This is a genomic window from Dyadobacter sp. CY345 (assembly GCF_021502725.1).
Lineage (GTDB): Bacteria > Bacteroidota > Bacteroidia > Cytophagales > Spirosomataceae > Dyadobacter.
On the sequence record NZ_JAKFFS010000001.1, the window covers coordinates 2,076,174 to 2,133,844 of the forward strand.

General features: G+C 40.8%; 56 protein-coding genes (2 of these 56 cut by a window edge). 28 read left to right on the top strand and 28 right to left on the bottom strand.

Translation table 11 applies throughout. The annotated features are described in order from the left end of the window. Both L0657_RS08745 and L0657_RS08750 read left to right on the top strand, forming a co-directional pair. Positions 1–124 carry the 3' end of a ThuA domain-containing protein gene (locus L0657_RS08745; RefSeq protein ID WP_409015028.1) on the top strand. 3,302 nt of this gene lie to the left of the window's left edge, so only the last 124 of its 3,426 coding nucleotides appear in the window; its start codon lies beyond the left edge, outside the window; the stop codon is at positions 122–124. A 128-nt stretch (positions 125–252) separates the two neighbouring features. After that, a complete protein-coding gene (locus L0657_RS08750; protein WP_235150203.1) occupies positions 253–627 on the top strand; it encodes a hypothetical protein in 375 nt (124 codons plus the stop codon). A 139-nt stretch (positions 628–766) separates the two neighbouring features. Here the strand turns inward: L0657_RS08750 and L0657_RS08755 are convergent, their stop codons facing one another. Next, positions 767–1,189 (bottom strand): response regulator, encoded by a 423-nt coding sequence (locus tag L0657_RS08755; protein WP_235150204.1) that lies wholly within the window; start codon positions 1,187–1,189, stop codon positions 767–769. Positions 1,190–1,461: 272 nt separating this feature from the next. On the opposite strand from L0657_RS08755, the gene L0657_RS08760 reads away from it, so the two are divergent. After that, the gene (locus L0657_RS08760) at positions 1,462–1,641 is read left to right on the top strand and encodes a histone H1 (protein ID WP_235150205.1); all 180 of its coding nucleotides are present in this window, start codon (positions 1,462–1,464) and stop codon (positions 1,639–1,641) included. A gap of 620 nt (positions 1,642–2,261) precedes the next feature. Then, entirely contained in the window at positions 2,262–4,823 is a 2,562-nt protein-coding gene (locus L0657_RS08765) for a TonB-dependent receptor (protein WP_235150206.1), read from the top strand. A gap of 135 nt (positions 4,824–4,958) precedes the next feature. Here L0657_RS08765 and L0657_RS08770 read toward each other — a convergent pair whose 3' ends face one another. The 4 genes from L0657_RS08770 to L0657_RS08785 all read right to left on the bottom strand — a co-directional run bounded on the left by L0657_RS08770 (position 4,959) and on the right by L0657_RS08785 (position 8,771). After that, positions 4,959–5,150, bottom strand: a complete 192-nt coding sequence (locus L0657_RS08770; RefSeq protein WP_235150207.1) for a hypothetical protein — start codon at positions 5,148–5,150, stop codon at positions 4,959–4,961. A gap of 34 nt (positions 5,151–5,184) precedes the next feature. Continuing rightward, entirely contained in the window at positions 5,185–5,574 is a 390-nt protein-coding gene (locus tag L0657_RS08775) for a response regulator transcription factor (protein ID WP_235150208.1), read from the bottom strand. Beyond that, positions 5,571–6,575: a helix-turn-helix transcriptional regulator gene (locus L0657_RS08780; RefSeq protein ID WP_235150209.1), complete on the bottom strand. Its 1,005-nt coding sequence runs from the start codon at positions 6,573–6,575 to the stop codon at positions 5,571–5,573. Before L0657_RS08780 ends, L0657_RS08775 begins: the two co-directional genes overlap by 4 nt. 429 nt (positions 6,576–7,004) lie before the next feature. Beyond that, positions 7,005–8,771 carry an ABC transporter ATP-binding protein gene (locus tag L0657_RS08785; protein ID WP_235150210.1) on the bottom strand — a complete coding sequence of 589 codons (1,767 nt, stop codon included), beginning with the start codon at positions 8,769–8,771 and terminating at the stop codon, positions 7,005–7,007. Positions 8,772–9,100: 329 nt separating this feature from the next. Here L0657_RS08785 and L0657_RS08790 point away from each other — a divergent pair, with 329 nt between their 5' ends. Next, positions 9,101–10,345 carry a hypothetical protein gene (locus L0657_RS08790; RefSeq protein ID WP_235150211.1) on the top strand — a complete coding sequence of 415 codons (1,245 nt, stop codon included), beginning with the start codon at positions 9,101–9,103 and terminating at the stop codon, positions 10,343–10,345. A 76-nt stretch (positions 10,346–10,421) separates the two neighbouring features. Here the strand turns inward: L0657_RS08790 and L0657_RS27885 are convergent, their stop codons facing one another. The 4 genes from L0657_RS27885 to L0657_RS08805 all read right to left on the bottom strand — a co-directional run bounded on the left by L0657_RS27885 (position 10,422) and on the right by L0657_RS08805 (position 12,530). Beyond that, a complete protein-coding gene (locus tag L0657_RS27885; protein WP_255717765.1) occupies positions 10,422–10,547 on the bottom strand; it encodes a hypothetical protein in 126 nt (41 codons plus the stop codon). A 59-nt stretch (positions 10,548–10,606) separates the two neighbouring features. After that, positions 10,607–10,999 carry a GreA/GreB family elongation factor gene (locus L0657_RS08795; protein WP_235150212.1) on the bottom strand — a complete coding sequence of 131 codons (393 nt, stop codon included), beginning with the start codon at positions 10,997–10,999 and terminating at the stop codon, positions 10,607–10,609. Between the two features lie 166 nt (positions 11,000–11,165). Beyond that, a complete protein-coding gene (locus tag L0657_RS08800) occupies positions 11,166–11,501 on the bottom strand; it encodes a hypothetical protein (RefSeq protein WP_235150213.1) in 336 nt (111 codons plus the stop codon). A 54-nt stretch (positions 11,502–11,555) separates the two neighbouring features. Next, positions 11,556–12,530 (bottom strand): hypothetical protein, encoded by a 975-nt coding sequence (locus L0657_RS08805; protein WP_235150214.1) that lies wholly within the window; start codon positions 12,528–12,530, stop codon positions 11,556–11,558. Between the two features lie 302 nt (positions 12,531–12,832). Between L0657_RS08805 and L0657_RS08810 the strand changes: the two genes are divergently transcribed. The 5 genes from L0657_RS08810 (at position 12,833) to L0657_RS08830 (ending at position 18,479) form a co-directional block, all read left to right on the top strand. Further along, positions 12,833–13,471 (top strand): (2Fe-2S)-binding protein, encoded by a 639-nt coding sequence (locus tag L0657_RS08810; RefSeq protein WP_235150215.1) that lies wholly within the window; start codon positions 12,833–12,835, stop codon positions 13,469–13,471. Then, positions 13,468–14,451 (top strand): xanthine dehydrogenase family protein subunit M, encoded by a 984-nt coding sequence (locus L0657_RS08815; protein WP_235150216.1) that lies wholly within the window; start codon positions 13,468–13,470, stop codon positions 14,449–14,451. The genes L0657_RS08810 and L0657_RS08815 overlap by 4 nt, the downstream gene beginning before the upstream one ends. A 27-nt stretch (positions 14,452–14,478) precedes the next feature. Further along, positions 14,479–16,728: a xanthine dehydrogenase family protein molybdopterin-binding subunit gene (locus tag L0657_RS08820; RefSeq protein ID WP_235150217.1), complete on the top strand. Its 2,250-nt coding sequence runs from the start codon at positions 14,479–14,481 to the stop codon at positions 16,726–16,728. A 382-nt stretch (positions 16,729–17,110) separates the two neighbouring features. Then, positions 17,111–17,437 carry a hypothetical protein gene (locus L0657_RS08825; protein WP_235150218.1) on the top strand — a complete coding sequence of 109 codons (327 nt, stop codon included), beginning with the start codon at positions 17,111–17,113 and terminating at the stop codon, positions 17,435–17,437. Between the two features lie 139 nt (positions 17,438–17,576). Beyond that, positions 17,577–18,479: a metallophosphoesterase gene (locus L0657_RS08830; protein ID WP_235150219.1), complete on the top strand. Its 903-nt coding sequence runs from the start codon at positions 17,577–17,579 to the stop codon at positions 18,477–18,479. Positions 18,480–18,582: 103 nt separating this feature from the next. Here L0657_RS08830 and L0657_RS08835 read toward each other — a convergent pair whose 3' ends face one another. The 4 genes from L0657_RS08835 to fucP all read right to left on the bottom strand — a co-directional run bounded on the left by L0657_RS08835 (position 18,583) and on the right by fucP (position 24,622). Further along, a complete protein-coding gene (locus tag L0657_RS08835) occupies positions 18,583–21,027 on the bottom strand; it encodes an outer membrane beta-barrel family protein (protein ID WP_235150220.1) in 2,445 nt (814 codons plus the stop codon). A 422-nt stretch (positions 21,028–21,449) separates the two neighbouring features. Continuing rightward, the gene (locus tag L0657_RS08840) at positions 21,450–22,466 is read right to left on the bottom strand and encodes a zinc-binding alcohol dehydrogenase family protein (RefSeq protein WP_235150221.1); all 1,017 of its coding nucleotides are present in this window, start codon (positions 22,464–22,466) and stop codon (positions 21,450–21,452) included. Between the two features lie 72 nt (positions 22,467–22,538). After that, positions 22,539–23,327 carry an SDR family oxidoreductase gene (locus tag L0657_RS08845; protein ID WP_235150222.1) on the bottom strand — a complete coding sequence of 263 codons (789 nt, stop codon included), beginning with the start codon at positions 23,325–23,327 and terminating at the stop codon, positions 22,539–22,541. A 41-nt stretch (positions 23,328–23,368) separates the two neighbouring features. Continuing rightward, positions 23,369–24,622: an L-fucose:H+ symporter permease gene (gene fucP / locus L0657_RS08850; RefSeq protein ID WP_235150223.1), complete on the bottom strand. Its 1,254-nt coding sequence runs from the start codon at positions 24,620–24,622 to the stop codon at positions 23,369–23,371. A 155-nt stretch (positions 24,623–24,777) separates the two neighbouring features. Between fucP and L0657_RS08855 the strand changes: the two genes are divergently transcribed. Together L0657_RS08855 and L0657_RS08860 are read left to right on the top strand one after the other, a co-directional pair. Continuing rightward, positions 24,778–25,662 (top strand): AraC family transcriptional regulator, encoded by an 885-nt coding sequence (locus tag L0657_RS08855; RefSeq protein ID WP_235150224.1) that lies wholly within the window; start codon positions 24,778–24,780, stop codon positions 25,660–25,662. A 69-nt stretch (positions 25,663–25,731) separates the two neighbouring features. After that, positions 25,732–26,646 (top strand): hypothetical protein, encoded by a 915-nt coding sequence (locus L0657_RS08860; protein ID WP_235150225.1) that lies wholly within the window; start codon positions 25,732–25,734, stop codon positions 26,644–26,646. Positions 26,647–26,705: 59 nt separating this feature from the next. Here L0657_RS08860 and L0657_RS08865 read toward each other — a convergent pair whose 3' ends face one another. The 3 genes from L0657_RS08865 to L0657_RS08875 all read right to left on the bottom strand — a co-directional run bounded on the left by L0657_RS08865 (position 26,706) and on the right by L0657_RS08875 (position 29,197). Then, complete coding sequence (locus L0657_RS08865) at positions 26,706–27,356, bottom strand: HD domain-containing protein (protein ID WP_235150226.1); 651 nt, start codon at positions 27,354–27,356, stop codon at positions 26,706–26,708. An 88-nt stretch (positions 27,357–27,444) separates the two neighbouring features. Further along, positions 27,445–28,314 (bottom strand): AraC family transcriptional regulator, encoded by an 870-nt coding sequence (locus L0657_RS08870; protein ID WP_235150227.1) that lies wholly within the window; start codon positions 28,312–28,314, stop codon positions 27,445–27,447. Between the two features lie 13 nt (positions 28,315–28,327). After that, positions 28,328–29,197, bottom strand: coding sequence for a M48 family metallopeptidase (locus L0657_RS08875; RefSeq protein ID WP_235150228.1), 870 nt, complete (start codon positions 29,195–29,197; stop codon positions 28,328–28,330). 317 nt (positions 29,198–29,514) lie between these two features. Between L0657_RS08875 and L0657_RS08880 the strand changes: the two genes are divergently transcribed. Beyond that, positions 29,515–32,493 carry a DUF2723 domain-containing protein gene (locus L0657_RS08880; RefSeq protein ID WP_235150229.1) on the top strand — a complete coding sequence of 993 codons (2,979 nt, stop codon included), beginning with the start codon at positions 29,515–29,517 and terminating at the stop codon, positions 32,491–32,493. A 62-nt stretch (positions 32,494–32,555) separates the two neighbouring features. On the opposite strand, the gene L0657_RS08885 is transcribed toward L0657_RS08880, so the two are convergent. The 4 genes from L0657_RS08885 to L0657_RS08900 all read right to left on the bottom strand — a co-directional run bounded on the left by L0657_RS08885 (position 32,556) and on the right by L0657_RS08900 (position 35,506). Then, entirely contained in the window at positions 32,556–32,993 is a 438-nt protein-coding gene (locus tag L0657_RS08885; RefSeq protein WP_235150230.1) for an SRPBCC domain-containing protein, read from the bottom strand. Positions 32,994–33,035: 42 nt separating this feature from the next. Beyond that, the gene (locus L0657_RS08890) at positions 33,036–33,353 is read right to left on the bottom strand and encodes a helix-turn-helix transcriptional regulator (RefSeq protein WP_235150231.1); all 318 of its coding nucleotides are present in this window, start codon (positions 33,351–33,353) and stop codon (positions 33,036–33,038) included. Between the two features lie 170 nt (positions 33,354–33,523). After that, on the bottom strand, positions 33,524–34,156 hold the full coding sequence (locus L0657_RS08895; protein WP_235150232.1) for a YiiX/YebB-like N1pC/P60 family cysteine hydrolase: 633 nt from the start codon (positions 34,154–34,156) through the stop codon (positions 33,524–33,526). 24 nt (positions 34,157–34,180) lie between these two features. Next, the gene (locus L0657_RS08900; RefSeq protein WP_235150233.1) at positions 34,181–35,506 is read right to left on the bottom strand and encodes a cytochrome P450; all 1,326 of its coding nucleotides are present in this window, start codon (positions 35,504–35,506) and stop codon (positions 34,181–34,183) included. Positions 35,507–35,566: 60 nt separating this feature from the next. On the opposite strand from L0657_RS08900, the gene L0657_RS08905 reads away from it, so the two are divergent. From L0657_RS08905 to L0657_RS08920, 4 genes are all read left to right on the top strand, one after another. After that, positions 35,567–36,232 (top strand): class I SAM-dependent methyltransferase, encoded by a 666-nt coding sequence (locus L0657_RS08905; RefSeq protein ID WP_235150234.1) that lies wholly within the window; start codon positions 35,567–35,569, stop codon positions 36,230–36,232. A 27-nt stretch (positions 36,233–36,259) separates the two neighbouring features. Next, on the top strand, positions 36,260–37,174 hold the full coding sequence (locus tag L0657_RS08910; RefSeq protein ID WP_235150235.1) for an AraC family transcriptional regulator: 915 nt from the start codon (positions 36,260–36,262) through the stop codon (positions 37,172–37,174). Positions 37,175–37,247: 73 nt separating this feature from the next. Further along, the gene (locus L0657_RS08915; RefSeq protein ID WP_235150236.1) at positions 37,248–37,712 is read left to right on the top strand and encodes a hypothetical protein; all 465 of its coding nucleotides are present in this window, start codon (positions 37,248–37,250) and stop codon (positions 37,710–37,712) included. Positions 37,713–37,718: 6 nt separating this feature from the next. Next, complete coding sequence (locus L0657_RS08920) at positions 37,719–38,036, top strand: DUF3817 domain-containing protein (RefSeq protein WP_235150237.1); 318 nt, start codon at positions 37,719–37,721, stop codon at positions 38,034–38,036. Positions 38,037–38,066: 30 nt separating this feature from the next. Here the strand turns inward: L0657_RS08920 and L0657_RS08925 are convergent, their stop codons facing one another. Further along, on the bottom strand, positions 38,067–39,257 hold the full coding sequence (locus L0657_RS08925) for an esterase (protein WP_235150238.1): 1,191 nt from the start codon (positions 39,255–39,257) through the stop codon (positions 38,067–38,069). Positions 39,258–39,451: 194 nt separating this feature from the next. Between L0657_RS08925 and L0657_RS08930 the strand changes: the two genes are divergently transcribed. Both L0657_RS08930 and L0657_RS08935 read left to right on the top strand, forming a co-directional pair. Continuing rightward, the gene (locus tag L0657_RS08930) at positions 39,452–39,925 is read left to right on the top strand and encodes a response regulator transcription factor (protein ID WP_235150239.1); all 474 of its coding nucleotides are present in this window, start codon (positions 39,452–39,454) and stop codon (positions 39,923–39,925) included. A gap of 120 nt (positions 39,926–40,045) precedes the next feature. Continuing rightward, positions 40,046–40,570, top strand: a complete 525-nt coding sequence (locus tag L0657_RS08935; RefSeq protein WP_235150240.1) for a DUF4199 domain-containing protein — start codon at positions 40,046–40,048, stop codon at positions 40,568–40,570. A 61-nt stretch (positions 40,571–40,631) separates the two neighbouring features. Here the strand turns inward: L0657_RS08935 and L0657_RS08940 are convergent, their stop codons facing one another. From L0657_RS08940 to L0657_RS08955, 4 genes are all read right to left on the bottom strand, one after another. After that, positions 40,632–41,960 carry an acetyl-CoA hydrolase/transferase C-terminal domain-containing protein gene (locus L0657_RS08940; RefSeq protein ID WP_255717768.1) on the bottom strand — a complete coding sequence of 443 codons (1,329 nt, stop codon included), beginning with the start codon at positions 41,958–41,960 and terminating at the stop codon, positions 40,632–40,634. 237 nt (positions 41,961–42,197) lie between these two features. After that, entirely contained in the window at positions 42,198–42,446 is a 249-nt protein-coding gene (locus L0657_RS08945) for an Atu4866 domain-containing protein (RefSeq protein WP_235150241.1), read from the bottom strand. Positions 42,447–42,493: 47 nt separating this feature from the next. Beyond that, complete coding sequence (locus L0657_RS08950; protein ID WP_235150242.1) at positions 42,494–43,342, bottom strand: SDR family NAD(P)-dependent oxidoreductase; 849 nt, start codon at positions 43,340–43,342, stop codon at positions 42,494–42,496. A gap of 234 nt (positions 43,343–43,576) precedes the next feature. Continuing rightward, on the bottom strand, positions 43,577–44,488 hold the full coding sequence (locus tag L0657_RS08955; protein WP_235150243.1) for an AraC family transcriptional regulator: 912 nt from the start codon (positions 44,486–44,488) through the stop codon (positions 43,577–43,579). A gap of 233 nt (positions 44,489–44,721) precedes the next feature. On the opposite strand from L0657_RS08955, the gene L0657_RS08960 reads away from it, so the two are divergent. Further along, positions 44,722–46,647, top strand: coding sequence for an AAA domain-containing protein (locus tag L0657_RS08960; RefSeq protein ID WP_235150439.1), 1,926 nt, complete (start codon positions 44,722–44,724; stop codon positions 46,645–46,647). Positions 46,648–46,710: 63 nt separating this feature from the next. Here the strand turns inward: L0657_RS08960 and L0657_RS08965 are convergent, their stop codons facing one another. The 3 genes from L0657_RS08965 to adhP form a co-directional block, all read right to left on the bottom strand. Beyond that, positions 46,711–46,956, bottom strand: coding sequence for a hypothetical protein (locus L0657_RS08965; RefSeq protein WP_235150244.1), 246 nt, complete (start codon positions 46,954–46,956; stop codon positions 46,711–46,713). Positions 46,957–47,072: 116 nt separating this feature from the next. Beyond that, the gene (locus L0657_RS08970) at positions 47,073–47,912 is read right to left on the bottom strand and encodes a universal stress protein (protein ID WP_235150245.1); all 840 of its coding nucleotides are present in this window, start codon (positions 47,910–47,912) and stop codon (positions 47,073–47,075) included. Positions 47,913–48,071: 159 nt separating this feature from the next. After that, a complete protein-coding gene (gene adhP / locus L0657_RS08975; protein WP_235150246.1) occupies positions 48,072–49,106 on the bottom strand; it encodes an alcohol dehydrogenase AdhP in 1,035 nt (344 codons plus the stop codon). A 418-nt stretch (positions 49,107–49,524) separates the two neighbouring features. Here adhP and L0657_RS08980 point away from each other — a divergent pair, with 418 nt between their 5' ends. The 8 genes from L0657_RS08980 to L0657_RS09015 all read left to right on the top strand — a co-directional run. After that, complete coding sequence (locus L0657_RS08980; RefSeq protein ID WP_235150247.1) at positions 49,525–50,292, top strand: Ig-like domain-containing protein; 768 nt, start codon at positions 49,525–49,527, stop codon at positions 50,290–50,292. 93 nt (positions 50,293–50,385) lie between these two features. After that, complete coding sequence (locus L0657_RS08985) at positions 50,386–51,291, top strand: CorA family divalent cation transporter (RefSeq protein WP_235150248.1); 906 nt, start codon at positions 50,386–50,388, stop codon at positions 51,289–51,291. Between the two features lie 120 nt (positions 51,292–51,411). After that, positions 51,412–52,260 carry a ThuA domain-containing protein gene (locus L0657_RS08990; RefSeq protein ID WP_235150249.1) on the top strand — a complete coding sequence of 283 codons (849 nt, stop codon included), beginning with the start codon at positions 51,412–51,414 and terminating at the stop codon, positions 52,258–52,260. A 63-nt stretch (positions 52,261–52,323) separates the two neighbouring features. Further along, entirely contained in the window at positions 52,324–53,001 is a 678-nt protein-coding gene (locus L0657_RS08995) for a response regulator transcription factor (RefSeq protein WP_235150250.1), read from the top strand. After that, on the top strand, positions 52,998–54,251 hold the full coding sequence (locus L0657_RS09000; RefSeq protein ID WP_235150251.1) for a HAMP domain-containing sensor histidine kinase: 1,254 nt from the start codon (positions 52,998–53,000) through the stop codon (positions 54,249–54,251). Before L0657_RS08995 ends, L0657_RS09000 begins: the two co-directional genes overlap by 4 nt. 359 nt (positions 54,252–54,610) lie before the next feature. Continuing rightward, positions 54,611–56,125: a Do family serine endopeptidase gene (locus L0657_RS09005; protein ID WP_235150252.1), complete on the top strand. Its 1,515-nt coding sequence runs from the start codon at positions 54,611–54,613 to the stop codon at positions 56,123–56,125. Between the two features lie 84 nt (positions 56,126–56,209). After that, entirely contained in the window at positions 56,210–56,782 is a 573-nt protein-coding gene (locus tag L0657_RS09010; protein ID WP_235150253.1) for a DUF4136 domain-containing protein, read from the top strand. Between the two features lie 191 nt (positions 56,783–56,973). After that, positions 56,974–57,671: the 5' portion of a hypothetical protein gene (locus tag L0657_RS09015; RefSeq protein WP_235150254.1), read on the top strand. It continues 751 nt past the right edge of the window; the window shows 698 of its 1,449 coding nt (coding positions 1–698); it begins with the start codon at positions 56,974–56,976; the stop codon falls past the right edge of the window.

The window sequence follows — 57,671 nt, forward strand, 5'->3', positions numbered from 1 at the left end:
TTCAAATTCTGTTGGTAAGCTGCATGACTTGTATGTTGTTTTTGTCAATCCGAAGGCCGAAGAACGTTCGCTGATGATCGTGGTGGGTTCAGAGTTTAAGCTACTGGAAAATTCAGAACAGTAATTTCGACTTGGGAACAAAAAATCTGCGTTTCAAAAGTTTAAAGTCAAGTAATATTTCACTAGCCTTCGGATACCTAGCCAAGGCGATTGCTACAATAATTATCTAAATCAATTTTAATAAACCAAACAATGAAAAGATTTAATTTAATCTGGCTTTTTTTAATACTTGGAATCGTTTTTACAAGCAATTCTCAAACGGTTGCACCGGCTGATTTCTTTGTCGGAAAATGGGAAGTTACGATTATCGGTACCCCAAACGGGGATTCGAAAATGATTGTGGATCTTGTGAGAACAGATGGTAAGCTGACGGGACAAATGTCGAACCCAGCAGAACCAACAGCTGAAAAAGCACCTATCACGGTTGACGAAAACGGAGATTTAATAGACCTTGCATTTAATGCGCAGGGTTATGACGTCACAATAAATCTGAAAAAAGTAGACGAAGATAATTTGAAAGGAAGTTTGCTGGGTATGTTTGATGCAACTGCAAAACGGGTAAAATAGTATCGGTACCCGCGACCTGTTTTTTTTACTTATTCCGTGTTAACTGGTTTGCCATTGCAGCCTTTTAATACGGAATTTGTTTTTAAAGACAATGCCGCAGAAAGACCGCTATCATAGCTTTTGTCAGGCCTCGCTAGTATTATTGTTCTGCGGATTTCTGTTGCCCGTTCATGAAAAAAGATGTCAGCTCACACGCAATGCTTTTGAGATCCTGATAATTCACAGGTTTGGTGTAAAAAGTATTAACGCCAGCCTTATAAGCTGATTCGATTAAGTTTAGATTATCTGTTGTAGACAACATTACCACAGGGATATGATCAAACGCGGGATTTGATCTGATATATTCCAGTGTCTCTATGCCGTTCATCTTCGGCATGTTCATGTCCAGTAATATTAATGATGGCTGTTCAGATGAGGCAAGTTCAATCTTTTCAATTAATTCCACTCCGTTTTCGCAAGAGACGATTTTGATATGCTTGTCGGTCGAATTAACGGCCTCTGAGATAAGAAGCATGTCATCAATATCATCATCAACAATGTAAATTGTTTTTCCGTTTTGCATATTATAGTGGGTATCAAGAGCAAAAATAGAAAAATTTGGCGCGTGGTCAAATGGCTTAGGTAAACAAATTAGTATTAACCGGTGACAGGATCGCAATCATAACTAGCATATTACAGAGCCGGAATCGAACAAATTGTCCCCAAATCGGCAGGAGAACTGGTAATTTAGCCAATATGACTGCAAAATATAGTTAAGAGTTAAGCAGAAAATACTATTTTGCAGCCTGAATTATTTAAATCAATTATTTTCACAACAAATACGAAAACCAGTCTATGGAAAAGTACGAACAAATTAAGCAGCTAGTTACAGACGCAGAAGGTGATTTTAAAGCATTTTATGAAAAAGGAAATAAGGCTGCGGGAACAAGAGTTCGCGGCGTTATGCAACAATTGAAAGGCCTTGCTCAGGAAATCAGAGCTGAGGTTACAGAGAAAAAAGGCGAATCTAAATAAGCCGAGAAAAAATAATAGTTAAGGAGAGGCCACTGGAAACAGATGGCCTCTTTTGCGTTAAAAATCAACTTTCCAAAACTTATACTTCGATAAAGCAATTTTCAAAAGTGGTTTGCATTACGATTTTTTTTAGCGCGAAATTGTAATATATCGCTATTTTAAGAAAATTGCTGATTATTAAATTTCCGGTATGGCAAGATATAAAAAGTTAAAAACAAGCTTTTTTTGTCAATATTTAATGTTCTTCTATTTAATGATAGTTTCTCACAATCTCCTTCACATTTGTTTTTATTAGGTATGTATTAAATAAATCCCTGAAAAACAATAAGTTATACTGGTTAAAGTTTTGTTGCAATTTTGTGATGCTAATTTATTTTCACCAAAGGAAAAATTTATTTACCCTACTAGTTCTATATACTATATAAAATTTAATACATTTGCTGCATACAAACAAAACATGGATTTTATGAAGTCAATTTTCCGAAATATGATGCTTAGTTGTTGTCGCAACCTCTCTGAAAATAAATGGATGAAATAATTACAGAGCCCAGACTGAGGCAGATGCATTTTTATCCCGCCCAAATAATCCTGAAAATACAGATACCACCAAATAAAAAAGCATGAAACAAGTTTTAAAGTCAGCCACCATTTTAGTTGCGATCTTTTTCCCCTTATTTTTATCAGCACAGGATCCTACGATCAATGCAACAGTTTCCGGGAAAATTCTGGATGCAAAAACGGACGAAGCCCTCATTGGAGCGACAGTTACTATTAAAGGAACAACCAACGGAGACGTGACCGACGCAAACGGCGAATTCAGTCTGGTGACTGGACAAAAATTACCTTTTACGCTGATTGTGTCTTATATCGGTTATTTAAAAAAAGAAATTCTGATTGCGGATAGCAAAGTTGAAATCAAACTTGATCCAAATAATACACAGCTGGAAGACGTTGTTATTTCTTCCCGGCGTCGGCAGGAATCGGCGCAGGATGTTCCTATTCCAATTTCCGTTATCGGCGGAACAAGGGCAGAAGATGCTGGCGCATTTAATGTAAACCGCTTGAAAGAATTAGTGCCTACGGTTCAATTATATGCTTCCAATGCACGAAACACAACGCTGAATATTCGTGGTCTTGGTTCAACTTTTGGTCTGACCAACGACGGGGTAGATCCGGGTGTAGGGTTTTATGTAGACGGAGTTTACTATGCTCGCCCTGCTGCCACTGCGCTTGACTTTATTGATATTGAGCGCGTTGAAGTACTTCGTGGCCCGCAGGGAACCCTTTTTGGAAAAAATACAACAGCAGGAGCTTTCAATATTACAACGAGAGCCGCGAGTTTCACGCCCGGAGCAAATTTTGAAATGAGTTATGGTAATTTGGGTTTCATCCAGGCGAAAGCCTCGGTGACCGGACCAATAAGTAAAAAGCTGGCGGCTCGTATGTCTTTTACAGGAACGCAGCGAAACGGTACTTTTTTTAACCTTCATACGCAGCTACCGATTAACGATATCAACAATATCGGGGTAAGAGGGCAGATACTTTACACGCCTAGCGAAAATGTAAATATCACGGTGATCGGCGATATTTCAGATCAAAAACCTACCGGTTACGGATGGCCGGTAGCCGGAGTTGTGCCTACCAAAAGGGCGGCGTATCGTCAATTTGATGCCATCATTGCGGATTTAGGATACACACTTCCATATAAAAGTGCTTTCGAACGTAAGGTTGACCTGGATACACCTTCGAAAGCAGATAATCAATTGGGCGGTGTTTCTGTTAATGCCGATATCAAAATTGGCAAAGGAACGTTGACATCAACTTCGGCATGGCGTTACTGGAAGTGGACTCCATTAAATGACAGAGATTATATTGGATTGCCGGTATTTACGATTTCCTCCGGTAACTCGAAGCATGATCAATGGTCTCAGGAAATACGTTATTCAGGAAGAATTTCACCGAAATTAAGCGGAGTCGTTGGTGTTTTTGGACTTTGGCAAGACTTAACTTCGGATCCTGTTCAGACAGAAGAAGCAGGTTCCGCGCAATGGAGATTTGCCCAAAGTTCAACAAGTGCGCTTTGGAAAACACCTGGATTATTTGACAATTTTGGTATCCGTACAACAAACCGTATTAAAAGTACCAGTTTAGCAGTATTCGCACAGGCTGACTGGGTTATCACGGACAAGCTGCATCTTTTGCCAGGTATTCGTTATAACTACGACAAAAAGGTTGTTGATTATGACCGGGTTGCGTATGGTGGATTACAAACAACTGATCCAGCGTTACTTGCTTTAAAAAATGGTGTATACAGTAACCAGGCTTTCAACACGGATTATTCGGAAGGAAATTTTTCAGGGCAGCTTTCGTTACAATATAAGGCGGCAAGCAACTTAAACGCATACGCAACTTATTCTATTGGTTATAAGCCAATCGGGGTTAACGTGGGAGGTTTGCCAACTGCAAATGGTCAGGTACTTATTGACCTGGCTAACGTAAAACCTGAATATGTAGACCACAAGGAAATTGGTTTTAAAACCAGGCCGTCCGGGAATTCGGTTTTGAATCTTACATTTTACCGCTCAGATATTGATGATTATCAGACGCAGGTACAAACTCCGGAACCAGGCGTAAACCGTGGTTATCTGGCTAATGCAGAAAAGGTACGTGTTCAGGGAGCAGAATTAGATGGAAATATTCGTTTCGCAAATCTTACCCTAAATGCGGCAGTAGCTTACACAGATGGGAAATACGTGCGTTTTGAAAATGCTCCGGTTCCTCTGGAAGAAGTGGGTGGAGCACAAGCATTCAAGGATGTATCAGGCGGAAGATTGCCGGGTATCTCAAAATGGTCTGGTTCTATTGGCGGCGAAGTAGTGGTTAAGGGAAGTTTTGTTGGACTGAAAGGTAATTATTTTGCTGCTGTTGATGAGTTCCTGCGCTCAGAATTCTCTTCAAGTGCTTCCCCTTCGCAATACTTGAACATCAGTGGTTATGGTCTTACCAATGCCCGTATCGGTTTCAGGGCTTCCAACGGCCTATCTTTCTTTTTATGGGGCAGAAACCTTTTCAACAAAAATTATTACGAACAACTGTTGGCTGCTCCGGGAAGTTACGGACAATATGCAGGAATTGTTGGTGATCAGCGTACTTATGGTGTGACTGTACGATTTACGTACTGATTTTTCAATACTGTCTAAAAAAAGCATCAGCGAAAATTGATTCGCTGATGCTTTTTTAATATGCATCTAATTCAGTATTTAAAAAAATATTCTCCGTTACGCGGGAATTGGTTAGATTAAGGCTGTATTTGAAATTTATCTGCCTTTCCTGTTTGCCTGAACCCCCTTACCCGGATGGAAATCACCCGCGATCCATCGCACGAAATTTTGCGTATTTTTTATGTAAATTTTTTTTGTCAAAGGTTTCGCTGACGACGCTTCAATTTCCTGTGCGTAACGTTGTAATAAATTTTCAATAACATGGAGTGTCTCTGAGTTCGTTTTCATAAGATAAGATGGAGGGTAAGTTAACGCTATACAATTATTCTCGACCGGCACCGGAAGCAGTTCGGATCAGGCCGATAAAAGTAGCGGGTTCAGATTGTTTTGATAAAAAATAATCCGCTCCGGCTGCCATAATATTATTAATAGTTACGGAATCGTCTCGTCCCGAAAATGCGATGATTTTTGTCGACGGCCAGTTTTGTTTAAGAATCACAGCTGCCTGAAAGCCTGACATGACAGGCATTTCCATGTCCAAAACGATAACGTCAGGTATCTGTTCGGATTGATACATTTTGTCGATGCAATCCTGTCCGTTTTCTGCTTCAAATGCGATGTTAATTTTGTTGTTAGCTAACATGTACCGTGTTGCATACCTAATCATCACATTATCATCTACGATGGCAACATTAAAATTGGGATTTTTCATGGGGTTGTTGAGTTTATAATTTCATGGGGAAGTTTGCCTGTATACCGCCTGAACCATATTGAAAACGTACTGGATTTTTTAAAACCCAGGATTATAGCTAATTCTTTGATCGTCATTTCTTTACGTTTTAGGACGTCGTGGGCATATATCATTTGTACCTTTCTGAAATAGACCAGCGGCGAGACTGCATATATTAATTTAAATGTATTTTTAAGTTTACTGGGAGAAATGTAAAAGGCTGCGGCAAGGGCATTTATCCCAGGGAATTTGTTTTGTATATTGCTTTCGAGCTCATGAACAATCCGGGCCATTAGTTCTTCATCTGCTTTTGGTATTGTTGAAATATTATTGTCTGGCGTTGATAACTTAAAGAAAAGATTGGCGAGTTCAAAGGCACTCGCTGTGATCGAAAGATGACTAATAAAATCAGTGCGTGTATATTTCAGCAGATATTGGAGCTTTTGAAGAGCCATAGACTCAATCTCCGACGTATGTCTTATTTGGCCTTTGCTAATGTTACCGTCATGTTCAGTCGACAAAAATGAAGGCACATTACTTGCTGTTAACGTTAACAGCTTTTTTAAATAGTTATGAGAAAAAACTAATTTGTAACAAACGACAGGCTCTTTTTTTCGGACATATATTCGATAGGTTGTCGATGGGCTGCTGAATACGGCAATGTTTTTAACCCATTTAATTTCGTTTCCCTGCTGATATCCTACCGAACTTCGAGTCTCATAAAAGTTAATAGAAAAATAGGGGTTCTTGGCATTTTTCGGCTCAAAAACGTAACATGAGTCTATTTTTTCTTCGGTTTTTATGGAGAACACCCAAAAGCCGCTATGAATCTGTTCGTAATATATTTCCGACTGATCATATTGCATATCAGACAAATAATCTTTCGGAAGAGTTAACGTATTTACAAATTCGGTCTGTAAACATTTGACATACTGCAAAGGCTCCATCCTCCGAAGGACCACCTCTTGAAATCGTTCTTTCATTAAAATTTTTGGCGGCCGGGGAATTTTTGTAAAATATCCGGCGTCATTTTACTTTTTACAACGCTGAGTTTTAAGATTGGCAATGTTAGTGAATTAATTAACTCCGAAAAGACTTAAATTATACCTGATAAGCCAAGATCTGACACAGAAATGAAAACGTCCTGCGGTTCACAGCATAGATCTAAGATTAAATATATATTTTTTAGGAAATTTGGATATTAGCCAAGTCACTGACTTTAAGTGCGTAACAAATGTGCACTAAAATTCCGGATTGCACAGGTTTCCCTTGTTCTTTTTTAATCTCTGACAAAATTCAGTTTATAGTCGCTGGCAGTTTTTCTGCACATTTCATTTTGCTGATGGTTGTCATTGCCATTTACTGATTTTTTACAAGGGAATTTGCCAATTGAAGAAATTTTGGCGGGTAAATTATTCCTGTCCGTATTCTGACTGAACACGTCTTTCGCCTATTTGTTGACGCCACATCGCATAATACAATCCGTTCTGCGCGAGCAAATCCGCGTGCGATCCTTGCTCTACAATTTTGCCTTTTTCAAGCACATATATAACGTCAGCGTGAAGAATTGTTGAGAGACGGTGGGCAATTAATATAGTCATTTGCTCCCGATTTGTTGATATATCCCGGATGGTGGACGTGATTTCCTGCTCAGTCAGCGAGTCAAGCGCAGAGGTGGCTTCGTCGAAGATTAATAACCTTGGTTTTCTTAGAAGTGCCCGGGCAATCGAGATCCGCTGCTTTTCACCGCCTGAAAGTTTCATGCCATTTTCTCCAAGCACTGTTTCAATTCCGAGCGATGCCTTGGCGATCAGTGCCGTCGCAGAAGCTTTTTCAAGTGCTTCTGAAATATCAAGGTCAGTCGCGGAAGGATTGGCATACAATAAATTCTCCCGGATTGTTCCGGCAAATAATTGCGTGTCCTGAGTAACAAATCCTATTTGTCTTCGTAGAGGATTATAACGGACCGTTGAAGAATTGTCTTCATTGAAATAAATCGCGCCTTCGACAGGCAGGTACAGACCGATAAGCAGTTTGACAAGCGTCGATTTTCCAGATCCGGATGGCCCGACAAAAGCGATGGTCTGACCCGATTTGACGCTGAATGAAATTTCGTCTATGGCATTATAGTCCGCTGACTGGTGTCTGAAAATCACCTGTCTGAATTCCAGACTGGTCAGTGGACCCACTTCAACGGCATTTTCTGGTCGCTGTTCGATTGGCTTTTGCATGAGCTGATCAAAAATTTTGACAGACGCATCAACTTCTCTGAATTGCAGGATCAGATTACCAAGATCCTGCAACGGTCCAAAGATGGCCGTGGATATAAATTGCATGGCTATAAGTTCACCCGTAGTAAGTACTTTCCGGAAAATGAGCCAGAGCAAGATGAATAAAATGGATTGTTTAAGAAGATTAAGCGTTACCCCTTGCAGAAAAGTGAGTAACCCCACCTTACGCGCCTTGAACATTTCGAGCTCAAAAATTTCTAATGTTTGTTTATTAAGCCTTCTGATTTCGGAGAATGTCAGGCCAAGACTTTTTACCAGTTCAATATTCCTCAAACTTTCGGTAATTATACCTGCCTGTGCGTTGGTTTGCTTATTGATGCTCCTTTGAATACTCTTGATTTTTTTTGACAATAACCCCGTCAGCGATCCAAGGACAACGACACCAACGATAAAGACAGGTATGAGCATTCCGTTTTTGTTGATACTATACCAAAGAAGAAAACCAATCCCGACAACCGATGAGAAAAGTATGTTGATAAAAGAATTGACAAAACGTTCGGTGTCAGTTTTAACTTTTTGAAGGACTGATAATGTGGTACCACTCCGGTTTTCCTCAAATTCCTGAAACGAAAGTCGAAGCGTTTGTTTAAGCCCGTCGTTGAAAATGCTCATACCAAAACGTGCTACCGCCTTTCTTGTTAGATATTCCTGGTAAGATTTGGCTAGCTTGGCAACAATAGCAATACCGACAGCAATCAAAAGCCAATAAATCACACTATTAACCAGTTCTTTTTCTGTTAGATTTTTGGGGTTCCCTGCATAATCATCGACGATCCGTCCAAAAATCAGAGGATCGAGCAATGTCAATAACTGCGCCGACCCTGCCAGAAAAAGGGATATGCCGATAAGTTTTTGCTGCGGTTTAAGATATTTCCAAAGTGTTTTCATAAAAGCTTAAAAGGAGCTGTTTTGCTGGATCCTGCTAAAATTCTTATTCCAGTATTGTATTTCTGTTTACATAAAAAGGTTTCGGTCCCCCAATTAATAGACATTTACGATAAATTTTCTGTAAACCCATGCCTTCTCGAAGTGATCGGTTTTCCATATTTTCATAAAGCCATATTGTGGTATCAAGCAAATGAACGAATCAAAAGTTAGCTAGGTAGCAACGTAGAAAATAATTAATGAAGTTGTGTAGGAGATTAAATATTAATTTCAGTTACTTTGTAATACAAAGTACTTTTAATTTATCGAAACTATTATTCTTATTATTTGCTATGAAAGAGGAAATTTTAGAAAATCTCGAAAATCCTGCTCAGCTTGAACGGCTGTATCGGGCAGACAAATCAGACTTCAAGCGCACGTTCAAATCGCTTTATCCACAGCTTTCAGACAATAAACTTGTTGGTTATTGGAATGAACGCCTGATGTATACTCGCGAGGATGTATCTTGGGGAAGTACTGCTGAATTGATATTTGTGATTATTGTTTCGTTAATGGCGGGACTCGTTGCAAAACTTCCTGTATTATTCTCGATTAATGAAGAGTTTTTCTATCCAAGAAATATCGGCTTTGTTGTATTTCCTGCGCTATGTGCATACTTTATTTGGAAAAATAAGGTACAAAAAATAAACATGGCATTGATTATCGGGATGCTAATACTTGGTGCGATCTATATTAATTTATTACCGGACGTAAAGAATAGCGATACTTTAATGTTGTCCTGTATCCATTTGCCGTTGAGCTTGTGGGCCACGCTGGGTTTTGCATTTGTCGGGCAAACAGGAAATAAATCAGATAAAAGACTGGGATTTTTGAGGTACAGCGGAGATCTGGTGGTTATGACCACATTGATATTACTTGCCGGAGGGTTAATGAGTGTTATCACGGTCGGTCTTTTTGAGCTTATTGGTTTTGATATCAACAAGTACTATTTCGACTATGTGGCCATTTTTGGTCTTTCTGCCGCGCCGATAGTGGGTACGCATCTCACGCAAACCAATCCTCAGCTTGTTGGGAAAGTGTCGCCGGTTATTGCGAAAATATTCAGTCCGCTGGTTTTGATTATGCTGGTTATTTATCTGGCAGCAATCGCATACTCAGGAAAGAATCCATACAGCGACCGGGAATTTTTGCTGGTTTTTAACGCCTTGCTTGTTGGAGTAATGGCCATCATTTTCTTCTCGGTTGCTGAGACGTCAAAAGACACGATAAATCGTATATCTGTATGGGTTCTCTTTATATTATCGGTCTTTACGGTTTTAGTAAACGGTATTGCGATTTCAGCCATACTTTTCCGTATTTCAGAATGGGGGATAACGCCGAATAGGGCAGCGGTGCTTGGAGGAAATGCCCTTATTTTAGTGAATCTGATTCTGGTGACGGCCAAGCTTTTTCAGGTCTTGTCAAATAAAAGCACAATAACAGGAGTTGGGAAAGTTATTTCACACTACTTGCCAGTGTATTTCATTTGGGCATTGATCGTAACATTTATTTTTCCGCTTTTATTTTGGTTTAAATAAGGGTTTTCACTTAGCCTTTACTAGGAAGGCTAAGTGAAAATTATCCCGATGACCATTTGAATTTCAGAGGTGGTTTTTAAATTGTATGGGTAAATATGCAGAAAGCGATGTAAACTGCAATGATAAAAATGGCACAGATCAGAGCGGAGCCTACTGCTTCGGCCGATCTTTTTCCTTGTTTTCTGAATGTTTCTTCATACATGATATTTATTGTTTAGGGAAATGATTCAGGTTAAACAGTCATTGTCGCTTTACCCGATTTCATTCATGCGTTTGGATCACGTCAAGCACTTCAAATTTTTTCATACCCGCTGGCATTTTCCACTCCACTGTTTCTCCTTTGCAAAGGCCAATCAAAGCTGCTCCCATCGGTGTGAGCACAGAAATTTTCTTTTGTTTAATATCCGCCAAAGCGGGCATTACAATGTAAAATTCCATTTCTTTATTGGTCGTTAATTCTCTGACTCTAACATAAGAGTTCAGGCGAATACTATGTGCGGGCAATTCGTCGTTTTCGACCACAATCGCCCGGTTTAATTCGTAGGACAGCGACATTTCACTTTCCTTTACACTGCTCGGAAAGCTCTCCGCATACTGTTTTAGCATGCGAAAATCATCTTCTCCTAGTATGACATTGTTTTTCAGGTTGCTCATAATCAATTGATTTAATCTGAAATTCTTTGGAAATCATTGAATATCAGTTATTTCATATATTGTTTTCACAGTCCGTTGATGCAGCACGGAACTTTGCTTTACTTCCCGTGAGAGATGTAATTATCCATTCTGCAAAGCATCGGTAAGTTTTGTACGGTATTGTTGTTTAAAATTTTTGAAAGGCGTACCAGAACTGACACAAAAAGATGCGGTCTTGCCGGGATACGCCCTCATTTCCTTTTGCTACACGAAACAGAATTTTTAAAAAGCGTTTCGTATTAGTTTCGTTGACAGGAAATGATTTCTGGAACGTCTCAGGCATTTTTGATATCCGGCTGAGCTTTTCAAGTAGTACTGTATTTTCAAGTATAAAGCTGGCGTAGACTGAGAAGTCAGATTCTTCGTTCGACTGGCGAATGTTCTTCGTACCAGACTTTTGAAATACATTTTCAACTTTTAATAATGCCTGGTGAATTTCCGCTGATCCTGTTTGCATATTCATTATAGTATGGTTTTTAATTGTTGATGAAGTCTGATGGATCAAGATTAAAGTATTTTATGCAAAGGAACTGACAGCGATTTGATGAAAAACGCGCTCGTCAAGTTTATAACGATCGTTTAGTGTCAGGCTACTGCGCGCGTTAAAAAGCGCATGATTGACTGCATTGTACATAAGCCAGTAGGAGGTATCTGCTCCTAAAAGCCGCTGTTCTAACCGCATACGCTCGTGAGCTTGCTTGGCCAGTTGCACAGGTATTGGCAAGGATTTGAAAATGTTCTCATCCGCCTTGCTTACTGTTTTTTGCTGCAAATGTTCATAAACTGTCTCGGTCAAGGTCGACTGTTTTGGAGCCTGATTTGAGAGCATTTCTCGAAGCTGCTGCTGAAAAAGCTCCGGACTTAAACGGCTGTGGTGGATCTTTCGCTGGTTTCCGTCATCTTTTTTTCCCTTGACAGCAGGCAGACTTTTACCGGTTTTCTTTTTCTCTTTTCCAGGAGAGCTCTGCGTAAGCCAGCTTCGGTAGGCAGATAAATTTCCAAATGAATCAGCCCAGCCCATGAGCCCGTTTTTGCACAAATCTCTGTACAAACTGCTCCCGGCTGCGGCGGAATTGTCCATCATAGCGGTAAGCGTTTGCCCTTGAATTGTAAACGGCGTTTTGCCATTGTAGCTGTTTGTTAAAATAATGCTCCTTTGCACGCGTTCGCCGCCGATGGAAACCTGTTGCGGAAAAATAATACTAATGCTAAATTCACCCGTTGCAGTATGCTTAATTTGCAGCGTATAATCTGGGAACAATTCGTCAACTATCTCTTTAATCAGTATGTTGGAAATAATGGCGTAGTCAGCACTTTGGATACCAAAAACAGTTTTCCGACCTCCTAACGGTTCTCCAACGATTAGTTGCTGGCGATCGGTTGCGATTATATCATAGTCAGGCAAAATATCTGAGAGCCAAACTGGACTGACTGGATAACAGATGTCTTCCCAGTTAGTGGACATGTATGGTTGAGCACTTATGTAAGTCATAATAGGTATTAATTTTTACAGTTGTAAAATTACAATTGTATTTCGAGCAAAACAATGCTTTCAGGAAATTTTTATAGTTTGCGTCAGACAAGTGATCAATATCTTGGAACGCAGCGTTTTCTCCCACAACTTTTATTCAAAAGTTTTTTTATACATCAGGGTTGCAAAAAACTTGCGAACCAGGCCGGATAAATTATTGACTGGTTCAATTCTTTTAAGATAATCAATGGATACAAGCGGGAAATTTCCTGGTATTCTTATAAGTAGTAAAGATCAGTTTATTGCTAAAAAACATACTCACCATGAACAAAAATAAGACCACAGGTAAGTCTGAAGAGGAAGAAAATCATGAATCACGCCGTGATTTCCTCAAAACGACTTCCATCCTAACAGCAATTGCCGTTTCGCCGGTTGCGGTTTCCAAAGCGGCGGAATACAATCTGGGAGAAAAAATTAACCATGCACTTGAAACCACCCCGGTAAACCTAACCATCAATGGAATAAAAAAGCAGCTAGCGGTTGAACCTCGTTCCACACTGCTGGATGTTTTGCGAGAGCAGCTTAACCTGACCGGAACCAAAAAAGGATGTGATTATGGGCAGTGCGGAGCGTGTACCGTGCACGTGAACGGACAGCGGGTACTGTCATGCCTAAGCCTTGCGATTATGCAGGACGGAAAGCAGGTTACTACAATTGAAGGACTCTCCAAAGGTGATGAGTTGCATCCTATGCAGCAGGCATTTATTAAACATGACGGTTTTCAATGTGGCTACTGCACACCTGGGCAGATTATGTCGGCAGTGGCCTGTATCAACGAAGGACATGCCGAAAATAAAGAGGACATTAAAGAATTTATGAGTGGAAATATTTGTCGGTGCGGTGCATATCCAAACATTGTAAAAGCAATTCAGGAAGTTAAAAACGGAGGGCAGAAAATATGATACAGTTTCAATTTGAACGCGCATCGACAGTTAAAGCCTCTGTTAATGCCATGGTAAATAATGGTAATGCCAGGTTCATTGCAGGAGGTACAAACCTGGTTGATCTCATGAAGCGAAACGTAATGACACCAACCAAATTGGTAGATATTAATGCAGTTCCGCTTAAAGATATTCAGCAGAAAAATGGAGTTATCAGCATAGGAGCACTGGCCTTAAACAGTCAGGTAGCCGATAACAAAATAATTCAGGAAAAATATCCTCTTTTGTCCAAGGCGCTTAATGCAGGCGCGTCGGCACAAATCAGAAATATGGCAACCGTAGGGGGTAATATTATGCAACGAACTCGGTGTTCCTATTTTTACGACACCACACTTCCCTGCAACAAACGTCAGCCTGGAAGTGGTTGCGGCGCTTTGGATGGACTCAACCGGATGCATGCGATTTTCGGTACAAGTAAAGATTGCATAGCCGTGCACCCAAGTGATATGTGTGTCGCATTGGTAGCGCTGGATGCAACAGTCGTTGTAGCTGGTCCGAAGGGGGAAAGACGTATTCCATTTGAGGAATTTCATCGCCTTCCTGGCAGCCAACCGGCGAAAGATAATACGCTGCAAAATAATGAGATGATTATTTCGGTAGAAATTCCGGATAACGAATTCAATAAAAACGCCCATTATTTTAAAGTGCGTGACCGCGCTTCTTATGCTTTTGCTTTAATTTCTGTTGCAGCGGCATTAAATATGGATGGAAAAGTGATCAAGGAGGCCAGGCTCGCGATGGGCGGGGTTGCGCATAAACCCTGGCGTTTAAAAGAGGCTGAAAAATCACTTGTTGGTAAACAAGCCACGGAAGAAGTTTTCAAACAGGCAGCTGAAATCGCTATGCAAGGTGCGAAAGCATACAAATACAATGCTTTCAAATTGAAGCTCGGTCCAAACGTGATTGTTGAGGCGTTGAAAAACGCAGCTGGCCTGGTGTAAGTTTCCTAAATCTCTGAATGAACAAACATGGACGATACATTTTTTGATAAAAAAGATTACAAGCCACTCGATAGGGTGGATGGACGTATGAAAGTTACAGGTGCCGCCAGATATTCAGCGGAATACACCTTACCAAACCTGGCATACGGGGTATTGGTAGGTAGCACCATCGCGAAAGGAACGATTAGAAGTATTGACTCCAAAGCCGCAGAGCGCGCTCCGGGAGTCATTGCTGTTATTTCACATCAAAATGTGATTGAGGTGCCAGGTTATCAGCCAGATGCTACGCAATCTACCGAACCGAAGGTTGGCGGAGGACCGCTTAGAGTATTTTACGACAACAAAGTTTATTCCAATGATCAGCCTATTGCGATTGTAGTCGCGAGTAGTCTGGAAAAAGCACAATACGGTGCTTCGCTGGTGAAAGTTCAGTACAATAAGGAGGAGCATATAACTGATTTTGAGGCGAATGCCGGCAAGGCAGTTGTGGCAGCGGCTGCGAAAAAAAATCCCAAATCACCGACGGCAGATTACGATCGTGGACAAAAAGATGCATTTCAAACTGCGCCATTTAAGGTTGAAGCCGAATACGTTTTACCAACAGAAATGCATAATCCAATGGAATTGCAAGCTATCACAGCACATTGGGAGGCGGATGACAAGTTAACAATATATGATAAAGTTCAAGGTACTAAAACTACCCAAAAAACTTTTGCGAAAGAATGGGCGATTCCTGATCAAAATGTAAAAGTCATCGCGACTTTTGTCGGTGGCGCTTTTGGAAACGGTCTGCATAGCTGGCCTCATGAGTCAGCGGCAATCATCGCTGCAAAACAAGTAAAAAGACCAGTAAAACTTGTACTGACAAGGGAGCAAATGTTTACGATGGTAGGCTACCGCCCGCGTACCTGGCAGAAAATTCAGATGGGAGCGACGAAAGACGGGAAGCTGGTTGCGATCAATCATAACTCCATTGGACAAACTTCTGTTTATGAAGAATTTACAGAATCGACACTCGCGCAAACTCGTATGATGTATGCGTCGCCAAGCGTCAGTACACGCTATCGGTTACTACCGCTTAACGTTGCCACACCCATATGGATGCGTGGTCCGGGAGAAGCTACTGGTGCATTTGCCCTGGAATCTGCGATGGACGAAATGGCGCATGCCATTGGAATGGATCCAATCGAGTTTAGGATTTTGAACTATACCGAATCAGATCCGGACAAAAATATGCCCTGGTCTACCAAATTTCTCAGGGAATGTTATGAAGAAGGAAAAAAGCGAATCGGGTGGGAAAACAGGAAATTGAAACCAGGTTTGTTGCGTGATGGAGAGTGGCTTGTAGGTTACGGTATGGGTACCGGAACTTTCGGTGCTAACCGCGGGCCGGCAACTATACATGCCGAACTTAATAAGGATGGCAATCTGGTTATGCACTGTGCCATTACTGATATTGGTCCGGGAACTGCAACGGCTATGGTTCAGATTGCATCGAATACGACTGGAATTGCCACAGAAAAGATCGTTTTTCATCTGGGAAGTTCGGAGTTTCCTAACGCAGGATTACAAGGGGGATCGTCGACCGTTAATAGTGTTGGGCCGGCTGTACAGGCGGCATGTAATGCGCTCAAACAGCAATTGATTACCATGGCTGCTGGAAAAAACGCGTCAGCGTTTGGCTCTGCAAAACCGGAAGATATTATGCTGGATCAGGGTAATATGCAGATCACTGGAAACATGTCTGCAAAGCTGGCACTTGGTGATTTGCTTAAACAAAATAATGTAGAAAAAATCGAGACGACTCAGGAATCCAAGGCCAGTGAAAACGGCAAGCAATATTCGATGAATGCGTTTTCAATGCATTTCGCCATGGTGCATGTGCATCCGTTAACCGGACAGGTGCGGGTTAAAAAAATTGTTTGCTGTGCAGACGCAGGTACAATCGTGAGCCCCAAAACAGCTGAGAGCCAGATGATAGGTGGAGCGACGGGCGGCATCGGTATGGCCTTAATGGAAGATGCGGTCATGGATCACCGTTTTGGGAGATACGTAACCAAGGATTTTGGTGACTATCACGTACCTGTGCACGCAGACGTACCAGATATCGACGTTTATTTTGTGAACAAACCAGATCTGCTGGCCGATCCGGTTGGTAGTAAGGGCTTAGGCGAAATTGCTATTATCGGCGTTGCACCTGCAATTGCCAACGCTGTATTTAATGCAACTGGCAAACGGGTTAGAGAACTGCCAATTACACCGGATAAGCTTATTTAAGTCAGGTAGATATTTCCAGTACTTGATAATAACCTTTCAGAAAGCCGGTCATGTTGGTCACTATTTAGTGAAGAGTTCATGGCTGGCTTTTTTATGAAATTAGGATATGCAATTTTAGTTATAACACATCAAAAAATTGAATTTTTCCAATACAACTAGATTTGAAATTCTGTAAAAATTCAGTAGCGTAACACTGTGTCAAAAATAAATGAAGCATCAATCTGGCCAAATGTGGTTGACAAACAGGTCATTAAATGTTACCTCTAAATTATTAATATTAGAATCAGTTCATGATTTATTAATTTTGTTTACGTTCTGGTATTTAACAATTAGTGCCCATACGTAGCCCTGGAATGTTTCAAGGTTTTTGAACGAAAGAATAATGACTGATTTTACCATTTCAACTGCTGAGGAAATAATAGAAAAAAGACCGGTTAGGTCTTACAAATATTATGCGGTTTACGACTGTTGTGTCACGAACCATGTACCAAGCTGGGATCTTGCATTTATTGAAGAACGTCTGTGTGATAGCACGGTTAGAGAAAACGTGACTGGTGATGAAAAACATTTTCCATCGTTAAGGGAAGCCAAAATCTATGCAAAAATAAATTTTAATTCCGGGGCGGAATATTTTTCTTTAAATCAGATCAATAGCCCGGATAACATTTTTTACATCATTTTGGACAAAATAAGATATTTACTGGCGTAGCTTCAATTTTATAAACCTAATTCTTAACGTCGTGGTTATTATTATCGATAGCAACGATAACAAAACCATAACAGATAAGTAAGAGCAGAGTTTTCTTAATCATCTACATTTGCAGCCATTATTTTCACTAAAATGCTGTATGGAAAGAAGGTCTGCACTTAAAAATATCGGAGGGTTATTATTGGCTCCATCTCTGGTTACGGAGGTTTCTGCAAGTATTGGTAAACCCGTTTTGAGGATTGCGCATATTACTGATGTGCATTTGAAGAACGAATTTGGCGCGCCGGCAAAATTCTCTAAATGTCTTCACCATCTTCAACAACAAACTCCCAAGGTAGATTTTATTCTGAATGGTGGCGATATTGTTTTTGATATGAACAAAGAAAATATCAAAACAATCGACGATCAGTGGAAGCTATATAACAGCATTTTAAAATCCGAAAATAATATTCCGGTTCATTATTGTCTGGGTAATCATGACATCTGGTGGAGTGAAAATAATAAAGGACAGGCCGTTTATGGGAAACAGTACTCGCTGGATCAGCTGCAGATGGCGAAACCCTATTACAGCTTTGAACAAGCAGGCTGGAAATTTATAGTTTTGGATAGTGTCCATCTTGACATTGACAATACCTGGTATATTGGCAAGCTGGGAGACGAGCAATTTTTATGGCTCGAAAATGAGCTCAAAAATACAAATGTCAATACACCAGTATTGGTACTTTCTCATATTCCAATACTCACCGCCACGCTTATGATCGAAGATAATATTGTCAACAAGTGGCAGATGCTTGGTGGTGATATGCATACCGATACTTCCAAAATAATAAATCTTTTCTATAAGCATCCGAATGTAAAACTTTGTTTGAGTGGGCATATCCACTTACGTGATAAGGTTGAGTATAACAACGTGACATACATTTGTAATGGCGCGGTAAGCGGAGCCTGGTGGGAAGGCAATCGCAGACAAACAGCACCAGGTTATGGCGTTTTAGATCTGTTTGCTGATGGACGTTTCCTGGAAAGGTATGTGAATTATTAAGATTTTTCTGATGAGATTAACTGACGAGCAGAAATAGTACTACCAAATAATTTATTTTAGTTGAAGATGTTTCAGAAATAGATAAGGTTGTTTAGAGGTTTTATCATCCTCCCGTTTTCGTGTTTTTTTGATCGTCGTTGCTGATTTTTCGCGTATTTGTGGGTTTAAATAAATCCCCAAATTCCCAGTTAAGTGAAAGTCTGAATGAACGCATCAGGTAGCGATTGTGAGACGTAGATTCGAAATCGTATGCTCTTACAATTTCACTTCTGGACAAATAGCTTCCGAAAGGGCTTACCGTTGTAAGGCTGATCGTCAGTTTTTTAGCAGGGATCTCCTTTTTTGCTGAAAAACTGTAATAAAACCAGGACGATTCAAAACCTTGTAAAGTGACGCTTTTAGCATCATAATCCCCATAAAACTGAACGCTGTAATGGTCAGGAAGTTTAACGCTGCTGTTCAAGTTGATTCCCCACGCCATACCGTCATTGCTGATATCAAGAGCACCGCTCCGGTATTTTGCATAACGAACATTGGCATTACTGTTTATTTTCCAACCCGGAAGCAAAGCCAGTGAAGTCGAGAAGTTAATTCCGTACTGCGCGTTTGAAGCAAGGTTTTGCATGGTTGAAGTCGCGACACCGTTTTCACTGATTTTTACAATGGTTTCAATGGAATTATTCGTTTTTCTACCAAATAGTGAAAAATTCAGAAACAGGTCTTTATCCGATTGTAGGGCATACGTAAGCTCTGCCTGATTCACTTCTTCCGGTCTTAAATTGGGATTGCCAGTTGTGATATTGTTTGGGTCCTGGCTATTGATATTTGGATTTAGATCCCATAGCGAAGGACGGGAAATGCGTTTTGTAAAACTTAATGTCAGATTATTGTTTGTATTGATTTTCTTAAATATTGTGGCACTCGGCACGAAGTTCCAGAAATTATTTTCGAAGGAATTTCCCAGATCACGTTGTATCCCTTCAATAAAAGTTCCCTCCATTCTTGCGCCCGCATGCAGTGCCCAGCCGCTGCTCCATTTTAATTTAATCTGGCTATATGCAGCCAGCACGTTTTGATTAAAATTGAAAACATCTGACCTAGATAAAACAGGAACCATAACCTCGGTCTGACCATTGACACTTTCCTTAACATCGTAAACCGTCCTACCGTTTCTGAGTATTGCCTTTAAACCACTTTCCAGGGCGTGTTTTCCAGACTCGGCCAGCGGAAGGATATAGTCGCTCTGGAAAGTCCATTCGTTACTATTTGTTCGGTTGTAGTTCAATTCACGATAAAGCGGGATTTGCTCAATATTCGTTTGCAGTGAGTTGTAATTGAAAACATCCACCGAACGGTTATGCTGCATCATCAGATAAAGCTCTTCACCAGGTTTCTTAAATTTACGCGTATAGCCAAGATTCACGTCTATGCCTTTGCTCGGAGCATCTGTCTGCGCACGCTGTTGGAAGACGTCAATCAAGTAACCGTTAGGTGAATATTTTTGGTTGGTTTGTTCTTTATCCTGCGGCCATTTCCCCAACCATCCATTTAAGGAAAAATTAAATAGATTCAGCGAGTCCGGAGTAAATTCGATCTGCACATCGCCAGAGCTGTGCGGGTTGGTGTTATCGCTAGTCGTTTCCTGAAATAATTTTCCTGCGGCTTGTCCGTTTTCCAGCGTCGTCCGTTCCAAAATTGTTAATTCCTTGCTTCTGAATCTATGTAAATGGAGTGTTGAATTAATATTCCATTTATCCCGGTTAACCGAAAGTCTGGGGTTAATAGCCTGTTCCAGATTTCCGGCCACGAGTTCCATGGTCCCACTTAAGTTTTTCTGACCTTTTTTTGTAATAATATTGATCACCCCGGCCGCACCCTCTGCGTCATACCTTGCAGAAGGGCTTGTGATTATTTCAACTGACTTGATTGAACCGGCAGGCATCATATTTAAAGCATCTCCCGGACTACGCGCCATCTGGCCGGAATATTTTCCGTTGATTAAAATTCTCAGGTTGGCATTGCCACGCATGGTAACATTTCCCGCCGCATCAACATTTAGTATTGGGGCCTTTCGCAGGACATCGGCCGCAGTTCCGCCGCTGTTGCTAATATCTTTTTCCGCATTGTAGATCAACATACCTGGTTGCTGTTCCACAAGCTGTTTGGTGCCGGTAATAGTCACAGTATTCAACTCATTCGCGCCGGGTTTGAGTAATAATCTGCCAAAATCAAAAACGGGTTTTTCAGGATTAATCGAAAACGGCAAACTTTTCTGACCATAACCGACTAAGGATATATTCAGCAGGTATACTCCTGGACTGACAACAATTGATTTGAAGAATCCATTTTCGTCGGAATAGGTAAGAGCTAACACTTTATGATCCAGGTCAAGAATACTGATCGTTGCGAATTCGATACTCCTTTTTGTTGATGAATCTGTGACAATTCCTTTTACTAAAAATGGATTTACCGGCTGAGCGGATACAGGCTTAATGAATAAGGCAACAGATAAAAACACCAGGCAGAGGCATTGGTAAGAAATTTTCATGGCTAATAGCTAATTTTTAACATCAGTCTACCGAAAAGGATTGATATCCAAACGTAGTCTTTATGTTTTCAGAGTAGCATCAGTTTTTCTTTACCGAAGTAGGGGATAAGAGAATTATGCCTTTTCGAACAAATTCTCAGATATTGGACTTGAACTGTTTTACCAAAAAATCAAATAAAATCTGTCTGATGAATTTGATAATCAACAGACTGCGTTTATATTATTAGACGAATCTGTTCTAAAAGAAATCTATCTTCTTGTTGAAAAAATATGAACAGATTTAAGACACTGCCTTTATTCGTCAGGATATTCAATTTACGTTACGCTGCCCAATAGGGTAGTCACCTTCATCGATTTTCCTTTTGACTAAACATATTCTAAAAAGTCCGGCAAATTTTACCGGACTTTCACTAATATCAAATTTAGTCAATAGAAACCATTGCCTTAATTACTCCATTTTCAGGATCCAGCCAGCTTTCGAAGTTATCCATCACTTCTCCAAAATGAACTCTGTGTGTGATATAATTTGTCGGTTCCACAAGTCCGGATTTCATACTGCTGATCACATGTTCAAAATCCTGGCGAGTTGCATTTCTGCTACTCATCAAAGTAGCTTCACGTTTATGAAACTCGGGATGACTAAAACTGATTTCGCTTTTTTGCAGTCCAATTAATGCATAAGTTCCGCCGTGCGCGAGATATGCAAACGCGCTGTTGATTGCTTTTAAGTTTCCCGTTGCATCGATGATCACTGTCGGCATATCACCATTCGTCAGCGCGCTCAATTTGTCTGTAACGTTTTCCGTCATAGCATTTACCGTATGACTGACTCCAATTTTTTCTCTGCAAAATCGTAATCGGGAATCGTTTATGTCCAGTGCAATGACGGTTGCGCCAGCTATTCTGGCAAATTCCATCGTACCAAGTCCAATAGGTCCTGCACCTACGACCAAAACCACATCGCCTGGCTTAACACCAGCTCTTCTCACACCGTGTGCACCGATTGCAAGCGGTTCAACCAAGGCAAGCTCGTCAAAACTCAGTCCTTCTCCATGAACCAGGGAATACGAAGGGACAGAAAGATATTCAGTCATGCCACCGTCTATATGTACGCCCGAAACTTTAATACTGGTACAGCAATTAGGTTTCCCGGAGCGACAGGCAATACAATTTCCGCAGTTGAAATAAGGAACAAATGTAACAGACTCTCCAATTTCAAAACCTGGCGCGTCATCCGTCTCAACAATCTCACCGGCTAGTTCATGGCCTAAAATCCGTGGGTAGCTAAAAAAAGGCTGAGTTCCTTCAAAAGCGTGCAGATCAGTACCGCAAATACCAATTCTCTTGATTTTAAGTACGGTATGTCCCGGTGCCAAAACTGGTTTCTCAGCTTTCTGATATTCAAAATGTCCAGGCGTAGTGCAGACAAGCGTTTCCATTTGGGGAATGATAAAATAGATTTAAAAATTAAAATGGCAGCAATTACTGCGTTGCAATGGACTTCCAATATGTCAGGAATTTGCCAAAGCTCTGTCCAGATGAACATAACCGCCGTCTACGTATAGCAATTGTCCGGTGGTATGGCTCGACTTTTCAGATAATAAAAATGCAGTAGTGTTGGCCAACTCTTCCGAGGTTGTCATTCGGTTTTCCAGAGGAATATTGGCGACAATTGATTTTAACTTTTCTTCCGGATCCGGAAGCGTTTGGATCCAACGTTCGTAGAGAGGTGTCCAGCATTCTGCCACGACAATGGCGTTTACGCGGATTCCATATTTTAATAATTCAACTGCCCACTCGCGAGTCAGCGCATTTCTGCCACCATTTGCCGCAGCATAGGCAGAAGTTCCACCTTGACCTGTGTCCGCTGTTTTGGAGGTGATATTAACAATGGAACCCTTTGATTCTTTTAATGCAGGCAACGCATAATGCGCCATCAGATAATAATGAACCAGATTTTTGTGAAGTGAAGCTATAAAATCTTCATAGTTACCGTTTTCTAAACCAACACCATCGTTTACGCCTGCGTTGTTAACCAAACCGTCGATCCGGCCAAATTTTGCCAGAACTTCCTGAACTGCTTTTTCAGATTCTTCTGGCTTTGTAAGCTCCGCCGAAACCTGAAAAGCACGAAATCCTTTGGCTGTGATATTATCTACCACTGTTTGGTTATCTGCTTCATTTCTTCCAACAATCACTGGCACAGCTCCTTCGGAAGCAAGGACCTGAACAATGCCTTCACCTATTCCTTTGGCTCCTCCAGTGACGATAATAATTTTATCTTTTAGTTTTAAGTCCATATTCTACAACTTAATAATTTTGAAAGTATGATGTAAGGATATCAATGCGATACGCCAAGCGTAACATTTTTAACCGAATTATTTTTTATTGCAAAGTATAATACAACCAGGAAGCATACCGCCGGAACGATATATGCCGTTTGGATTGAAGACAGATCAGAAACCCAACCCATTATTACAGGGAAAATTGCGCCTCCAACGATGGACATAATTACTAGCGACGAGCCGATTTTTGTTTTCGCTCCCAAACCTCGGATACTCAATGCAAAAATTGTCGGGAACATGATCGACATGAAGAATTCCACACCGACAAGTGCATAAACAGAAACCATACCAGTAGTAACGACGGCAACAATCAAAAGTGAAATATTGAGCACACTGTAAATCGCCAGCAAACGTGGAGGAGAGATAAAACGCATCAGATAGGTGCCAATAAACCGGCCGATCATAAAACTCAGTAATGCGCCCGACAATAAGTATGCTGCTGTTTTTTCATCTATTCCGGCGACTTTATCTGAAAAACGGATAAAAAAGCTGCTTACACAAACCTGGCCCCCGACATAAAAAAACTGAGCAATTGTCCCCAGAATAAGGTTTTTCTCAGCGAATATTGATCCTTTTGCCTGCTCATCTGTTTCGGTCTCCTCGATTATTTCCGGAAGTTGGGTTTTCCAGATCAAGACCGCTACGATCAGAACTACAATTCCGATGACGATAAATGGAATTTGCACAGAAGCGGCTTCTTCCGATAGATAATCATTAAGTTGCTGCGCAGACATCGATTGAAGTTCCTGCTCGGAAAGCGTTTTCCCTGACAATATAAACGCACCGCCCATTAGAGGAGCCAGAAAAGCTGCAAGTCCGTTAAAGGATTGTGCGAAATTCAATCGCTGTGTGGAAGTTTCAGCATCCCCTAACACCGTGATGTACGGATTTGCAGCTGTCTCCAATAAAGTCAGCCCACTTGCAATGATAAACAGTGCGATCAGGAAGAAACCAAAATGACGCAACTCGGCAGCAGGATAAAAAAGGAAAGTGCCAAATGCAAAAAGGATAAGACCAAGCGTTATTCCGGCTTTATACCCGAACCTTTTCATAAAAAGCCCTGCTGGTAATGCAATCAGAAAATAGGCAATGTAAGAAGCCGAGTCAATAAGGGCAGACTGAACGTCCGTCAACTGGCAGGCCTTTTTCAAGTGCGGAATTAAAATTGGATTGAGATTCAGCGCAAAACCCCACAAAAAGAAAAGTGAAGTGATAAGAATTATTGCCAGACGGGTTTTGCGATCTGTCATATTGTAGAACTGGTTTAGTGGTTTAAGGAGTTTAAAATTAAACAATGCAAAGGAATTATATTTTATTATAAAGAATTGAATCTTATTTATCCAAGTAATAAGATATATTAACATGTTTTTCTTTTTGGGTCATTATTGCGTGTATAAATATCTCTATGAAACCACAGCTGCTGAAAGTTCCGACGGCGCCGGCTCACTCATTTAGTGTGCGACAGGATCTTGTTCCGAATCTCAATAATCGGTGGCATTATCATCCGGAAATAGAACTGATCCATTTTCATCGGGGGGCCGGAACGCAATTTGTAGGGGATAGCATCAAACGTTTCGCTGCTGATGATATCGTTTTGGTCGGCGCGAATGTTCCGCATTATTGGCGTGACGACGAAGGAGACATTTTACATCACGAAATGCCAAAACTTTACTCGACGGTGGTCCATTTCACTGAAAATTTTTGGGGAGACCGTTTCCTTGAATTGGCAGAGAATAAGCCTTTAAAAGTAATTCTGGATAAGTCGAAAAGAGGTTTGATGCTTACCGGAGAAGCAAAAGATCAGGTGGCGGGATTGTTAGCTAAAATGCTCCTTGCGGAGGGAGCAGAGCGCATTATTTTGTTGATGCAAAGTTTGCTTGTCATTGCGAAGTCTGAAGAATTTGTCTCTCTCTCATCCGTTGGCTTTCAATTTGATCTTTCTGAATTGGAAAATGACAGGATCAACGCCATCTATGATTATACGCTGTCTCATTTTAAACAGAAAATCAGTCTTGAAGAAATCGCTTCTGTGGCTGGTATGGTACCCAATTCGTTTTGTCGGTATTTTAAGGCGCGAACCGGGAAAACATACTCCCAGTTTCTAAATGAGATCAGAGTCGGGCATTGCTGTAAATTATTGATTGATGATAATCTAAGTATTAAGCAGCTAGGTTTCGAAAGTGGATTTATGAATTTCAGTTGTTTTCATAGAAGATTTAAGGAAACTACGGGACTAAGCCCTCAGAATTACCGTCAGCTTTATACCCACAAGCATCCGAAGTTAGTTTAAAGAAATGATGGCAGTGTAATTTTGTTTTTGTAGGTTTAGGTTACACGCACTGAATCTACAAACTGGTAAATGAAAAGAAATGACACACTTTGGAAAGGTATACTTGAAAATATCTTTGACGACTTTCTATATTATTTTTTTGAAAATGCAGACAAACTTTTCGATCTGCATAAAGGATTCGAGTTTTTAGACAAAGAACTTGAACAATTGTTCCCGGCAGATGAGCTCGAAGCGCCAAAGTTTGTCGACAAACTGGTCAAGGTTTTTTCATTGTCCGGGCGCGAAGAGTGGGTGCTGATCCATATTGAGATTCAGGGATATAATGATCACGATTTTGCCCGGCGCATGTTTACTTATTTTTACAGGATTCTTGACAAATATGGGAAACCGGTAACCGCCATAGCAATTTTTACTGATAGCAATAAAAAGTTTCATCCAAAATTTTACGAATATGAATTTTTAGGAACTAAGAATATTTTTCAGTTCAACACGTATAAAGTAATTGAGCAGGATGAACAAGATCTTATGCAAAACGAAAATCCTTTTGCAATAGTAATATTGACTGTCCTGATCGCGCTGAGACAAAAGAAATTGAACGATGAAGATTTGTTCAAGCTGAAATACTCACTCGCTAAAAATCTGCTGGAACGGAAAATTGGCAGAAAGAAGATTGACGATCTGCTGATATTTCTGCAGCGTTATGTAAGCTTTGCTGATCCGGAATATAATGTTAATTTTGATAAAGAAATTCAGGGAATAACGAAAAGCCAAAACAATATGGGTATCAGGGAATTAGTGCTTGATCTAGCAAAAAAGGAGGGGTATGAAAAGGGTATCGCTATCGGGAAAGAAGAGGGTAAGGAAGAAGGGAAAGAGGAAGTTGTGAAAAATCTTCTCGTTTCCAATAGATTTACAATTGCTGAGATTGCCAACTTTGCCAATGTTTCTGAATCATTTGTAATTGAGTTAAAGAAAGGCATATAGAAATATTCAATCTCTATTCAGCCCGCTTCATATCGTATGAAAGCGGGCTGAATCAAGGATTATTCAGACCAAGGAGAATGCAGAATACATTCGCAAAAGTTTTTGCGATGAAAATTTGGGATCATATAAGCACAGACGTCTGCTTTGATATTTCCAAAAGTCGTTTCTGTTTTATGTTCAAATCCTGAAAAAAACGTTGGTATAATGTTCTTTTTGAAATTGTTTCGTGGAAACGCAGCAATAATTTCCTCCCGGTTCGCTTCACTTAGGGTTTCATAACCTTCTCCCATTACATCAAGTCCGACCCCAGAATACATCAGAGCAACCTCTGCTTCCTTGTGTTCTGCGACTCCAATTGTGGTATGCAAGGCGATTGTATCCCAAACCAGTTGAAGGGATTCTTTCGGTAAGCCGTGGCTTTTAAGAAATTCCCGGGCTGCATTAGCACCGTCGACTTCGAAACGCAGATCAGGACTGCTGTAGTACGGTACCAGGCCAAGATCATGAAATACCGAACTCACATAAAGAAGCTCCGGATCATACTGCAATGCATTTCGTTGTCCATTCAGCGATGCAAAGAGAAAAACCCGCAGCGAATGGTTGTAAATAAATTCTGTGCCGTGTTCCAGCAAAAGCTCTGTTGCCTGTGTGGCAATTTTGCTGTCTGGAATTGTAATTCCAGCGATAGACTTTAATTGGTTAACTAACATAATGAAAGCGTTTTAAAAAATTTTGGATAATATTATTTATACAAAACTAGATAAGTCGCTAACCCCGGAGAATGTCAAATCCGGTCAATTACATGCCAATTTTTACAAAGCCAGCCCTGTATAGCTGAGGTGAAAGTTTTGTGTATTTTTTGAAAAAATGACTGAATTGCTCGGCGGTAGAAAAGTCCAGCTCGAAGGCAATTTCTTTAACTGGTTTTGAGCTGAATTGTAAAGCCCTTTTTGCCTCTGCGATCAGTTTATTATTAATGATGTCTTTGGGTCCCTTCCCCCCACGTTGCTTGCAGACTTCGGAAAGTTTTCTGGGGGATATACTCAATTGTTTTGCATAGTCAAAAACGTCATGAACTTGCCTGAACTGCTGGTTCACAAGATCGAGAAAGCTGTTATAAAGCTGATTGTCAAAGCTATTAAATGCCTCAGACAGCGATCTGTTCAGGTTGCCTGTTTTTATCATGATGATTTTCAAATATGCTGCCAACGCGTCGGGCTTGTTCAAATAGTCTCTTCCGGAGTACTCTAAAAATAAGGTCTGGAAAAGAAAGGAAAACTCCTGAAAAAGCTCAGTTCTTACGGGAAGATGCTGATTGCCCGTGATATTATTAAACAAAACAGCTTTGCAATTGTTTGAACTTGCGGGAGTCTTTTCCCAAAAACAATCTCCGAAACTGAGTTCATAACCGTTCAGATTGCTAAACTTTCCAAATGAGAATACCTGTCCTTTCCCGAGCAAAAATATTTCATTTCCAGAAATTGAAAAGGCTTTGTCGTCGATAAACAAGGTTCCGTACCCGTCGCTGATCAAAAGAATGCGGTTGTAAGTAGCCCGTAAGACCTCGGGCTGGGAGACAAGGTAATTTTCCCATCGATTGATGGAGAATGAATCTTTAATCTCCTTTTCAATCAGAGAATCTAACTCAGATGTTCTTAAAGCTTCCATAAATCAATTAGGATCAACCCGCATTGAGCGCTCTTTTGAAAAAACCACCTATAAAACTACCCGCAAAAGTAAGAATACAGCTCCCATAAAGGCTGAAATTTTCTAGTTCCAGTTTTCCTGAACTTTCGGGGATATCCGTGAAAACAAAGTAGCCGACGAGCAAAAGTACACATTGCGAAATCGCCAGGATCCATCCTCTGACAGGCTCAAAAAAGCCAATTGAAATGGCCGAAACGGCAGCGAGCAAATAAGGTAGGTGAATACTTTCGGCATCTTTGATTGACAAGACGAGAATTGCACTGGTTATTAGCACGAGTACTGAAGTTATCGCTAGTCGCTTATCTGCCAACGGGACTTTCGGTTGTTCATAACTTGGCCCTTGTGCCAGTTTTTCCTTTAAAATATCTGCTTCCTTAAAGAAATCTTTTTGCGCCTCAACATCATTTCCAAGTGCCTGGCGCGTTTTTCCCCGCCAGTGATACGGTATCTGATTTTGCTTCCCACCGTATGAAACAGCTTTATCGAAAGATTCCAATGCCTCCTTAAATTGCTGGCTTGCGAATTCAAGTTTGCCTTTTTCCAAATGGATTTCAGCTATTGTGCCATCATAACTTAGACCGGTTATCATATCGTTCAGGGCAGCCGATTGATCACCCAGAGCTTTGTAGCAGAGTCCGCGGTATAAATATGCAAAACTGGATTTTGGTTTTGCCTTAATTTTAGCATCAAAATATGCAAAGGCCTGGGAGATCTGATTGTCTTTGAAAAGTCTTATCCCATCAGCCACATCCGCAGCTTCCTTTTCAGATTTGGTCCTCAGGTCCGCGTAATTTCGAAGATAATAGATATAGCCAAAAACAGCCAGGACCACTAAAAATTCCATACTAACATAATTATTAAACTTCGTTTAAAAAATGCTTATAAACGGCTATCCGGATTCGATGTGCAAAACTGTTCACTCAATTTTAGAATTTGATTTAAAAGGAAAAAGTGCCCGAAGTTTCTGTTTATCGTTAAAGAAAGTTAAACTCAGACGTCAAGCACAGATTGTTAACTTTTTTTAAGATGGTGTATAGGATGAGCCATTTTTTGATTCCATAGTTTTGGTCAGCTAAATTTTTTACAACCGTTTCATTATCAACGCAAAATTTCCTGTCGAAATTTCGAAGATAATAAAATACCAAAACACCACATGGAAAAATGATTACTTTCAAACGAGTTAACAACCTCGCCGGCTGGCTTTTGTTCGGAGTAGCCTTTCTAACTTACCGCCTTACCATTGAGCAAACAGCCAGTTTTTGGGATTGCGGTGAATTTATCGCCTGCGCTTTCAAATTACAGGTTCCACATCCGCCCGGAGCTCCGTTTTTTCTGTTAATAGGGCGTTTGTTTTCAATGCTTGCCTTTGGAGATGTGTTGAAAGTGGCATTTTGGGTCAATATGGTTTCTGTACTTTGCAGCGCTTTCACAATTCTTTTTCTATTCTGGACGATCACTCTGTTCGTTAGAAAGCTGATACGAAAACCTGATAATGCGCTGGATAACGGTGATATAATTCTTATCGTCGGCGCTGGGGTCGTTGGGGCTTTGGCATATACATGGTCAGATTCTTTCTGGTTTTCAGCAGTAGAAGCGGAAGTATATGCGATGTCGTCATTTTTTACTGCGATCGTAATCTGGGCTGTTTTTAAATGGGAACAAATCGAAGATCCTGCCGAAGAAAATCGCTGGCTTATTCTGATTGCTTATTTGACTGGAATTTCCATCGGTGTTCATTTATTGAACCTGGTAACAATCCCGGCACTGGCACTCGTTTATTATTTCAAAAAATATCCAAAACCAAGCCTCAACGGCATATTATCAGCCTTTTGTAGCGGACTGTGCATTTTAGGATTAATTAATTCGGGAATCATTCCCGGACTGCCAACGCTGGCTGGAAAATTTGAGATCTTTTTTGTCAACACATTTGGTTTGCCCTACAAATCCGGGACGTTAATTTTTATAGTACTTTTTCTCGGTTCGCTGATTTGGGCTATTCGGTTTACGCATAAACGTGAGAAGGTATTACTGAATACTGCCCTGCTTTCGTTAGCTTTTGTACTGATTGGTTACGCGTCATATCTCACTGTTCTGGTAAGATCGGAATTCAATACGCCAATTAATGAAAATGACCCTAGTGATATTTTGAGCTTCGTTTCCTATTTAAAAAGAGAACAATACGGCAGTCGGCCTTTACTTTATGGACCATCATTTACATCCAAACCAATAAGCCAGAAAAAGGAGACCCCGGTTTATAAGAAAAAGGATGGCAGGTATGTCATTCAGGATTACCGTTTCGATTATAACTATGAGCCTGGAAGCAGTATGATTTTTCCACGGTTGTACAGCAATCAGCCTGGGCATCCGCAGCTTTACCAGCAGATGACAGGTTTGGTTCAAGATCAAAAACCGACAATGGGCCATAATCTTTCGTTCCTGTTCTCGCATCAGCTCGGGCATATGTATTGGCGATATTTTTTATGGAATTTTGCCGGACGGGAGAGCGATGTGGAAGGCGCAGGCACCTTGCTTCCCTGGGATATCACCAAAACTTTCCCCTCATCCATCTCTCAAAACAGGGCGCATAACAACTTTTTCATGCTGCCACTTTTTCTGGGTTTGGCTGGCATATTGGCGCTGTATTTAAAAAACAGGAAGGATCTGCTGGTATCTGGTCTGCTTTTTTTTCTTACAGGCGTCGCATTGGTCATTTACCTTAATTCTCCTCCGGTCGAGCCGCGGGAACGGGATTATATTTATGTTGGGTCATTTTATATTTACTGTATATGGATCGGCCTGGGAGTTGTTGCTGTTGCTGACGGACTTCGAAAATTGGTAGGAAATACATCTAGAACCGCTGTTTTAGCTAGTGTTTTCTGTTTGGTGGTGCCTGGGATTATGTTGGTCAAAGGATGGGATAATCATGACCGAAGTAACCGATATCATTCCGTTGATTTTGCAAGGAATCTTCTCAATTCCTGTGCGCCCAATGCGATATTATTTACGGGTGGTGACAATGATACATTTCCTCTTTGGTATGTGCAGGAAGTTGAAGGATTTCGGACGGATGTGCGGGTTTGTGTCCAAACTTTTCTCGGCGCGGACTGGTATATCAAACAGTTAATGCGGAAAATCAATAAATCAGAAGCACTTCCTTTTTCACTTGATACCAACAGTTATGCATTTGGCAAGAATGAGTATGTTCCGTTTTACGAAATCCCGAGCGTCAAGAAGGGTATCAATCTCAAAGAATATCTGGAATTGATCAAACAGGAAAATAAGGCAATTCAGGTTCCGCTCATGAGTGGTGATATGGCATCTATCCTGCCGTCATCTATTCTTTTTCTTCCGGTCAATACCAATGAAATTGGAAAAATGAACATTGTAAAAAAAGATTTTGCATCGCTGATATCTGACTCAATGAGCTGGACGATTGGTAACAAAGATCTGTATAAAAGCGATCTGGTCATGTTAGATATCATCGCGAGTAATAACTGGAAGCGGCCAATCTATTTTTCGAGCACCATGGGAAGTTCGAATAATCTCGGCTTGAAAGAATACATGCAGCTTGAAGGATATGCCTACCGTTTACTTCCGGTCAGAGTGCCCGGCGCGGAGGACGGATATGTGAATTCGGATCTGATGTATGACAATATGATGAATAAAATGGCCTGGCGGGAGGTAGATAATAAAAATACTTATTATGATAATACCTATGTTGGAGCACCGGTCGCCACAGCCAGAATTGCGTTTTTAAGACTTACCAATCAGTTATTGGCAGAAAACAAAAAGGATAAGGCAAGGAAAGTTCTTGATAGAGCACTCGCCGTAATGCCAGACAGCAGCATTCCTTATGACCAGATTTCGTCTAATTTTATCGGTCCTCTTTTTGAACTGGGTCAAAATAAAAAAGCGCTTGATACTGCCAGGGCGATGGCCGTTCGCGCAGATGAAAATCTTGAATTTGCAAAGAATAATACGGCATCGAAAAGCCAGGATATCCATTCGGATCTTTACATTTTGCAGACAATTGTCAGGGAATGTCGTCAGGCAAAACAAGATACGGTTGCCACAGAGTATGAGGCTATTTTCAGAAAGCACCTGGTAGCATTCAATCTGTACAGTGAAGGTTCAGAATGAGTGATACGTTAGCCAGAAAACCATATAGCATTTTTACGCTATATGGTTTTCTGGAAATGAAATTATTCCTCCACAAATTCTTTCAAAATTTTGCCGATGAATTCATTCCACCCCGCAGCAAAACTTTCTCGTTTGAAGTCGCGCAGATCCGGGAATGATTCAAGGCCTTCGTGCGTCAGTCTTATTTTTGTTTTGTCGCCTTCCGGAAACAACTCAAAAGTCACAATCGAGTCGCCGGGATAATCTTTGTACCGCCAGCTATATGCAAGCTTCCGCCCTGACTCAACAGCTGTTACAACGCATTCATGAACGTATTTTATCCCCTCATTTTCTGCCGTAAATTCAAAGGCAAAACCGACTTCCGCCTTGAAATCTTCCAGCTGAAAATACCATTGTTTCATTTTAGCATTGTCGGTGATCGCCTGCCACACCTTTTCCACGGGAGCATCATAGATCCTTTCAATTACAAAAGCTTCATACTTAGGTTTGGTTGTGTCCATCGTTAGAAATTTTGAAGGTTCAAATAGAAATAATTGCAATCTTTATTTATCCTGATCCAGGAAATCTCCCAGCGCATCCAATTTGTCCGACCAGAATTGCTGGTATTTTGCTGTCCAGTCAGAGACTTGTTTCAGCTTTTTCAAATCAGCACGGATATGTTTTTCACGACCCTTTTGTTTTATAATGAGCAGCCCGCACTCTGTTAAAATTCGGATATGTTTCGCCACGGCCGGTCTGCTCATTTCGAAATTATCCACCACAGCATTTAGGTTGAGCGACTGATAGGCAAGCAGATTGATAATCTCCCGGCGGGTCGGATCAGCTATGGCCTGGAAAACGTCACGTCTCGGTACATTCATAATCATTTACAGGTTATACATGGTAATCCGGTTCGCATAAGATTCTTTTACAGCGTTATAAGAGATTATATAAATGAAACCATTTGGTTTCAAATTTAATGAAACCAAATGGTTTTACAATTAACTAATAAAAACTTTTTATTTATCTGTTTTGATTTCAAGAACGAATGTCAGGGGTTCAGCATGATGATGTTGGGAGACGTAGATATTCCGCCAGGATTGATACCCGGCATGGCTTCGGGAATATCCATTCCCAGCTTCTTGTAATATCCAACCCAGACTGGAAAGAATTGATCGCTTCCCGGTTTTTTGAAAGTCATGGGTTCCAATACGAAGAAATCCTTTCCTCCGTTTGCCTGTTTGAACGCATCATAAATTAATTCGGAGCAGTAATATTTTTTGTTATCATACAAAAACTCGTCGTCATAGGGGACGCCTAATTCTTTGAGCGCAAACGTCACTGCGTCTTCTGCTATTTTGGAATATTTTGTCTTCACGCGCCCAATCAACATTTGGTTTTTGCTTCGTTTCAAAAAAATGTCAAGTGGTGTAAGCTGTACTTCTTTTCCGATTGCCTCCACGATAAAAGTGCCGTCATTTTGAACCGAAACCAGTCCTATATGAGAAAAATGCTTTCCGCCATAACTCTTGGTTACCTGCTCAATCGCGTCACATAATGGGCCGCAATCAAGATCCTGGAAGATGAAATCTCCCGTTTTTAATTTGATGTTTGAAGGAATTTGAGCTTGCAAAACGAAGGGCGAAGACAGCACAAGTGCAAGTATAAATGAGATTTTTTTCACAACCAGAATGTAGTTTGTCACTTGTTATTTTACAAAAAGTTTGATGCCGTTAACTGATTTGAGAACGATCTGCGGGTAAATTCCCACTTTGTGCGCCGGGTCGATTTCAAAATCAAACCGTTTGATCAGCGATGCCAGAATAAGCTGCATTTCCATCATCGCAAATTGCTGACCTATACAAAGTCTCGGGCCCGCTCCAAATGGCAAATAATTAAATTTCTCGCGATTTTTAACCTGCTCCAGACTGAAATTTTCAGGATCAAAAACGAGCGGATTATCCCAGATGTTTGGATTGCGATGCAGTTCATAAATGGACATCATGATAGAAATTCCCTTTGAGAATGACTGCGATCCTACCTTATCGTCCGTGAGCGCCTCTCGTGTCATCGTCCAGGCAGGCGGAAATAGGCGCATACCTTCTTCAATCACTTGCCGGGTATATGACAATTTCATCAGCTGATCAAAGGTCGGAACAATATCAAATATTGTTGCTTCTCTTCGCATTTTTGCCACAATTGCAGGCTGTTTTGCCAGCTCTAAAAGGAGCCAGCTAAGACCAGTCGCGGAAGTTTCGTGGCCGGCAGCGAACATCGTGATAGCCTCGTCGCGTATTTGTTGGTCATTCATCCTCGCACCGGTTTCTTCATCCAGACTATCCAGCAATAGTTGAAGCAAGTCATTCGGCTTTTCTACAGAATCATGTCTTTGGCGAATAAACTCAAAAACGAGTTTATTGAAGTAAGCGATATCGGTTTTGAACCGGCTTTGTTCACCATTAACAGCCATCAACGGAATTCGATACGGCCTTCGTACGCGACTCACCAAATACTTTTGCGTCCGGTTAACCTGGTGGTAAATCTGCATTTTATCCTCATTGGAAATATTTCCAAACAAAGTTCTCAGTGCTATATCCGCCGTGATTCCCATCATTTTCGCATCAATATCGACCGCTGCTTTTCCGCGAAATTCTTCCATCTCATCAAGAAATGCGGCTGTGATTGTACCCATCGTGACAAACAATTCCTGCAACCGTTCGCGGTGAAAAGCCGGTTGAACCAGTCTGCGCTGTCTCAGCCAAAAATCGCCTTCACTTGTCACCAGCCCGTTTCCGAGAACCGGATTCAGCATTTTGGAGGAACTGCCTTTTTTATAATTTTTGTTGTTGGTAACGAGTATATGCTTGAAAAAAGCTGGGTCGCGACTGACCAAAATCTCACGAAAAAGTTTCAACCGAAAAGTATCACCGCACGTATCAAAACCTTTTCTTATTGCAAGAAGAGGATCTTTTGCAAAGATAAACGGTGCCTGGATACCGAATCGGGCAATTTTAAATTCAGGAACTTGGGACATCAGATTTTTTATTTCAGGTAAAATAATGAAAATTGTCTACGTATAAAAAATTGATTGAAAATGAAAAAAGAATGGAGTGAAGAAGAGTTAGAAGAAATCGCCAGTCAGCTATGTAATCCTGTCGGCGAAGCAGGTATCAAAACCGGTGAGTTTATGAACCTCAGCAACGCAAATATGATTAGCCGCGGATTTGAGTTACCAGCTATAAATAAAAAAGATCGTATTCTGGAAATTGGACCTGGCAACGGTTTCCACGTTTCGGAACTTGTGAATTTGACGGACGGAATTGAATATTGCGGCGTTGACATTTCAGAGACTATGATAAGCGAAGCTGAGAAAATAAATCAAATATGGGTTGAAAAAGGAGTTGTTTCTTTCACAAAATCTGATGGAAATATTTTGCCATTTTCTGATAATTATTTCGATAAAATTTTAACGGTAAATACAATCTATTTCTGGCAAAATCCTGCTGCTTACGGAACGGAAATTTTACGGGTTTTGAAACCGGGCGGTGTTTTCAGTCTGGTGTTTTCTGATAAGAATTTCATGCAGCAGTTGCCGTTTACGAAATACAAGTTTTCTTTATATAACAAAGATCTGGCTCATGAACTTTTAAGAAATTCAGGTTTTGAAGTTTTAGAAACTGTTGAAGAATTAGAAACAATTCAGAATAATTCCGGAGAAAATATTAAGCGGCCGATTATCATTATTCTTGCAAAAAAATAAACCTTCCGTGCGCCGGTTTTAGAAAATATGTCAGAAAAGGACACCATAAAAGTTTATAGCACAAAGGCTTTCACCAGCAAGTTTATGCCTTCTGACGATTTGAAGGCTATTGTTCAGGTTGAGCGGGATAACTTTTTTATTACCAGGCTGGAAGATATGTATAAGCTGGTGACAAGAAATGTTCCGGCTTCGCGGTCTACGATCAATAATTGTCTTTTTGTGACCGAAGGAGAAGCTGTTATGAAAATCGGCAGTGAGCAGTACAAGATCCATAAAAATGAAATACTTATTGTTCCGGCCGGTCAGGTATTTTCTTTTCAAACTGGTGATGTAAATAAAGGGTATATCTGTGGATTTCATAGTGATTTTTTGCTTGGCAAATTCGCGAAAACAGACTTGTGGAAGGACTTCGAGTTTTTAAGAGTTTGGGGGAATCCCAAAATTGAACCAGACGAGCAAACCGCAGGATTTATTCTAAACATTTTTGATCGTCTGCTGACAGAATATTCAAAGAATGGCTTGCGAAACCAGGAAATTTATCAAACCTACTTGCACGCTCTTTTCTGCGAGATGCAAAGTGCTTACAAGCCGTTATCAAGCAGTAAGTTAATTTCTGCCATTAGCATAAGCAACCGGTTTAAAGAGCTTATATTTTCCAATATAAAAAGCATACATCTGGTAACAGATTATGCGTCGCTGCTAAATATTTCTCCTAACCACTTAAACAAAACCGTTAAGACGATCACGAACAAATCTCCGACAAAATGGATTGATGAGGCTATTCTGGCAGAAGCCAAAGTTCTGCTATGTCAGTCACAATTCAGCATCAGTGAAATAGCATCAAGCGTCGGCTTTGAGGACCAGTCTTATTTTACAAGACTTTTTAAGAAGTATGAAAACGTAACACCAACAGAATTTCGAAAGATGATTGATAAGTCCTGAAACTGTCAGTATTCGTCCTAACTCCGAGCTGCATTTTTAGCAGAACTTTGCGGTACAAAATTCATAGTTAAAGATGTATCCCTATTTATTATTCTTTCATTCTGTTTTCAGATGGCTTGTTCTGATTAGTTTGTGTTACGCAGTCATAAGCGGTTTATTGGGCTGGTTAAGGAATCGTCATTATTCCGGGAACGATAACAGGATACGCCATATCACGGCGACGATTTCACATATCCAACTTACGATAGGATATGTGCTTTATTTCGAAAGTCCCATTATCGCCTATTTTCGATCCAATTACGACGAAGCGATCAAGCAGTTTGATCTAAAATTTTTCGGCCTGGTACATATCGCATTAATGACCGTAGCCATTTTTGTAATTACAATCGGTTCGTCTATGGCGAAGCGTCAGGCTAACGATCAGGCTAAATTCAGAACAATGACATTATTTTTTGCTATTGCACTTCTAATTATTTTCGTGTCTATTCCCTGGCCATTTTCACCGCTAGCCAACAGGCCTTATTACAGATCTTTCTAACATTATATGAAATTTTTAAAAACAAAAATCGGGAGGTTACGTATCGTAGCTTTTCTGGAAGGATTGTCACTTATTATTCTAATTGGAATAGCCGTGCCACTTAAATATTTCTATCAAAATCCGTCGCTCGTAAAAACGATGGGGCCAATTCACGGAATGTTGTTCCTGCTTTTTGTACTGAATACTGTGAGCGTTGGTATCGAGTATAAATGGAAATTTAAGGAAACAACCTGGAAAGTGTTGCTGGCCTGTTTTATTCCGTTCGGTACTTTTTATGTTGATTATAAAATATTGAGTAGGATGGAGATTACTGAGATTGATTAATTAAAATCGATCACACTCGAAACTGCAAGCCTACTTTTTCTTCCACAGGTTTGGCAATAGTTTGTCGTTTAGCAAAAGTCGCCATGTTCCCCAATCGTGTGCTCCGTCTCCGCCGATGAAATATTCATGATTAATTCCGTGTTTTTGAAGGGCTTCATGTGTTGAGGCTGAGCGTTTTCCGACATTCTCGCTCACCTCGCCATTGCCAAGTCCCACCAGCAAATAATCAACTTTTTCCTTCACTTTCGGATCTGAAAAAAACTTGGCATTCATTTTTTCTGTTTCCATATCTCCGGCGCTCAGGATACCAAAGGAGCTGAAAAGATCAAGATCATTCATTCCCACCATTTGCGTGTGTCTGCCACCCATCGACAGACCAGCCAGCGCTCTGCCTTTTGGATTTTGAATGGTACTGTAAGTTTTGTCTATGAAAGGAACAATCTCATTTCTAAGTTCTTTTTCAAAAAGCAGATATGTTTTTTCAAGATGTTTTGGATCACTTCGGTGCAGAACCTGATTATTGGGCATCGCAATGATCATCGGGACCATTTTTCCTTCCGAAAGCAAATTGTCTGCGATAAAATTTGCACGACCGTCCAGCGACCAGCCGGAGGCCAGTTCGCCACTGCCGCCAAGGAGATACAGAACAGGGTATTTCTTCTTCGAATCATAACCTGGCGGTGTATATACGAACATTTCCCGTTCTCCATTCAAAGCATCGGAATGATAAATCTGGCGGGTGACAGTTCCGTGCGGGACCTTTTTCGCGTCATAAAACGCCGGGCCATCGCCATGCACTACCACGTTGCTATATCCAGGCTGGTTGGATGAGCCAGTGATCGTATTGTTCGGATCTACAATTGAAACCCCGTCAAGAATAAATCGATATACATAAATATTCGGTTTGACGGGGCCGACGGTTAGTGTCCAGATACCATCATCACCCTTTTTGAAAGGGATCGGATCTTTCGTTTTTAATGCAAGTAAAATCGGTCCGCCGGTTAACATGACCTGGTTTGCCACAGGTGCTTTCAAGCGGAAAGTGATGGTATGGTCGTCACGGACATCGGGCGAAACAATATTTCCTCCATACGGTATAAGATTCTCGGTGTTTTTTTGCGGATTCCAATCAAGGTTTACGTTCGCTTGCTGAGCGTAGGAGAGGGTAGAAGCTGCAAAAAAGAAGAGTGCAGGTATGAAGTAAAGTGGTGTTGATCGCATCTCAAAAATCGGACAGATGAATGGATTTATTGACTCTCGAGAGCCATCTTTTGGTTAAAAAGTTTGTGTTGTGTATTAAATACTCAGAACAGGAAATAAATTTATGTTGCCCGATAATCAAGGGCGGCAATACTTTCGAGTATGTTGTAATTCACAAAAAGTTTTATTTTTGATCAGAGAAAATCTATCCGGATATGCATTTCGATTTACTGAAAAAAAATAAACAGATCTTGCTTTATGGTGCTTCGCTGGCCGGACTGCTTTTTTTGCTGAAATGGCTTGAACTTCGTTTTGTCATCATTGACCATGCTTTTGAAATCTACGCCGGAGCCATCGCGCTGATTTTTACTGCCCTCGGTATCTGGCTGGCGCTCAGACTAGCAAAGCCAAAAATTGAAACAATCGTAGTAGAAAAACAAATATTTATCCGCCAGGAAACTTCATTTGTTCAAAACGAAAATGAGCTTGAAAAGCTATGCCTAAGCAAAAGAGAGCTTGAAGTTTTACAGCTGATTTCGGAAGGAATGAGTAATCAGGAAATCGCAGAAACGCTTTTTGTATCACTGAACACAGTCAAAACCCACTCGTCAAATCTCTTTGGGAAAATGGATGTGAAGAGTAGAACGCAGGCAATTGACAAGGCGAAGAAAATGCAAATCATCGCTTAATTTGGCTGGTACATTCGGGTGAAAATAGCCGATTATTCAAAAATCACTCAAAAGTATGAGTGGCGGAAGTACATTGATAATCAAATTTGCAGCATGTAAAACCATATACTATTCAAACTTATGAAAAGGAATATCATTGTTTGCGGGTTGATTTCAGGTGCTATCTTGACGGCCATGATGGTTACGTCCACAGCCTATTGTTATAAAAACGAGAATTTCGAGGGAAACATGGTGGTTGGATATGCCGTGATGATCCTCGCATTTTCTTTGATTTTTGTGGGTGTGAAAAATTATCGCGACAAGTATAACAATGGCATTGTTTCGTTTGGAGAAGCATTCAAGATCGGTGCTTACATCACACTGATCGGGTCAACGATGTATGTGGTCGTCTGGCTTTTTGAATATTATCTTTTTATCCCTGACTTCATGGAAGTTTATTCTGCCCATGTAATCAATCAGGCGAAGGCAAGTGGGGAAACGACCGCCGAGATAAGTTCCAAAACAGAAGAAATGGCCACCTATAAAGAGATGTACAAAAATCCTTTGTTTGTAGTTTTACTCACCTATGCAGAAGTGCTTCCAATCGGGCTTATCGTTTCAGCAATCAGCGCATTAATACTTAAAAAACGATTGTCGGATAATTAGGACAAATTTGCCAGCCATTCGAAGATGTTCGTTATCGAATAGCTGGCAAATATTTTATTCATTAAGGATGGAAAACACGGTCGGATATTCCGGTAATCGCGGGGCGATTGTAACTTCCAAACCGATCACAAAATGCTCTTTCCAGATCTTCACGATGGTTCGGATGGGCAATGCTGATTAGCGAGCGAGCGCGTTGTTTTAAGCTTTTTCCAAACAAATCGACGATCCCAAACTCTGTTACCACCCAATGGATATGACCGCGAGTCGTCACCACGCCAGCTCCTTCTTTAAGAAATGGAACAATCCGGGAAACGCCGTTTGAAGTAACGGATGGCAAAGCAATGATCGGTTTTCCACCATCTGAAAGAGATGCTCCGCGAATAAAGTCCATCTGTCCGCCGATGCCGGAATATTGATAAGTTCCAAGAGAATCCGCACAAACCTGTCCGGTGAGATCCAGTTCCAGCGCCGAGTTTATCGCTGTAACTTTCGGGTTCTGGCGGATAATACTGGTGTCATTCACATAGCCGATATCCATCACGCGGACAGCCGGGTTATCGTCCACAAAATCATAGAGTTTTCTGGTGCCCACCATAAAAGAAGTAACCGATTTGCCGCGGTTTAGCTTCTTCATACTATTATTAATCACACCGCTTTCAATCAACGGAATTACCCCGTCCGACAACATTTCTGTGTGAAGCCCAAGATTTTTGAGGTGTCCAAGGTTTTTCAAAACCTGATCGGGTATGGCGCCGATACCAACTTGCAGTGTAGCGCCGTCTTCAACAAGTGACGCAATATTTTTGCCTATCTGAATGGTTGCGCTTTTTGCGTTCAAAGAATAATCAACTTCCGGAAGCACGGCCTCGTGCCAAACCATCGAATTAATTTTGCTGATATGGACAAATCCATCACCATGCGTCCTGGGCATATTTGGATTGACCATCGCGATAATGTGTTTAGCATTGTCAACAACCGCCCGGGCAATGTCCACAGACGTACCCAGCGAACAGAAACCATGGGCATCCGGTGGCGAAACATGGATCAAAGCTACGTCGATCGGTAATCTTCCCGTTTTTATTAATTGTGGAATCTGACTAAGGAAAATGGGTACATAATCTCCGTAATCGCTGTTGACCACGGCTCTTGTGTTGGCGGAAACGAATAATGAATTGAAGAAGAAGCTCTGATGGTGAACGGGATTGTTAAAGTCCACATCTCCGAGCGTTGTGATACTTACGAACTCGATGTTTTTCAATTCCCAGTGTCTGTGTTGCAAGGCTTCGATTAGATGCGCTGGCGTTGCTGCACTTCCGTGAATAAAAACACGATTTCCTGATTTGATATTTTTGACTGCCTGCTCAGCGGTTATGTATGTTAACGGTATCATTTGAAGCTTTTTACATTGGTTATACTCGCATAATAAATGCCCGGAGTCATAGCTCGGAGCTGATATTATGATGTAAATTTCCTTCTTTTCTGCCCGTTAGTGAATGACTTTAAGTGGTAAAAAAATATGACGATTGTCATATTTTTAGCTTCTTGAAATTGGGCATGAATGAGATTGGCAAGAAAAAAAATAACTCAGAGCAGATAAATATGCGTTTACCTGCCCGGAGTTTAATTGTTAATTTGACTCTTCTTTATAGAGAATCATTCCGGCGTGATATAGAATCCCATCTATAAAATCACCGTCAGCGGTAAAGCCGGTATCGTCTTTATAATCAATGTGATTTCCTGTAATCTGATATTTACCTTGGTATGCGCTTATCCGATTGCCACGGGCCTCATCATATCTTCCGTCCGGCAATAATTCATGACGTATATGGCCATCTTTGGTTACCCAAATACCCATATGAAATGCATTGTTTTTCATAAAAAGCAGGTATTATTTTAGAGATGTTTTTGACTGCTGATGTTCAATCAATTGTCAAAATTTGTTGAAGTAGCCAGGTCCTTCCAGTTTTCAAGATCTGACTCAATCGTCTTAATTTTCAATGCAGCCATGTCATACGCATCCTGGCCAAGGAAAAGATGGACAGGAACATTTTGTTCGGAAGCGATTCTGATTAAAACTTCTGCACCTTTTTCAGGGTCCCCAGCCTGATTTCCGTTAATTTCATTTTCATGTGCCTCCTGTCCGGCCCGGACTTCTGTGTATTCAGGTATCGGATTTGCCGGAACAGTCAGAGATTCTTTTGATAAAAAATTTGTGCGGAAGTAACCCGGATAAACGACTGTCGCGCTGATACCGAAAGGCTTAACTTCCGCTGCAAGTGATTCGGTGAATCCTGCGACAGCAAATTTTGTGGCGCAGTAAATTCCCCATCCTGGAAAGTTTCCAAAAAAGCCACCCACCGAAGCAATGTTGAAAATCTTACCTGAATGCTGGGCTCTGAAATGAGGCATTACATACCGGATAACGTTCAATGACCCAAAGACATTAACATCGAAGTTTCGACGTGCTTCTGAATCAGATAATTCTTCCAGCGTACCAACTTGTCCGTAACCGGCATTGTTCACGACGACGTCAATTTTTGTAAATTTGGCGACCGTTGCAGAAATTGCATTTTTCACACTTTCTTCATTTGTCAGTGTCACTTCCAGTGGCAGGAAATTTTCTGACTGTTCGCTTCCTGTTGCTGTTATTAAATCCTGTTTAGTCCTTGAAGTCGCAGCTACCTGGTGTCCTGCCTTTAATAGTTGTTGCACCAGAACTAATCCCAGTCCTTTCGAAGCGCCCGTAACGAACCATACCTGTTGATTTTCCATTTTTGTTGTTTGTTTAAATTTGTAATACAAAGGTAGATCGGAAATATTGGGCGTCGCTTGCGGCATCCAAACCAATCATTACGAAATTCAAACAATGAAAACATTGTAGGATAGATTTGAGATTTGACGAGTATGGTTTATTAAACAGTCTCTTGTGAATCACCTGTTTTAAGCATAAAACAAAAAAATGCCAGTTCCTGAAAGAACTGGCAAGTTTTCTCTTTTTGCAAGAAGTTAAATACCTCTGAAAGCCGAAGGAGTTGTTTCTGTTTGTTTTTTGAAAAAATTATTGAAATGAGCAGCTTCTTCAAATCCCAGGCAATAACTGATCTCAGAAATATTCCAATTTGAATGTTTCAGAAGTGCTTTTGCTTCATTGGTGATCCGCTCTGCTATATGATGCGAAGTGGTTTTCCCGGTTGTTGCTTTCAAGGCACGGTTGAGGTGGTTGACATGCACCGATAATTTTTCAGCAAAATCCTGCGCGGAACGCATCGTAAATCGCTGAGTTGGAGATTCAATAGGAAACTGACGTTCGAGTAACTCTGAAAATATTGATGCGATCCGTGTATTGGCGTCCGTGTGCTGATGCAAAGTTTCAGTTGGCTCCATCTTCAAAGCATAATGAATAAGTTCGGTTACATAATTTCGTATGAGGTCATATTTAAATCGATAATCTGAATTCAGTTCATCGATCATTTTATTGAAAATCGCGCTGACGTGTTCATCCTGTTCAGGTGTCAGCGCATAAGAGGGCTTGCTCCCTGGTAGAAACATCGGCAAGTCACTGATTCCGCCACGCATTTTTTCTGTGAAAAAGAACTCTTTGAAAATGCAAAAATAACCTGTTGCTTCCTCGCTTCCGGGTTGGGTCTGAAAAGTGTAAGGAATTTGAGGATTGAAAAATATCAAAGTACTTCCTTCACTTTCAACTGTTTTCTCTGCGTAATGATAAAGGTATTTTCCTCTGACCAGACTTATTTTAAAAAAATCCCGACGACTATATTTGACCGGTGTTCCGTCTTTTCCTGAACAATCCTCTAATCTGAAAACATTGAAATGCCCGAGTTCCTGCCGCAGGTTTTCAGGTAAGTGGTTGAATTTATGCTTATAAAATTCTTCGATCGTTTCGGTATTCGTTTTCATGTCCTGGCCTGTATTTTAACTTCCACCAAATTTTTTTTTGATGGTTTCGTCCGTTAAAGATTATATACGCTAATAATTTAATAACCCATCTTACAAAATTACTCATCCAAATGTCTTTTCATTTACAAAAAACAAACGGATTGTTGTAATATTCAAACAATATGAGCGGACCTGATTATCCATTGAGCGCAAACCTTGACGCGAAAAATTTTACGATTGATTACCTTTGTTTCATGGATTATTTTAAAAAACTGCTTGAACTATTAAAAATCGAGCGGGAAGAAGACCGACAGTCTTATTTAAAACTTACGGAATCAACCTCAGTTGCAGAGCGCCGGGCCAACGGAATTGCCTGGTATCCCATCGCAATCAGAGGTTCGGAAATGAGCCGGGGAGATTATTTGACGGTCGAAGTTGAGCGCACCACGCATCAGGATCTTTCGCATCAGCTGCGTTTCGGGATGCCTGCGGTATTGTTTTCAAACCATGAACCAAAGAAGGACCGGGTAGAAGGAACTATCACCCATCAAAGCGGAAACCGGCTAAAAATAACGCTGCGAACTGACGAGTTGCCAGACTGGTCCAGGGATGGGAAATTAGGGATTGATTTGCTTTTTGATGACAATAGTTATGACGAAATGCAAAACGCGCTTAAATCAGCATCGTCGCTTGAAGAAAGTACCGGAGAAGGTCGTCTGATGAGAATTCTAATTGGCGACAAAGAACCGACATTCAAACCTGAAATTCCTTTTTACGCAGCCCCGAAGCTGAATGAATCACAACAGTTGGCGGTAAGCAAAATATTGACAGCAAATGAGTTGGCTATTGTACACGGGCCTCCCGGTACAGGTAAGACCACCACGCTCGTTGAGGCTATCAAGGCATTAATCAAACAGGATAAAAAGCAAATCCTGGTGGTGGCGCCAAGTAATACCGCCGTCGATTTACTAAGTGAAAAGTTATCAGACCAGGGATTAAATGTGCTTCGCGTAGGTAATCCCGCCCGTGTTTCAGAACGCCTTATGTCGCTTACGCTGGACAGTAAAATGACCGGGCATGCGAGTATGAAAGAAATCAAAAACCTGAAAAAACAGGCAAATGAATTCAAGAATATGGCGCATAAGTATAAGCGGAGTTTTGGCAAATCGGAACGCGATCAGCGAAAGGCGCTCTTTGACGAAGCTCACAGGATTATGAAAGATGTTGGTAAAGCGGAGCAATATATCATCGATGATCTGGTGTCGAAAGCACAGGTTATCACAGCAACTTTGGTGGGCGCAAATCATTATGCGGTTAGAAATTTAAAATTTGATACGGTCGTCATCGACGAAGCCGGACAAGCGCTGGAACCTGCATGCTGGATCCCGATTCTAAAATCACAGAAAGTAGTTTTGGCTGGTGATCATTGTCAATTATCGCCAACGATAAAATCCGGTGAGGCGGCGAAAAAAGGTCTGGCTACAACTTTGCTCGAAAAATGTGTGTCACTCCATCCTGAATCGGTTGTGCTGCTGGAAGAGCAATACCGTATGAATGAGTCAATTATGGAGTATTCTTCGCGCGTTTTTTATGAAAATAAATTAAAAGCCAGCGCATCTGTTGCACACCATCTGTTATTTGAACACGACGCTCCTCTCTTATTTATTGATACGGCTGGTTGTGGTTTTGACGAAAAACTGGAAGGCACAAGTTCGACAAATCCGGAAGAGGCCTCCTTTCTTTTCAAACATTTACACATGCTCGTAGGCGAGTTGGAAAATCAGCCGGGAAATAAAGCTGACAATAATCTGATCGCAAATTTCCCGACTATTGCGGTTATTTCTCCATACAAACAACAAATCCATATTTTAAAAGATCAGTTGCTTCATGCGCCGCTGCTGCAAAAATATGGAAACAAAATTTCGGTGAATACAATCGATAGTTTTCAGGGGCAGGAGCGCGACATCGTTTATATCAGTATGGTGAGAAGCAATCCGGAAGGAGAAATTGGCTTTCTATCGGACATTCGCAGGATGAATGTTGCAATGACCCGGGCCAGAAAAAAACTGGTGGTAATAGGCGATAGTGCCACACTTTCAGCTTTACCGTTTTATACAGGTTTCATCTCATACGCTGAAAATTTAGATGCATATAAAAGTGCCTGGGAATTTGCAGACTAATAAACAAACAACCACCGGTCGATTTCAGATCTTAGAAAAAAAGAGAATAGCAAGGATTAAATTTCAGTTTATTTCAATAACTTTTTCACTGCAGTATCTTGATTTTCCTTCTGACCAGTTCAGCTGCACGCGCCAATAACCTTTCGAAAGGTTTTTGGTTGAAATAACAAAACGGGATTGCGGTGCGGATGAAATTGGAATACTTACCGATTCGTCTGTCATTGAATTTCCAAAGAAAGTGATCTCTGCTTTTAAAAAATACAACGGCAGAACGAAAGCAATCTGATGGGTTGCAGCTTCATAAGTCATGGCTTCGTAGATTTAGGGTTGAAGTAATATATTTAGTATAAATATAATTACTGCCACAAATTTAAGCTATGATTTTTGTCACGACAGCAGGGGATTTTAGACAGTAATGAAAACTGCTAAATAACTTTCTGGACCGTCCTGGCGACTTTGGAAGTGCAACATGTCCAAATCAAAAGTCCTGCATGATTGACGACATCAGCCGCAATACTTGGCGCGTAAAGATGGTTTAAATCACGGTTCCCATGGGTCGCCATAGTTATCATATCTGCGTTTATTTCTCGTGCAAAATCAATAATCCCATGTTTGACATCTTCACTGCTTCGTACGTTAACGGTAAAATTTGACAATGTATTACGTTCGGCGAACTCAGCCAGCTTTTGCAGCGTTCCAGAGTCTTTTTTGCTGGTTCCGGTATTTATTCGTAGCAAGTGTATTCTCGCCCGAAACAATTTTTGAAGGTCTTTCACTTTCTCAACCAGGCTGCCATTTCCAGGATTCAGCGAGACAGGAAAAACAATATTGTGAACAGATCTGATCGAGGTGCTATTTTTAACTGCAAAAACCGGCACTGGCGAAGTTCGTACAATTTTTTCAATATTTGAACCCATAAAAAATTCGTCCCATCCACGTGAACCATGGGTACCCATGATTACGAGGTCAATTTCTTCTTCATCAATAATACTCAGAATGAGTGGCGTAATTTTTCCGGAACGAAGCAGATGAGTTACCTTGACACGATTCATTGCCTGTTTTTCGAGTAGTATTTTAAACCTATTTTCGTTCTCGGTAATCTGGAATTTAAGATTTTCAGCTTCATTTAACTTATTACTGTCAAATTCCTTTAACACAGTGAGAACGATAATCTGTGCTTCCCTGACTGCCGCAATTTCCAAGGCAAACTTAAAAGCGGTCTCCACCTGGGATGAGAAATTACAGGGTACCAAAATCCTTTTCATGACGATGTAACGTGTCTTTTCATTTTAGTAAACAAAACAATGAGCATCTAAATTCTATCTTTAAAGGACAGGCAATCACTTTAAATATTTACCGAAAGCACAACTGAAAATTCAGGCTGTGCTTTCGATAAATATAACGTAAGCAGCGGTTTTTAGTTTTTATTTATCGGCGATTTTCATGACGACACGACCCTCAATTTTTCCTGCCTTCATATCATCAAATACGGAATTGATATCTTCTAATGCGGTAGTGTGCACGGTAGCTTTCACTTTTCCCTCCAACGCAAACTGAACTGATTCCTGTAAATCTTTACGCGTTCCGACGATAGAACCTCTGACAGTATAACGATTTAATACTGTTTCGAAAATAGGCAAATCGAAACTTCCCGGAGGCAATCCGTTCAGCGCAATAGTACCTTTTTTTCTTAATGCTGAAATTCCCTGTTTAAAAGCAATTGGTGAAACCGCAGTCACCAAAACACCATGCATTCCGCCGGTCTCTTTTTTGAGATATGAACCCGGATCTTCTTCCAATGCATTGACTGTAATATCCGCTCCAAGCTTTTTAGCCAGATCCAGTTTATCCTTACTGATATCAATCGCGGCGACATGCATGCCCATCGCTTTTGCATATTGAACAGCTAGATGGCCCAAACCGCCAATGCCGGAAATAGCAACCCATTCGCCTGCTTTTGTCTCTGTCTCTTTTAAACCTTTATATACCGTTACACCCGCGCACAAAATAGGCGCCATTTCAATCATATTGGTGTTTGCTGGCAAGTGAGCAACATATCTTGCGTCCGCGATAACATATTCTGCATAACTCCCATCGACACTGTAACCTCCGTTCTGTTGCGTATCACACAAAGTTTCCCAGCCCGTGATGCAATATTCGCAGCACCCGCAAGCGCTGTAAAGCCATGGAACGCCCACAACGTCACCTTCTTTTACACCTGCGACATCCGACCCGAGCGCAACGACATAGCCAATTCCTTCATGACCGGGTATCAGCGGAAGTTTAGGTTTAACTGGCCAGTCTCCGTCCGTTGCATGTAGATCCGTATGGCAAACTCCGCTGGCAATTACCTTAACAAGCACCTGATTTTTACCCGGCGATTTCACAGGCATTTCTTCAATTTGCAGAGGTTTACCGAATTCCCGGACAACAGCGGCTTTCATGGTTTTTGGAAGCATAACGATGATGATATTTTAGTCTTGATTTTAAATTGATGTAAAGTTCGTCTAGTCAGTAAGTTATAAGTATGACGGCCGTCATGTTGGAGGGTGACTGTCCTCAATGGACCAAGTGGAAATTTTTTTGTTTTTTCCTGTACTTAAAATTCTTTCAGCAAGTGACTAATTAATGGCGTTTGTGCATCAATTTTTTGGGAATTGCTATTGCCAACATATTTGGATTTAAAACCTGCAAAATTTCTTCCCGTTCTCTATTAAAATTGGACCAGCAGAGCATAGGACATTGTAACCAGGTATGAGGTAGTTAGTTGGAAAAAATTCTATTTGGAAATGATTTTGTACGCCAATTATCCAGCGACTAGTTTTTTGCTGTAATTATTTATATTATTACATTTCTTCACGTCCTAACTTTTTCAATATGAGAAAATTATCCTTGTTTTTACTTCTGGCGGTATTGTCTGTTGCTTGTTCAAAGGACGAGGATGCTGAGCCAGCCACTGTTCTGAGTGATAGTAATCTGACATTGCGCTTTGACGATACACATCAATATACCCTGACAAAAGGTACGGAAACAGTAAATGCTACGAATTTCAAATGGACATCAAGTGATACGTTGGTGGGCAGGATCGATCAGAGTGGTAAATTCTCTGGTCGTCGGATAGGGCAAACCATCGTTAAAGCAGTCTCGACAGATGGTAAAACTACTGTTGAATCCAAGGTAACCATCGATCCTTACAGCACTTTATGTACGGAACCGGTTTTAGATTTTAATGCAAACCAGGCAGCGGTTAAGGCAAAAGAAAAGCGGACGCTTGTAGGAGAAGATACTTCTGCTATTGAATACTCAGGAGAAAATGCCAAGCTGAGAGGAGTGGCGTATCTTTTTACGAAAAATGCCCTGACGCATTCGCTGCTCGCTTTTACTGAAACCCAGGCCGTGGCAGATGAAGCTGTCCAGTTTTTGGCTGAACGATACGACTATGTGGGAGAGGATCAGTCGATTTATTATTTTACTAACAATAAAGTTGTGGTCGGTTTTCTTGAAGAAGAACAATTGGGCCTTGTCGCCATTTATGTACCTTTTTCGTCCGGTGGACTGCGCACTTCTGCTACTTATGAGCAGAATATGAAGGCCGCTTTTAAAAATGAATTGAAAAAGATTAAGGCAAATTTTAAGGGTATTTAATGCTGGAATAATAGTTGTGTAATTTGCAGTCAGGTAGCGGAAATGGGAAACATTTCGGCTACCTGATTTTTTTGTCGTAAACTTAAAATATTCATGATTCAAGTACTTGCAGAAAAACCTGAACATCCTTTTGAATGGCTGGATGTTACGGATCCGGATCCGGAGGAATTGCATGAAATTGCCAAAAAATTTAATCTGCACGAATCCTCTGTGAATGACTGCATGCAGCCGGATCACCTTCCAAAATATGAAATCGTTGGAGATGAAGGTGACATCTTTATCATATTTCGCATGCATACGGAAGAGGTTACCAGCCAGGCGGACACCGTTAGAGAACTGACAGATAAAGTCTCAATATTTGTAAAGGAAGATCGAATTATTACTATTCATAAAAAGGCATGGCCGCAGTCGGAAGAAATTCAGAAAGAGTATTTGAACTCAGAAAATTGTAAATCGACCCACCATATATTGAATGAAATTATCAAAACTGGTTTGGCAACCTATGACAGTCACGCTTCGCATTTGAACAGAGAAATCGAAGTCTCCGAAACGAACATGTTTCTTAAAAATAGAAAAAGTTCTCTGCTGGAAAAGTTGTATTATCTAAAAAGAAAGGTTGATGTAACTCGCCGTATCCTGATTCTAACTTTCGAAATTGTTGACAAAATCGATAACCAGCCTGGGAACACCTACACAAGAGATACACGGGATTTGTATGTAAAACTGCACAGTATTTATGATACACTTTTTGAAAATACGAATCATCTTTTAAATATCTATTTCTCATTATCGTCGCAAAGAACCAACGAAACAATCCGCGTTCTAACCATTTTCTCGGTATTCTTTATGCCTCTGACGTTCATAGTTGGAGTTTACGGTATGAATTTTGAGTTTATGCCTGAGCTGAAAATGAAGTTTGGTTACCCGGGTGTGATGCTGCTTATGGCTGCTATTACGGGTGGGATTTATTATTGGTTCAAAAAACGCGGATGGTTGTAAACGAAGCAAAGCTGCTGGATAAACTTAGTTTGGATATAATCTATTAAATTGCAAAACGAGGCTGTTCGTTTTTACAACTTTGCTCTGAATTCCTAAACTTAAATAAATAGAAAAAATACGATGAAATTTTTCATCAATCGAAGTGTACGGTTGGCCTCTTTTTTATTGTTACTGATAGCTTGTTATACCTCAGATTGCTTCGCTCAGAGCAGGAAAGCAAAATTCAAAGTTCTGGCATTTTATACTGCGAAAAACGATCAGGCGCATATTAGTTATGTGCATGAGGCAAACAGGTTTTTTCCAAAAATTGCGCTGGAAAATAACTTTACTTATGACTCAACTTCGGATTGGAGCAAACTGAATGCCGAATTTTTATCGAAATATCAGGTAGTACTTTTCCTGGATACCAGACCGGAGGCGCCTGAACAGCGGGCAGCTTTTCAAAAATATATGGAAAATGGAGGTGCCTGGATGGGATTCCATTTCGCTGCATTTGCATTGACTCCGTCGACCTATAATCAGGATTGGGACTGGTATCATGAAAAATTTCTGGGCTCCGGTCAATATGCCAGCAATACCTGGCGACCTACTTCTGCGGTTCTTCGTGTGGAAGATTCTGTATTTCCAGCAACAAAAAATCTGCCGGTAACATTTAAATCCTCTCCAAATGAATGGTATCGTTGGGAGCACGACCTACGGAAAAATCCCGATATTAAAATTCTTTTATCTATCGATTCGACCAGTTTTCCTCTTGGGACCGGACCAAAACAGCATGAAATCTGGCAAAACGGCTATTATCCGGTAGTTTGGACGAACAAAAATTTCAAAATGTTATATTTAAATATGGGGCATAATGACATCGATTATGAAAATAAAACAAACAAAACTTTGTCGTATACCTTTGATAATCAAATTCAAAACAAACTTATCGTTGACGGACTTCTGTGGCTTGCGAATCATAAACAGTAATATTTTCGATAAGTACAGAATTACACCAGATTTGGTCGCTTCATTTGTATAAAATTTTAGGTCATGAAGCTATTACTCATAGAAGACGAGAAAGCGCTGGCAACCAGTATCCAGAATTATTTTCAGCGTGAAAATTTCATTTGTGAATGGGCGCAGGATTATGAATCTGCAATCGGGAAGATAAATATTTATAAATACGATTGCGTCCTGGTTGACATTATGCTTCCGGATGGGGACGGTTTGAATGCAGTCAGGGAGTTAAAAAAGAAATTTCCGGAGACGGGCATTATTATTATTTCGGCGAAGAATTCGCTTGATGACCGCATTGAAGGCCTGAATCTGGGTTCGGATGATTATTTGACGAAACCTTTTCATCTGTCTGAGCTTAATGCAAGGGTTCAGGCAGTGATAAGACGAAGGAATTTTCAGGGAAATCAGCAGATTCGATTTGGGAAAATTGTTATCGAACCACAAGAGCATTTTGTTTCTGTGGATGCTCAGGAAATTATTTTGACGCGGAAGGAATATGATCTTTTGATATATCTGATCGCTAACAAAAACCGGGTGTTGACAAAGGAATCTATTGCCGAACATTTATGGGGCGACGACGCGGACCTGATGGATAATTTCGATTTTATTTATACACATATTAAAAACCTGCGAAAAAAATTGATGGACAAAGGCTGTCCGGATTACCTGCGTTCGATTTATGGTGTCGGTTATAAGTTTAGCGAACAATGAAATTATTAGTCCAGATCCTGCGCTATCAATTGGTGACGTCCATGGTGGTCCTTTTTTTAGGAGCAGGTTTGTTCTATGTTTCTGTTAGATATCTAGTTGATCGTGAAGCTAATAAAGAATTGTTTCAGAGTCAGGTGAAAGTTCGATGGCAGTTAAAACATCTTGAAACTTTACCGGTTTACATATTGCAGCTCGGAGATAGTTTGCAGCTTGAACCCGTGCGCTATCCGGGAAGATCTTTTATCAGAGAAACCTCGATGCTCAATTTGGCTGAAAATGAAGTTCAGCCATACCGACAGCTTGTTTTTTATGAACGGGCACTTGGTCGGTGGTACCGCGTGACGATCAGCAAAATGTTACTGCAAAGGCAACATCTGATGGAAGCTGTGGTGATGACAGTTACTTTTATTGTGACCCTGATGCTGGTCTCACTTTTGCTATTAAACAGCTGGCTTTCAAAACGATTGTGGAAACCTTTCTATAAAACGTTGGGGAAATTGGACGACTACCAGATTCAGCAGCATGAAACTTTAAGATTCGAACCGCAGGAAACGCTGGAATTTGATCAGTTGAATCAATCCGTGACACATCTTACGAGCCGGGTTACCACTGCTTACCAAAACCTGAAAGAGTTCACAGAAAATGCGTCTCATGAAATCCAGACGCCTTTGGCCGTTATACTTTCAAAAATTGAAGGTTTATTTCAGGATGAGACACTTACAGAATCGCAGCTGATTGCATTGTCGAGTGTTAGCGAAGCGGCGAACAGGTTGGGGCGTTTGAACCAGGCACTATTATTGCTTACCAAAATAGAGAACCGGCAGTTTCTAGCTGGATCGGATCCGATAAACCTGGTGCCAATTATTAGCGGCAAACTCAGGGATTTGGAAGATTTGATTGAACAAAGAGAGTTAAGTGTCCAGACGGACATGCATGCGGTGGGTCCGGTAATGCATCCGGCGCTCGCAGAAATTCTTGTAAATAATTTATTGACAAATGCAATTCGCCATAACGTTGAAAAAGGAAAGATTATTATTATCTTACGCGAAAGAATGTTATCAATAAGAAATACCGGGAAACCGCTGAATGCGAATCCAGAGCAGCTTTTTGAACGTTTTCGCAAAGAAAGTACGTTATCTTCTTCACTAGGCCTTGGTTTGGCATTAGTAAAAACCATTTGCGAAGTGAACGGGCAAAACCTCAAATACGACATAGACAACGAGTGGCACGTTTTGACCGTAAGTTGGTGATATAAAGATTTTTCATGGCTAATAACAAAGGAAAGGGGGAGGTTTTTAACCTTCCTTTTTTTTGTTTCGCTAATTGACAATAAATCTAATAATGATAGCCCAAATTTAACTCGAAAGACGAATCGGTGCCAGTTGATTTTCAGCTATTGCTTCTTCCATATTTTCGAAAATTTTTAGTTTTTCTTCATTTTTTTTCAAACTTCAGAATCTCTTCAGAATCCCCACAAGATTACCACAGGATCGTGTTGCAAATTTGAATTAACAATCGTGGCAAAGTCGCAGAAATGAGTTTCAGCTGGACTTCTTTCTGGTACTCCACGGTCATTTATTCATCTATCAACTTATCAAATTTTGTAGTCATGTTCGAAAAACAAAATATTAAAAAATTAGCTCCTGTTGCTTTGGCGTTTGCTTTTTTAGGGGGTACATCTTTCGCAGCTTATGAACACTTTCATAAATCAGATACATTAACCAACTGGGTTGAAACCAATATGCCGGTCGTCAAAGCCAGGCTGGATGACAAAAGTACTGGTGCAAATGTGGCAATGATTCCTGCTGATTTTTCATTTGCTTCTGAAAAAGCGACAGCTGCTGTTGTGCATATTAAATCCACAATGAAAGCAGAAAGAAATGTAAGCCAAATGGAAGTCCCGGATGAATTGAAGGACTTTTTTGGCGGCCGCAGCCCGTTTGGTCAGGACGCACCACAGGGAAGAGGCAGGGGTGAAAAGCCACAGGCTTCTGGTTCAGGTGTGATTATTAATTCAGATGGGTTTATTGTCACAAACAACCACGTGATCCAGGGTGCGGAATCCCTGGAGGTTACGCTTGCGGATAAGCGCACATATAAAGCGAAAGTTATTGGTTCGGATCCAAACACCGATATTGCATTGATCCAGATCGAAGCAAAAAATCTCCCCGCTCTATCTTTTGGAAATTCAGAAAATGTGAAAGTTGGGCAGTGGGTTCTGGCCGTTGGCAATCCGTATAACTTGACTTCCACTGTAACCGCAGGTATCGTCAGTGCGAAAGGACGCAGTATTAATATTTTGGGAGAAAATTCGAAAGCCCCGATTGAGTCTTTTATTCAGACCGATGCTGCCGTAAATCCAGGAAATTCGGGTGGAGCGCTGGTTGATCTGAACGGTAATTTAATTGGAATCAATACTGCAATAGCCAGCCAAACAGGATCTTATGCCGGTTATTCATTTGCCGTTCCTGCCAGCATTGCTCATAAAGTCGTTGAAGATCTTTCAAAATTTGGTTCGGTGCAGCGTGGTTATCTTGGCGTTGGTATCAGCGAAGTGGATGGTGCAAAAGTTAAATCTTACGATTTGAAAGTAAGTGAGGGTGTCCGCATTGAAAATTTCGCCGACGAAAGTGCTGCACGTGAAGCCGGGATAAAGGTCGGAGATGTCATCACTAAAATTGATGGACATGACATCAACAGTGTTGCACAGTTGCAGGAAGCAATCGCACAGCATAAGCCAAGCGACAAAGTGTTGGTGACAGTGAACCGTGACGGCGCTGATACGGAGATTGCCGTTACCTTAAAAAGCAGTTCAGGAACTTTGGTTGCAGAAAAATCAGTACAAACTTTAGATAATCTGGGTATCGAATTGCAGGATCTTACTACTCAGCAAAAAAGAGCGTGGGATGTTGAACAAGGCGTTCAAGTGAGCCAGATTAATGCAGGAAAAGTACGTCAGAATACTGATATGCAGGACGGATTCGTTATAACTAAAATAGATAAAACACCGGTAGGGAACGTGCAGCAGGCAATGAAAGCATTGGAAGGTAAAAAGGGTGGGGTAATGATTGAGGGAGTTTATCCGGGAAGTCAGGAAACACAATATTATGCGATTGGTTTGTGATGTTGGCCGGGCGGGCTTTGTGTCCGCCCCTACACGAATGCTATGTTTATTTTTTTAAATCCTAAAAATTTAATCATCGTAAAAATGAAAAAGAATCTGATTTTGTTGGGAATGCTTACCATGTTAAGCAGTGTTGTTTTCGCTAATAATCCGCAACGAGAAGTTTTGGAAAGTGCTCCGGTTAAGACATATAACTGGATTGTACCAGACATGAAGACAAATCAAAATCCAATGTATAGCAGTACTTACTCTCGTCAGCGGATACAACGTGCGTTCGATGAAGCTTTGAACGGAAAAGGTCTGGTAAGGGAAACGAAAAATCCGGATTTCCTTTTGCAGTTCCATACGTATACGCAACGCGTTCGTAGAAATTATTATGGAGGTTACCCGATGATGGGATATCCCATGATGGGCTGGGGGAGATTTGGATGGGGAATATGGGGAATGCCTTATGGCGGTTATGGCTACGGCGGATTTCCTTCGTCAACCAGAAGCACGGATGGAACGTTGATCCTGGATGTTGTTGATGCGAAAACTGGAGAAATTGTGTGGCAAAGAGCCATTTCCGGTGATGTGACCAATCCAAATAACCTGGACAAAAGAATAAATAAGGGAGTCAAAAAGCTGATGAAAAGTTTCCCGATTCGTCAGTCTTAGTAATTTTTTCTTTGCATAAAATGTTTCGAATTGATGGGACAGGTGTCTGAAAAGGCACCTGTCTTGATCATTCTTAAAAAACTGTAAAATTTTAAAAACACGGATCTGAACTACAAAATTTCGACAGAATTGTGTTGTAGTTTTAATATGTTAAAGGTTAACAAGTAATTTAAATTTTAACACAGAAGCTCATGAAATCGCATACAGAAGGTTTTCCCGGAGAAGTTATAAATGGGAAATATGCCTCTAATAATCGTTTATTCACAAGTATAATTGCCGGACTGGCAATATTCACTTTTTCGTTGACAGCATACAGCCAGGATGAACAAGGGTATAACGGTCAGCCATATGAAAATCGCCAGGCAGGACCAGTTGAACAAAGCATCATTCCTACGGTTGCGCCTTATAGTGAGGATGTACGAAATAACATTTTGATTGCCACGCAATATCCGGAAGTTTTGGAGAAGGTGGCGCGTATTCGTGAGTACACAACTCAGGGATTTCAGACAACCATTCAAGGATATTCTCAGAAAAAACAAAACTGGTTTTACGAAGTTTCCCGGTATCCGGAATTGATGCATACGCTTGCGACGTTGCCCCGGAAGCAATCGCAGGAACAGATCAATGGCCTGTTGAATAATCCGTCAAAAGAATTGCGGGAAGCCGCCTGGAAGCTCTATCGCAATCACCATAGTGATTTGGTAGCGGTTGACAATTTGAATCAACAAGCCATAACGTCTTTCACGGATTTGATCAGACCATTAAACTCTGATGCTCAGGAGGCGTTTAAGGCTTTGCAGGAAATGCCGGATGTTTTGTCAATTCTGAATGATCATAGCGATTTGACCGCTCGTTTGGGAGATGAATTTAAAAACAATCCGGACGGGAC

What these genes read in the sequence shown, in the direction of transcription:
- L0657_RS08750 (WP_235150203.1), top strand. Translation starts at nt 253, where the DNA reads ATGAAAAGATTTAATTTAATCTGGCTTTTTTTAATACTTGGAATCGTT.
- L0657_RS08755 (WP_235150204.1), bottom strand. Translation starts at nt 1,189, where the DNA reads ATGCAAAACGGAAAAACAATTTACATTGTTGATGATGATATTGATGAC.
- L0657_RS08760 (WP_235150205.1), top strand. Translation starts at nt 1,462, where the DNA reads ATGGAAAAGTACGAACAAATTAAGCAGCTAGTTACAGACGCAGAAGGT.
- L0657_RS08765 (WP_235150206.1), top strand. Translation starts at nt 2,262, where the DNA reads ATGAAACAAGTTTTAAAGTCAGCCACCATTTTAGTTGCGATCTTTTTC.
- L0657_RS08770 (WP_235150207.1), bottom strand. Translation starts at nt 5,150, where the DNA reads ATGAAAACGAACTCAGAGACACTCCATGTTATTGAAAATTTATTACAA.
- L0657_RS08775 (WP_235150208.1), bottom strand. Translation starts at nt 5,574, where the DNA reads ATGAAAAATCCCAATTTTAATGTTGCCATCGTAGATGATAATGTGATG.
- L0657_RS08780 (WP_235150209.1), bottom strand. Translation starts at nt 6,575, where the DNA reads ATGAAAGAACGATTTCAAGAGGTGGTCCTTCGGAGGATGGAGCCTTTG.
- L0657_RS08785 (WP_235150210.1), bottom strand. Translation starts at nt 8,771, where the DNA reads ATGAAAACACTTTGGAAATATCTTAAACCGCAGCAAAAACTTATCGGC.
- L0657_RS08790 (WP_235150211.1), top strand. Translation starts at nt 9,101, where the DNA reads ATGAAAGAGGAAATTTTAGAAAATCTCGAAAATCCTGCTCAGCTTGAA.
- L0657_RS27885 (WP_255717765.1), bottom strand. Translation starts at nt 10,547, where the DNA reads ATGTATGAAGAAACATTCAGAAAACAAGGAAAAAGATCGGCCGAAGCA.
- L0657_RS08795 (WP_235150212.1), bottom strand. Translation starts at nt 10,999, where the DNA reads ATGAGCAACCTGAAAAACAATGTCATACTAGGAGAAGATGATTTTCGC.
- L0657_RS08800 (WP_235150213.1), bottom strand. Translation starts at nt 11,501, where the DNA reads ATGAATATGCAAACAGGATCAGCGGAAATTCACCAGGCATTATTAAAA.
- L0657_RS08805 (WP_235150214.1), bottom strand. Translation starts at nt 12,530, where the DNA reads ATGACTTACATAAGTGCTCAACCATACATGTCCACTAACTGGGAAGAC.
- L0657_RS08810 (WP_235150215.1), top strand. Translation starts at nt 12,833, where the DNA reads ATGAACAAAAATAAGACCACAGGTAAGTCTGAAGAGGAAGAAAATCAT.
- L0657_RS08815 (WP_235150216.1), top strand. Translation starts at nt 13,468, where the DNA reads ATGATACAGTTTCAATTTGAACGCGCATCGACAGTTAAAGCCTCTGTT.
- L0657_RS08820 (WP_235150217.1), top strand. Translation starts at nt 14,479, where the DNA reads ATGGACGATACATTTTTTGATAAAAAAGATTACAAGCCACTCGATAGG.
- L0657_RS08825 (WP_235150218.1), top strand. Translation starts at nt 17,111, where the DNA reads ATGACTGATTTTACCATTTCAACTGCTGAGGAAATAATAGAAAAAAGA.
- L0657_RS08830 (WP_235150219.1), top strand. Translation starts at nt 17,577, where the DNA reads ATGGAAAGAAGGTCTGCACTTAAAAATATCGGAGGGTTATTATTGGCT.
- L0657_RS08835 (WP_235150220.1), bottom strand. Translation starts at nt 21,027, where the DNA reads ATGAAAATTTCTTACCAATGCCTCTGCCTGGTGTTTTTATCTGTTGCC.
- L0657_RS08840 (WP_235150221.1), bottom strand. Translation starts at nt 22,466, where the DNA reads ATGGAAACGCTTGTCTGCACTACGCCTGGACATTTTGAATATCAGAAA.
- L0657_RS08845 (WP_235150222.1), bottom strand. Translation starts at nt 23,327, where the DNA reads ATGGACTTAAAACTAAAAGATAAAATTATTATCGTCACTGGAGGAGCC.
- fucP (WP_235150223.1), bottom strand. Translation starts at nt 24,622, where the DNA reads ATGACAGATCGCAAAACCCGTCTGGCAATAATTCTTATCACTTCACTT.
- L0657_RS08855 (WP_235150224.1), top strand. Translation starts at nt 24,778, where the DNA reads ATGAAACCACAGCTGCTGAAAGTTCCGACGGCGCCGGCTCACTCATTT.
- L0657_RS08860 (WP_235150225.1), top strand. Translation starts at nt 25,732, where the DNA reads ATGAAAAGAAATGACACACTTTGGAAAGGTATACTTGAAAATATCTTT.
- L0657_RS08865 (WP_235150226.1), bottom strand. Translation starts at nt 27,356, where the DNA reads ATGTTAGTTAACCAATTAAAGTCTATCGCTGGAATTACAATTCCAGAC.
- L0657_RS08870 (WP_235150227.1), bottom strand. Translation starts at nt 28,314, where the DNA reads ATGGAAGCTTTAAGAACATCTGAGTTAGATTCTCTGATTGAAAAGGAG.
- L0657_RS08875 (WP_235150228.1), bottom strand. Translation starts at nt 29,197, where the DNA reads ATGGAATTTTTAGTGGTCCTGGCTGTTTTTGGCTATATCTATTATCTT.
- L0657_RS08880 (WP_235150229.1), top strand. Translation starts at nt 29,515, where the DNA reads ATGATTACTTTCAAACGAGTTAACAACCTCGCCGGCTGGCTTTTGTTC.
- L0657_RS08885 (WP_235150230.1), bottom strand. Translation starts at nt 32,993, where the DNA reads ATGGACACAACCAAACCTAAGTATGAAGCTTTTGTAATTGAAAGGATC.
- L0657_RS08890 (WP_235150231.1), bottom strand. Translation starts at nt 33,353, where the DNA reads ATGAATGTACCGAGACGTGACGTTTTCCAGGCCATAGCTGATCCGACC.
- L0657_RS08900 (WP_235150233.1), bottom strand. Translation starts at nt 35,506, where the DNA reads ATGTCCCAAGTTCCTGAATTTAAAATTGCCCGATTCGGTATCCAGGCA.
- L0657_RS08905 (WP_235150234.1), top strand. Translation starts at nt 35,567, where the DNA reads ATGAAAAAAGAATGGAGTGAAGAAGAGTTAGAAGAAATCGCCAGTCAG.
- L0657_RS08910 (WP_235150235.1), top strand. Translation starts at nt 36,260, where the DNA reads ATGTCAGAAAAGGACACCATAAAAGTTTATAGCACAAAGGCTTTCACC.
- L0657_RS08915 (WP_235150236.1), top strand. Translation starts at nt 37,248, where the DNA reads ATGTATCCCTATTTATTATTCTTTCATTCTGTTTTCAGATGGCTTGTT.
- L0657_RS08920 (WP_235150237.1), top strand. Translation starts at nt 37,719, where the DNA reads ATGAAATTTTTAAAAACAAAAATCGGGAGGTTACGTATCGTAGCTTTT.
- L0657_RS08925 (WP_235150238.1), bottom strand. Translation starts at nt 39,257, where the DNA reads ATGCGATCAACACCACTTTACTTCATACCTGCACTCTTCTTTTTTGCA.
- L0657_RS08930 (WP_235150239.1), top strand. Translation starts at nt 39,452, where the DNA reads ATGCATTTCGATTTACTGAAAAAAAATAAACAGATCTTGCTTTATGGT.
- L0657_RS08935 (WP_235150240.1), top strand. Translation starts at nt 40,046, where the DNA reads ATGAAAAGGAATATCATTGTTTGCGGGTTGATTTCAGGTGCTATCTTG.
- L0657_RS08940 (WP_255717768.1), bottom strand. Translation starts at nt 41,960, where the DNA reads ATGATACCGTTAACATACATAACCGCTGAGCAGGCAGTCAAAAATATC.
- L0657_RS08945 (WP_235150241.1), bottom strand. Translation starts at nt 42,446, where the DNA reads ATGAAAAACAATGCATTTCATATGGGTATTTGGGTAACCAAAGATGGC.
- L0657_RS08950 (WP_235150242.1), bottom strand. Translation starts at nt 43,342, where the DNA reads ATGGAAAATCAACAGGTATGGTTCGTTACGGGCGCTTCGAAAGGACTG.
- L0657_RS08955 (WP_235150243.1), bottom strand. Translation starts at nt 44,488, where the DNA reads ATGAAAACGAATACCGAAACGATCGAAGAATTTTATAAGCATAAATTC.
- L0657_RS08960 (WP_235150439.1), top strand. Translation starts at nt 44,722, where the DNA reads ATGGATTATTTTAAAAAACTGCTTGAACTATTAAAAATCGAGCGGGAA.
- L0657_RS08965 (WP_235150244.1), bottom strand. Translation starts at nt 46,956, where the DNA reads ATGACTTATGAAGCTGCAACCCATCAGATTGCTTTCGTTCTGCCGTTG.
- L0657_RS08970 (WP_235150245.1), bottom strand. Translation starts at nt 47,912, where the DNA reads ATGAAAAGGATTTTGGTACCCTGTAATTTCTCATCCCAGGTGGAGACC.
- adhP (WP_235150246.1), bottom strand. Translation starts at nt 49,106, where the DNA reads ATGCTTCCAAAAACCATGAAAGCCGCTGTTGTCCGGGAATTCGGTAAA.
- L0657_RS08980 (WP_235150247.1), top strand. Translation starts at nt 49,525, where the DNA reads ATGAGAAAATTATCCTTGTTTTTACTTCTGGCGGTATTGTCTGTTGCT.
- L0657_RS08985 (WP_235150248.1), top strand. Translation starts at nt 50,386, where the DNA reads ATGATTCAAGTACTTGCAGAAAAACCTGAACATCCTTTTGAATGGCTG.
- L0657_RS08990 (WP_235150249.1), top strand. Translation starts at nt 51,412, where the DNA reads ATGAAATTTTTCATCAATCGAAGTGTACGGTTGGCCTCTTTTTTATTG.
- L0657_RS08995 (WP_235150250.1), top strand. Translation starts at nt 52,324, where the DNA reads ATGAAGCTATTACTCATAGAAGACGAGAAAGCGCTGGCAACCAGTATC.
- L0657_RS09000 (WP_235150251.1), top strand. Translation starts at nt 52,998, where the DNA reads ATGAAATTATTAGTCCAGATCCTGCGCTATCAATTGGTGACGTCCATG.
- L0657_RS09005 (WP_235150252.1), top strand. Translation starts at nt 54,611, where the DNA reads ATGTTCGAAAAACAAAATATTAAAAAATTAGCTCCTGTTGCTTTGGCG.
- L0657_RS09010 (WP_235150253.1), top strand. Translation starts at nt 56,210, where the DNA reads ATGAAAAAGAATCTGATTTTGTTGGGAATGCTTACCATGTTAAGCAGT.